This is a genomic window from Methylococcus sp. ANG, assembly GCF_040730495.1.
Taxonomy (GTDB): Bacteria; Pseudomonadota; Gammaproteobacteria; order Methylococcales; family Methylococcaceae; genus Methylococcus.
Genome location: NZ_CP160399.1, coordinates 229,732 through 287,402, shown reverse-complemented (window position 1 = coordinate 287,402; position 57,671 = coordinate 229,732). Strand labels below are relative to the sequence as shown.

Genomic DNA, 57,671 nt, shown 5'->3' with positions numbered 1-57,671 from the left:
CTAACCGTGACTGATAGGTTTTCAGCATCTTGCTGACCGCTTTCCGGCTCTCCGCAACCGTGCCGAAAGCCATGGGAAGAACGGTATCAGTGGCCATCAAGCGCCGAAGGACATCTTGATGAGCGGCGATGTTGCGTCGCTCGGGACGGATTTTTTGCTGGTCAACGTCACTCAGGATCGCGGCCAGATCCCCTTCCACCAAGGCATAAACGGAGCCTCCGGCGATCCCCGCAAGCGGCTCGTCGATGCGAACCGACGCCTTCGAAACGGCGTAGAGATAAACGCCTTGCGCTGCCTTCGAATGGGATCTAGCCATCGCTCAGGCTCCCTCGACGACCCGAACTTCGGTCTGAGGACTCTGAACCTGCTGGCATGCGCCAGGTAAGCGCAAGCGGCGAATGCTGCCCTCGACAGTGGTGACCTCCAGCAAGGTGCCACAGACCCAGCAACGAACCAAGCCTTCATAATCGTGATACGCCTCGTCCACTTCGAAGTTGTGACCACAGGCAATGCAGTTGATCTTCATCTCACACTCTCCTGGAGCTTTGTACCGATCGGATGTGGTCGTCCCAGCAGGCGGACAGCCAGCGGCGCCTGATTTCCCTGGCGAAAAGGCGCAGCTCCGCCCACTCGCGACGACGGCGGTCCAGTTGATCGAGCCCGATTCCGGTGGACGTTGGATGGGAGCGGAAGCTCTTCAGATGGAGACTGCGTCTGATGTGGGACGCCGTTCTGATGTTCAACATACCGACCTCTTCTTCAATATTTCAGCCTCAAACCGGCGTCAGGTGGCCGCTCGGCTCTTCGGTGGGAAGTCTCCTTCCTTTCCACCGGCTGTCTCGGCAACCCCTGCATATCCAGGGCGGATTCCAGCTTGGATTTCTCAGACTCGATATCGCTCAGGCGCGCATCTATCTCCGCGATCCGGGCTGCGGCGTTTCTTCGCTCCTCCAGCCGCCGGCTCTTTTCCATCTCCAGACAACTGATCTGCATATAAGCGCGGTATGGCGTGAATGTCTGGTGCACACGGCCCGATATCGTTCGAATATTGCTTAACCCCCTACGTAGTTTTGTCATAAACCATCTCCCGCAGGTAAATACGTCGGATTCAGCCTGCCCTCTTCGCACTCTTCGCCGATTTCCTGCTCCCACCGGAAGCCCGATCAACCTCCATTTCCGACGCTGTTTCAGGAATGTCCTGTCCTTCCTCCATGGCCGCGGGACTCCGTAGCGGAAACGAGCGCTTTTCGAACGCCGGACTTGTTGATCCAATGCCAGACTGGCCAACATCCACGCCCAACACGTCCCTGCACACCCACCGGTATACCGGATCGTCGTTTCGGGCTCGAGCATTGTGATACATCAGCACCCGTGCGATCGCTATGCAGGCACGGATCGTCGGCCGGTGGCCGCTATCCCCTCTGATCTGGCGAACCAAATCGACGATCGCGGCAGCGTCTTCAAGCGCAATGCCCGACTTGGCGCGCGTGATCTGAATCTCCGTTTCTTGATCATGGTGACCCACGTCAATGGTGATCATCCGGTCCATGAGTGCGTCTTGCGTCCTATGGACACCCACGTACTCTTCCGGATTCGAAGTGAAGATGGCGCGGAATTGCGGATGGACCTGAATATAACTTCCGCCGGAGTGTTGACGCCGATTCGGCAAATTCAGGATGCCTTCGGCCAGAACGCTGAGGAGAGTGTTGTTCGCTTCGGCCTTGGACCGGTTGAATTCATCGTAAATCAGGGTGTATCCCTCTTCACAGGCGGTGGTCAGCCGGTTGTCCATCCAGAACGTGGTCATCTGCTCTTCGGTCTTGAGCACGGAATGAATGTAGTTGTCCACGACGCGGGATTTACGATATCCGGAACCTCGTCCCACCAGATCCGAGCCGGTAAATTCGTCGTCGCCATGAAGCAGCATCACCGGACGTGCAAGTTGTGCGGCGACATGCAAAGCCAGCGTGGTCTTTCCAGTACCAGCCGGGCCGGCGAAGTGCACGGCATAGCCGACGGACAAATATGTCAATGCGCGTTCGGTCAACGCCTGCACATAGGGTGTATTGACAAACTCCTCGCTCGCTTCGATCAGGACATTTTCGTTATCCGCGGACAGCTCGAGTACTTCCTCGGCAACGGCAGGGATCGGCAGTTCTTCAACCAGCATATTCATGACGGACTTTTCCTCGCGGTGATTTCATGGCCATCTTGATTTCTTTCGGCTTCTTTAGGCCGGCGGTAGCCAAAAACGGCTGTACTCCAGCGGAGATAAAACCGCTGCCGCGGCAATTCAGGCACGCCAGTCCGGCATTTGACACATCATCTCCGGTACCGTGACAGGTTCCGCATACGGTGGCCGTACCCGGCCAGGCTGGAACGGCGCCCTTCCCCCCGCAGGCTGTACAGGTAAAGGTTTTTATCGAACCGCTCCCCACACAATGAGCGCATACGATATGGGGCACCGTAACCCACACCTTCCCTCTCCCCCCACACACACAACAGGCCGAATACTCCGACGGCACCCCGTAGGGGTCTACTCCTCGGCCTTTGCAAAATGCACATGTAAGCTCTTCAACGTTGTCGCCGGCCATCACGATGACCTCGCTGTCTAGGCAAGAGTTGGTGGGCAGACGCCGGACTGGACGCCCCATTCGGCCCAGCCGGCGATCCTAAAAGAACTCCAAAAAGGCACCCAACGCCCCAATCGGCGTTTCAAGATCTGCCATCCTTGGCGATTTTCTGGAGCAGCTTCGGTCAACCGCGCCAAGCTTGGCGCGCGCCTTTCATATCGTCGGACACCAAGCGTAATAAGTCCTTGACTTGGTGAGAAATATCCCTGACGTACGTCTCCCTCGTCTTGCGCGAGGCTTTCGCCATGTCTGCATGGGCCCGGTGAAAAGCGGCCTGTGTCTTGGCGACATCCTGCTTCAAAGTCGCCACGGCGTCTCTCAAGTCCCGCTGCAGGGCATGGCGTCCTTCGCGCATCGCAGTGATTTCACCGCGAAGCCGAGCCATATCACTCGTCAAACGTCCCATAATCATTCCCCTCTCAACGTTGAAGAAGGACGACTTGCCCGAGCCGGTGAAGACGCAGGCAAGCCTCCCCGTCTCATCTCAGCGCGCTGAGAACATCAGGCCGGCGCAGCAGCACTGGCGGTAAGGCCAATGGCCTCGGCATACTTCAGGTAGGTTTCGACAGAGGCAACGACCACGCGTGCCTCTACGGACAGCAGTTCGATGCCGACCAGCGAGACCTTGGCCCAGACGTCGACGACGATCCCTTTATCCAGGATGCGGTCAACAACTTCGGCCAGGCTCGAAGAGTCAGTAGATTTCTGGATCTTAGCCATGGAGATTCCTCCTAAATGGGGTTACTGAACGTTGCGGTTGATGACCGGTGTCGCGACAGGGTCATTGTAGAGAGAGCAACCATCGTGCCAATAGCGGATTTCAATCCAAGTCTTTGTTTAAGCGTCCGCTGTAACCGAGCTGAAACGGAAGCCCTGTGGTTGTTGGAATCGGAATCCATAGGAGTGGAGGAACGCAATTCCATATAACCCGAATTCGGCTGGGCACCACTGACAGCCAATGCTTTGAAGACACCACCAGGAACCCGAAACGCAACCATGAACACCTCACGTTCAAATCCTCCGATTCACGCTTCGCGTGCAAACCATCAGACGCTCTTCGTACTTGCCGCGATCGTTCTCGGCGTCATCGCCGGGGAGGTCCTGAATCTCGCCATCGGCAAAGGCGAGGCGCTGACCGGCATTACGAACGTGTTCGGCGCGATGACGGACGTTTTCATGCGGCTGATCAAGATGATCATCGCGCCGTTGGTGTTCGCCACCCTCGTGGCCGGCATGGCGAAGATGGGGGAAGGCCGCGCCGTGGGGCGGGTGGGCGGCAAGGCGATCCTGTGGTTCTTCTCGGCCTCGCTGGTGAGCCTCGTGATCGGCATGGCCCTGGTGAATCTGCTCGCGCCGGGCGAGGCGCTGCACCTGGAGCTGCCGGCGGCCGGCGCCGACACGGGCTTGCAGAAGCACGAGCCCACGCTGGCCTCGTTCGTCGCCCACGTCGTCCCCAGGAGCCTTTTCGAAGCGATGGCGCAGAACGAGATACTGCAGATCGTGGTGTTCTCGATTTTCTTCGGCATCGCCTGCGCCCACCTCGGCGAGCTGGCCCAGCCCACGGTGCGGCTGCTGGATTCCCTCGGCCATGTGATGTTGAAGGTCACCGGCTACGTGATGCACTTCGCGCCGGTCGCGGTGTTCGCCGCCATGGCCTCGATGGTCGCCAAGAACGGTTTCGGCGTACTGGGCTCCTACGGCATCTTCATCGGCGAGTTTTACCTCGGCCTGGCCGTGCTGTGGACGGTGCTCGGCGGCGTCGGCTTTGTGCTGCTGGGCCGGCGGATCGCCAGCCTGCTGCGGCATGTCCGTGAACCGGCGTTGATCGCCTTCGCCACGGCCACCAGCGAAGCGGCCTATCCCAAGCTGCTGCAGCAACTGGAACGTTTCGGCTGCCCCGAGCGCATCTGCGGCTTCGTGCTGCCGCTGGGCTATTCCTTCAACCTGGACGGCAGCATGATGTACATGACGTTCGCCGTGCTGTTCATCGCCCAGGCCTACGGCGTTGCGATGGCGCCGGCGGATCAATTGCTGATGCTGCTGGTGCTGCTGTTTACCAGCAAGGGGATTGCCGGGGTGCCGAGGGCGTCCCTGATCGTCATCGCCGCCACCCTGGACATGTTCGACCTGCCGGCGGAAGGTCTGCTCCTGTTGCTGGGGATCGATCAGGTACTGGACATGGGACGCAGCGCGACCAACGTGTTCGGCAACAGCGTGGCCGCGGCGGTGGTGAGCCGGTGGGAAAAGGCGCTGAAGTGAGGCTTCCCGCCTCTTCCCTTCCCGGTTTGGGCTAGTTCAGATCGTCGTCCTTGTAGTACTTGGCGCCGGCGACACTGATGCCGACGATGGCGCCGGCTTCGCTGATCTGGTACATCGTCACGCCCGGCGACACCGACACACCCAACCGTCCGCCCGCCCCCTGGGTGGTGGTCTGCAAGGCGGCTTCGGTGTTCCCGCCGAACTCCCAGCCGGAATTCACGAACGTGTCGAAGGCTTCCCGCGTGTCGAACAGGAACACGACGCGGAACTTCTGTGCCCCGAAGCCCAGGCCTGGCGACAGCTCGAACATCTTCATGAAGGTTGCCTTCTGGGTCGCATTGTTGATGGCGACGCCTTCGCCGTGTGAACCGCCGCCGAAGAGAATTTTCATCCCGAAATCGCTGAATACCGCGTAACCGGCCGACTTGCGGACGCGCGCCCTGGCCTCGGGATAGCTCTGGTAGAGCTGCGCCAGGGTCTGGTTTGCCATCGAGCGGATTTCCGCCCGTTGGGCTTCTTTTTCGGCGCGAGTCAGGGGCTGCGACGCGCAAGCGGACAAGAAGAGAACGAAAACGGCGAACAGCGCAAATGCTTTCGGGGTTCTAGTCATCTGGAGTCTTTCCTTCGCTGGAGTTGTTAAAAATGTAGTCAGACAAAACCTGCGGCATCAGTTTAATCCGAGCGTGCCCCGGTCAATACCTGCTAAATCTACCAAATTGCCTTGGCATAGAACGCCCGCACAATTTCGTCCTTACTGAGCAAAGGCAAATCGAACAGCTTCGCCGTGGCGACGATCGTCCGGTCGGCCGGATCGCGATGCTCCCACTGCAGTTCGAGATTCGCCATCCAATGGTCCGCGTCAACCGGAACGATCTTCAAGCCCTTCACGAGCTGGAGCCGGCGGACATAATCGGCGAAGTCTATGCCGAGATCGAGCTGGCCACGTTTGACCTTGATGCCGACCTCCCACAGGGAGATGGAACTGATAGCCGCACCGGCTGAGGCGATGGCGTCGCAATGCCGCTTGGCGATTGCGGAAAGCTTGGCCGGATCCAGCGTCCACCATACCAGCACGTGGGTATCGAGAACGACCATCAGGTGATTCCCCATTCTTCAGTCGTGGGCGCCAGTAAATCACCGTGATAGGCGATCTTACCCCGCACGTCGGCAAAAGCTTCGTCCACCGTCATTTCCCGATGATAGGGAACGACTTTCAGCACCGGCTGGCCGTTGCTGGTAACGACCAGTTCCTCGCCGCTGGCTTCGATATCCCGAAAAAATTCGAGCATGTGCGCCTTCAAGACACTCTTGGATACGACCTTCATCATCGAGCCCCGGATACGACTATAGTCATTACTATGATCATAACAAGGATATGCGTCAAGGCACCTAAACTTCCCGCAAACTCTCCGCCGGCTCGATACGGAGCACGTCCGCCACGCCGATCAGCGAGGCGATGACGGCGAGCGCTTCCGTCAACAGCGCCGCTATCGCCCCATCGCGCAGCAGCAGGCGGCACACGAATTCTTCCCTGGCAAGGTCTGCCTGGAAGGTCCGGTTGATCGCCTCCGCCGCGGCGAAATAGGCGGAGAACGACAGCGCGATCCCAACGGCGGCGACGCCTGCGGCCTGGAAGGCGGGGAAGCCGGCGAGCAAGGCATTGCGGATGCCGACCAAGCGCAGAAGGGCCAGTTCGCGCCGCTTGCGCTCGACGTTGGCCCAGAGGCTGGCGCCCAGTGACAGCACGCAGCCGGCGATGCCGACGCCGGCGATCAGACGGAACAGGAAGCTCAGAGCATGGTCGACGTTCCTGACCAGTTCGATGTCCTTGCTGCGGGTGGAGACGTCGTAGCCTTGCCCGCGCAGCGACTCGGCCAGCACCGGCACGGCTTCCAGACTACGCGCATAGAGCCGGAGCCGGGCATAGCGGGACGAGCCGGAGGTGTAAGACGTGCCGTCGGCAACGCCCAGCTCGGGCACGGCGTAACCGTCACGGTAACGTTCCAGGGCTTCCAGCAGGGGGAGCGCCACGAACGCACCCCAGCCGGAATAATGGGATTCGGCCAGCACGGCGCTCACGCGCAGCGGCAGCCTCAGCACCTGCCGCTGCTGGTGGAGATTGCGGTAGACGACGCCTTCCACCCTCATCCCGGCCGAGACGCCGAGTCTGCCGGCCGCCTCATGGGTCAGGGCCAGTTCGCCCATCCCTTCCGGAACCGCATCCGCGGCGCCGAACAGCGGATCGCCCTTGTCCGTGGGAATCAGGTCGACGTCCTGCAGGCCTTTCCCATCGGCTGCGGCGAGGTCCAGGGTAGCGGCCAGGGTTCGGGTGCTGGGCACCGCGAAGCCGACTTGCGGATCCGAACGGAGCCGTGCCAGCCAATCGCGGTCCAACGAACCGTTCAGCCGCCAGACGATCTCGAGGTTGCGCGGATCGGATTTCAGCCGCGCCGTCAGCGTGTCGACGATGCCGGACTTCAGGCCGAACAGCACCAGCAGGGGCGCCAGCACGGCGGCGATCGCCAGCGCCAGGCAGAGCGTTACCCGCCATTCGTGGAGCAGGTCTCGGCCGGCGAGCCCGGCGACGCTACGCAGTTGGCACACGGCATCACGCATCGGCTACCCGCTCCAGGCGGCTGCGGCAACCGTCGGGGCCGGGTTCCGGCAACACCCGGATTTCGGCCAGTCCCAGCCGGCGCACCAGCGCCCAGTCGTGGGAAACGATCACGAGGGCGATGCCGAATTCCGCCGCCAATTCCAGCATCAGCCGGCAGACTTCCAGCGCCTGGGGCGGATCGAGCGCGGCGGTGGGTTCGTCGGCCAGCACCAGGGCGGGCCGGTGGGCGAAGGCGCGGGCGATGGCGGCCCGCTGGCGTTCCCCCACCGAAAGGGCGCGGGGCTTCTTGGCTTTGAGACGAGTCAGTCCCAGGCGGGCCAGCAGCTCGCCGGTCAGCGCGTCCGGTTTCAGCCCCAACAGGCGGCGAGACAGCTCCACGTTTTCCCGCAAGTCAAGGAAAGGCAGCAGGCCGCCGGTCTGCAACACATAACCGAGGTGCCTGGAACGCAGGGCGGCGAGTCCGCCGTCTCCGCCGGAACGCCACAGCGCGGCCACGTCTTGGTCGAGAAACCGGAACGCATCCGCCCGATCCGGGCGCAGCACCAGCCCGAGCAGGTCGAGCAGGGTGCTCTTGCCGGAGCCGCTGGGGCCGGTGACGGCCAGGCATTCACCTTCGCGTAGGGACAAACCCTCGACCGCCAGCGTGAAAGCTCCCTCGCCTTCGCCCCGGCGCCGCTCGACGCCCGCGAGCTCCAGCAACGGCATCACGGCAAGGCGCCGATCGGCACCGGGTAGACCGCTTCGCTGGGGTCGTTCGAGCCGTCCAGCATCACCCAGCGGTCGGCATCGTCGTGGTATATCTGGTAGTGCCGCAGCTTGCGGCGCAGCCCGTCGAGGAAGTCCTCCTGCTGGCGCTGGCTCCACTGCTCCCATTGGTCGGAAGTCAGGTTCATCACCGCGCTCTTGTAGGGCAAGCCTTCCAGGTATTCGCCGAGCAGGCCGAGTTCGGCCAGTTTGCGGGCCTTGGGGTCGGCCAGCTTGGCGGGATCGCGCACCAGATGCGCCGCCGAGGACCGCAGCAGGTCGAAGAAGGCGGCGGTGCCGGTGGTCTCCTGCGACTTCTCGCCCTGGTCGAGGATGAGCTTGACGGTCTGGCTGAGATTGCTCAGTTCGTTCTTGGTCAGCAGCACCCGCACTTCGGTGGCGGCCAGCTCGGGGTGGGCGTAGTCGCGGTCGCACAGCCAAGCCTGGAACAGATTGGGCGCCTGCGTACCCTTCTCCCGGCCGAGATAGGCGAGCTGCATGGCATGCCCCAGCAGCAGGGCGTCGCTGGTGATCCGTTCGCTCTCGTCCTTCGGTTTGGCGCTCGCCGCGGTGCGCGCGCTACCGGCCACCATCTGGCCTTGCGAAGCCCCTTCCACCAGCTTGGCCATGGTGTCGGCCAGCGAATCGACGATCTTCCCGAACCTGCCCACGTCGCCGGATTCGACATCGTAATACAGCGGCCGGCCGGCGACTTGGTTCTGGGTCAGGGCCTTGTACTGGCCGGCAGCCTTGGCATGGTCGGCCTTGCCGGCGGGCGTCTTCAGGTGCAGTCCGAACAGAGCCACACCGAGCTGCTCGGCTTCGATGCGGACCTGCTCCGCACCCAACTTGGTCTGGGACAGCGGGTCGTTGCCGTCGATGGCCCCGGCATCGGTGATGAGGACCACGTAGCGTCCGCCGAATTCGCTCCATTTGATCTTTTGCAAAGCGGTCATCACGCCGGCGTAGGCGTCCTCGTCGAAGGCCGAGCTCGACACCTTGGCCGGGCTGAGGCTCGCGATCTTGGCGAGAAAATCCTTGCCGGTCTTCACTTCGCTGGGATCGGCGAACACCTTGGAGACGTATTCCAGCCCCGGCACCGCCTGGGTGCTGGACCGGAAGGCGACCAGCCCGAAGCGGACCTGGTCGGCCAGCCCGGCTTTCTCGATCCTGGCGTAGACCCGGCGCACGGCGTCGCGGGTACGGTCGATGTACGGCCCCATGGAGATGGTCGAATCGATCACGAACACCACCGCGGCGCTGAAGCTGCGCAGCACCGAAGGCGCGTCCTGGGCCTTGCGCTGGGCTTCCGCCGGTGAAGTCTCGCCGGACTTGGCGGTGACCGAGGCGACCTCCAGTACCCGCACGTTGCGGGGCGAGGTCAGCTCCTCCGCCTGCAGGATGGGCAACAGGTAGAATTTCCTGGCCGGATCGACGTATTCCTGGGGCTCCACCGAAATCAGCCGAGGATCGGGTTTGCCGGATTCCACCGTCTTCAGGATGGACGCGGCCGCGGCGCCGGGATCGGCCGCCTTGAGCACCTCCAGCACGCCATCCTTCTTCTCGAACAATAGCGCCCTGGAACGGTTCGCCGGGTTGGTGAACGCCAGCGTCAGTTGCTGGTTCCACGGCACGCTCTGGGCGGCATCCAGCCAACCGTCGATCTTGCCACGGGCATTGCCGCCGACTTGCAGCCATTCCTTGCCGTCCAGGGTTTCCCGCTCGTAGACGTAGTAGCGCGACAGCGCCGCCGCGGGCTTGCCGTCGGTCTTCCCCGGATTGGGCACGATGCGGGCGCCGGGGCGGGTCAGGACGCGCTGGTAGAGGGTCTTCTTGCCGGGCATCAGCAGGGGCTCGGCGGCGAAAACCGGCGCCATGAACAGAACGGCGACCAAGCCGAATACCCTCAAGCGCAGTTTCATTTCGCCTTCTCCTCGCATTCCTTCAACAGTGCCTCGGCGGCCGCATCGCCCGGCGCTTCCAAAACGAACTTCCTCAGCAGTTCCAGGGCGTGGGACAGGAAGGCCGGGTCCCGGGTGTTGCGGCAGTACAGTCGCCCCGCCGCGAGCCTGCCATCCTTGTCTCCGGTGCGGGCCGCCTCGTCGTACCAGTAGGCCGCGGTTTCCCAGTCGGCGTTCGCCGCGGGGCTGGTTTCGGCGGACCAGGTGTCCGGATCGTACATCCGCGCCAGTTGGATATAGGCCTTGGGCGCGCCCAGCTCGGCTGCCTCCTGGAACAACTGGCGGGCGGCATCCGGCTGGCGCGCAGCCAGGCTCTTTTCCGCGGCGGCGAGGCAATCCTCGGCGCTTAAGCCCGTGCAATGCCGGGGCGGTGAAATAGGCTGAACTTCGGCCTTCTGCTCCGGTTTCGGCCCCGCGGCTTGGCACCGCGGACCCGGCAGCGCGGGGATCCGGCAATCCCACCAGGCCCAAGCGCCCGCGCCGGCTAGCACCAGCAGCAGGGCGAATCCGTACCAGAGGCGGCGCGACGAACGAGGAACAGGCAGCGGAACCGGCTCGGGCGGCGGCTCCGGCTCAGGCATGGGCTCGGGTTCGGGAACCAGCTCAGGCTCCGGAACCGGTTCGGGTTCCGCTTGGGGCAAGGGAGCCGGTTTGGCCTCGAAATAAGCGCCGGAGCCGAGCAAAGGCCGCTGAATCCGCAGAACGCAAGGGTAGCGGGCGCCGTCCACCGACAGTGTCAGGCGGAACACCACGCTGTGGGGCTGGCTGACGATAAGGTCGACGATTTCGGGGCCGACCGGGATTTCGTGGGGGATTGGGGGGGCTTGGGCGGGTGCGGCTTCGATATCCCTCCCTTCGCCGATACCGGCCGGCCCCGCGTCCACCTCATGCCAACATTCCTGCGCCTGCCAGCCTCCATCCCGCCCCAGAAAAGGCGCCGAGCCCTGGTTGCGCTCCAGACAGAATTCGAGCCTGCCACCCGTCTGCTCCAGCCCGCCGATCCGGATCAGCCCGTGGCCGGGACCCATGACCGGGTCGTTGACCAATTCGCACTTGATCGCCATCGCCGCCTCCCTCAGTGTCCGGCCACGATACCCAGCGTCGCCAGGATTTCGCCCAGCCGCAGATTCTGCTCCGGCGTGATCTCGCGGCCGGCGCTGTGGCCGGCGTTGTCCATCGCCAGTCTGCGGAAGGCTTCCAGCCAGTCGACGATGAAGGCCGCGGGGTAATTCAGCTCCTCCGCCCCGAGCTGCGGAAGCGCCGCGGCGGTAATGGGCGCCGGCGGCTCGAACAGCCTGCGCCCGCCCAGCGGCGATTCGGGCCGGGCAACAACGGGCGTATCGGCCCATCCCAGCAAGTCGACGAAATCACCGATGACCCGCCGCACTGCCATCACCTGCTGGTCGACGATGCCGATGCGGGTGGTGCCGCGCATCTCTTCCAGCGGACGCAAGGCCTCCACCAGCTTCCTTTCCAGCTTGTGGCGGTCGGTGCCGGTGACCAGCTCGTCGCTGACGATACGCGCCGCCCCCTCGCCCAGCCCCAAATAGCGCAGCAAATCTGCCTGCTCCGGCAAGGCCCGGAGCTGGCGGATCCAGGCCGAGACCGCGGCCTTGGCGAAATTCTCGGCGCGGCCGCTGCGTTCCGGCACCGGCGCCGCTTCGGCGGCTTTCGCTACCGGCAGGTTGATGAGGCCGCGGCGTGCCGGCGCCGGCTTGGCGGCATCGGCTTCGCCTTCTTGGCCGGTAGCGTCCGCGGCGAGATACAGCCGCCGCAACTGCTCGGCGGCGGGATGCAGGCGGTAGAGCAGCTCGCCGAAGCCGTCCGGGGACTCGACCACGGCCTGGTAGAGCTGCTCGGCGCAGCGCTTCTTCTTTTCGACCTCGCCCGCGCCTTCGGCCTGGAAATACGGCAGCAGCCGGTGTTCGCCGATTTCCTGCTGGATCTTCACGACCTGCTCCCCGATCCGGCTCCACTTTGCATCGAGCAGGCAGACGGTGCGCAGGTACTCGGCCAGCCGGGTCATGCCGCCGTCGTTGACGCTCAGCACCGCGTCCCAGGCCGCGCCGGCATCGCGGACATGGCGCTGCACCGCTTCGTTGTTCAGGAAATAGTCACGCTGTCCCGCCAGCCTCTGTCGTTCGTCCTCGGACAGAAAATCGGTTTCCATGCCTTCCGCATCGACCTTGAATGCACTGCGCAGCATGCCGGGCTTGCGCACCAGGAACACGTTGTCGAACGGCTTGCCATCGGTCCAATCGTTCAGCCAGTCGCACTGGGCGAAGCGCTCCAGCAGAGTGATGTGGACCATGTTGGCCCACTCCTGCCGCTGCTGTACGGCGGTCTGGCCCGGCTTGGCCTCCAGCCGGCGGTCGAGCTGGGTGACCACCCAGACCAGCCCCGGCGGACGCGCGCCGCGGTCGGCCGGCGTCTCGCCCTGGGTGCCGTGGACCCAGGCCGACAGGGCCGGCGCCAGCGAGGTGACCTCGATCTGGCTGTCGCAGCGGGTGCACATCAGGAGCACGTTCATCTCCTGATCCTCGGTATAGCGCTCGAACAGATAGGCGACCTTGGCCCGCAGCATGAGCTGCGCCACCGGGTCGGCGTCCTCGCGCTTGAGCTGCTTGCGCACCTCCTCCAGGTCGGCGATATCCAGCCGGCCGCGGTAGCCGGGGAAGTCCAGCAGGTCGACCTCCTCCAGCAGGCCGATGGCCGGGGCGTCGGCCAGCACGAAGCGCAGCTCCGCCGTCAACGCCGCCAGCACCGGGCGCGATACCGCCGCCTCGGCCAGAGTTTGGTCCTCGCGCTGGGGCAAGACCTTCAAGCTTTCGCCGCCATCCTTGCCCAGCTTGTCCAGCACGTCCACGTTGAGGATGCTGTCCGCCCGCCAGGCCAGTTCGCTCCCGGTCTCGGACACCAACGCGGCCAGCGGCACGAACACCGTGCCGGCGTGCGACATCCGCGCCAGGGCCTCGGCCAGCAGGCGGTAGGCGCGGGTCAGGTCGGGAATTTCGCCCCACAGCACCGAAAGCAATTCCGCCCGGTGTTCGGTCCGCAGCCGCGGCGCGAGTTCGATCACCTTGGGCCAGTAGTCGGCGCGCAGGGGCGCGAAGGATTTCTCGAAGCGGCGCTCGAAATAGTCGATGAGGTCGATGACCTCGTCGCTGCTCAGGCCCCCGGTCGGTTCGGGCTGGGCCAAGGGTTCCAGCCGTCCCAGCAGGGCGCGGAGCTTTTCCGGATCGGTGTCGAAGCTCACCCGCTCCCGGTCGAAGTCGTTGAAGAAGCTGTTGCCCAGGATCTTGGCGATGTCGCCTTCCGAGAACAGGGTCAGCTCGACCGGGAATCCTTGCGGTGCACCCCCCGGCTTGCGGGTGAAGCGCGTCACCAGCCCCGTCGCCTCCTTGCCGCCGCCGGGCGGATTCAGATGGCCGATGAAATCGACGCGCTTGCCGTCCAGCAGTGTCTGCAGATCGCCCTCGGCGGAACGCGCCAGCGTGGAAATCAGATACGACTTGCCGGCCTGCGACATGCCGAAAACCCCGGCGGAAAACGGACGCTTGGCCGCGGCCCCCAGGCGCCGGCACAGATTGCGCGAACGCCGGAGCTTCTCGATCAGGCCGTCCCCCTCGCGGTCCAGCCGCTGGGCGTTGTTGCGCACCTCCGCCACCCAATCCAGCGCCTCCCCGGCGCCACGGAAGATCGCGTCGCAACGCTCGGTCAGTGACTTGTCGTCCCAGTTCGTCATTCGAATGCCCTCAACGGATGATGCTGCCCGTATCCAGCCAATAGCTGCTCTCGCCGATGCCGACCGTCGTCAGGGTGTTGAGTTTGAGCACGATGTCGCGCGCCGGGTTGAGGGCGGTGCCCTGGCTGGTGACGGCGGAGGCCACGCTGAAGCTCTCGGGCCCTGCGCCTTTCTTGCGGTCCAGCTTGAGGGCGATCTGGATCACGGCGGGCGCGGTGCGGTCGGCGCTGGCGAGGAGCTGCTTGGCACGGTCGCTCAGGTCCAGCACATAAAGCGGCGTCGCCGGCCAGCGCTCGGAGGCGAGTTGGCGGAAGCCTAAAATCATCCGGGCGCGCATCTCGAACGGGCGGTCCGGCAGCTCGTAGTTTTCGTCATCCAGGTTGATGTCGCGGTAGTACACGTCTGCGTCGCGCAGCACGAGGTTCTGGTCGATCAGCCCCAGGTGGCGGACGGTCGAGTACACCTTGTAGGCATGGGCCAGGAAGTTGAAATTGGGGATGCGGCGGGCGCCGCCGACTTTGCAGATCATCGCCCCGACCACCGCGGTGGTCTTGGGGTCGCCGATCCGGCCGTCGCGGTGGAAGGGATACCAGACCCCGGCGCGGAACCCCGCCAGCGGCACGACCCGCTCGGGCGGCAGCGGCAGCAGCCGGCGGAACAGGGCCAGGATGCCTGGCATGCAGGAAGGCCGCCCGCTCAGCAGCAGCACGTCGCAGTGGTACAGGTGGACGATCTCGCACAGCGCCCGGATGGTCTTGCAGATCTCGAACTGGTCTTCCAGGAACAGCCGGTGCAGGCGGTGCAGGTCGAAGGGAATCGCCACTTCGAGCAAATCGAAATCCTCAGTTCTGGCGCCGGCCGACCGCCTCACCCCCAGCGCGAAATGCCGCACCACGTGCTCGGAGGGGCGATCCTCCCCGGCCAGCAGTTCGCCGATCCTGAAGCTGCGGGATTCCGCCGGCAGGGTCGGATCGAAGCGCTCGTAGGCATGCAACAGCTTCAGCCCCAGCGGATAGAACACCTCCAGGGCCAGCCGCTGACGCGAGGTGCGGTCCTGTACCGACAGGGTCTCGGCGCCGACGAGCTGGGACAACAAGGGCGCGGGATCGGCCACACCGTAGTCGAGCAGCGCCGCTTCGATCGCCGGCACGATCATCTTCTGCACCGTCTCCAGCAGCAGATCGTCGCCCGCCACCTTGAAACCGTCGCGGAAGCGCTGCTCCGGCAGGATGTAGACGTTGGCGCCCTGGCCATGGTCGAGCCGGTAGTCGGCCACCACCAGGTCCGTGGTGCCGCCACCAATGTCGATCGAGGCCAACGTGATCGCTAAGGTCCCGCGGTCCGAACCGGCCCGCCGGAGAGAACGGAAGAAATCCTCGGGCCGTCCGCCGAAATGCTCGTGGATGCCGCTGAAGAGGAACACCGCCTGGGCGCAGGTGGCCTCGTCCCATTCGGTGTGGACCGTCGGGAAGCGCGGCCAGGCGGTGGGGTTGCCGGCCGCGTCCACCGCGTCGATGCCGTCGTCCTCCGGCTGCCAGCCCAGTGCCTTCCATACCAAGACCATGGCCTGGCGCAAGCGCGAAGCGAAGATCTGCCGCTCCGGCTTGGGCATGGAGGGCGGCACGGTGATGATGATGGAGCGCAGATGCCGGGGCTTCTCCGGATCGCCCTGCTTGATCCGCTGGGCCGGGCTGTTGATCTGGCCGAGCGCATGGATGAGGATTTCGGCCAGGAAGAAGCACATCAAGGAGCTGCGGGAATACTTGGGCACGAACACCGGCATGCGCTCGGCCTCCGGCAGCTCGTGCAGGGCCTCGCCGCGCTCGTTGATCAGGTTGCTGAACGGCGCGCCGGTGGCGTGGGGTTCGATCTCCTCGCGGCTGTAGGCGACGTTGAAGCGCCAGCCGGGCTCGTAGCGGTCTTCGTCCCAGAGGTAGCGCTTGGGGCTGGAGAGCCCGGTCGAGCCTTCGGTGCCGCGGCGATGGTTGGCCAGCCGCGCCGCCTCGCGCCCGACCCGGGCGATGGTCGGCCAGACGAAAGCGTCGTTGCGTCCGCTCTTGCAGGCCAAGTGCTCCTTCCCCAGCAGGGCCTGGGCGAATTCCACCCGGCTCTCGAAGGGTTCGTGGTAGACCTTGTGCGGCTCGGACAGATCGCGGATGGTGAGTTCGTAGCGGTTCTTGAGGCCGTCGTGCTGCTGCGGGTGCTCCTCGACCAGGATGCCGCAGGTCCGGGAATTGCCGACATCGAGCACCAGATCGACCGGGATAGGCGCGTAGATGTCGTCCGGCGCGTTGCTGCGCACCCGGACTTCCGGAATGCCGGCCCGGGTACCGATCAGGTGCAGGAAATTGAGGTAATGGGCGTGATGGCTGAGCTGGTCGATCTCGCTGTCGACATCCTCAGCCGGCAGTTTCAGCCTAGCCGCCGCCTCGTCGCGGAACACCTCCGCCAGCCATTCGTCGACCCAGGACAGCTCCGGATACCAGCCCATTTCGTGCGCACGGTGGGCGAGTTGGAAACTGGCGCCGGTCTGCACGTCGGCGCGGGTCGGCGCCAGATAGGCCGTGGCCTCGCGCGCCTCCAGCACCTGGGTGTCGAAGGCCAGCGTCAGGCGGTGGGTGTGGCCGCGCAGGTCCTCGCCTTCGCCGAGCTTGACGATCCGGCCACGGGCCCAGGTCGTCGGTCCCTGATCGAAGCGGCGCTGGGGACCGGCGCGCAGCATGGGCAGCGGCAGCCAGCAGCCGTCCAGCAGCTTGATGGACTCGTCGACGCCGACGCTGAATTTGGGTTTGACCACCAGCACCGGATCGCCCGGATGGACGTGGCGCTCACGCCGCTCGTCCCACTCCAGCCGCGCCAGCGAGCGCTGGCCGCTCTGCAGGGCAAATTCGCCGGGCGGCTCCCGGCGCAGATCCAGCGTCAGCCCGAAATCCATGAACTGGACCCCGCTGCGCATGATCAGCGTGGCGTTTTCGGCGAACTCCACCAATTCGCTCAGCATTCGGCTTCCCCGCTCGATCCGCTATTTCTTGGTGATCCGGACATTGTAATCGGAGCCGTCCGGATTCTTGCCCTTGCACACCGCATGGCCTTGCGGGTCGGTGGCGCACTCCACCTTCGAGCGCTGGATGCTGCTGCCGTCGGGACAGCGGATGTCGCCGGCCTGGTCGATCACCAGCTTGGAGCCGCTGAAGCTCGAAGTCACCGGCGCAGTGCATTCCATCTCCTTGCCGCCGACCGAACGCTTCAGCCGGGCCATGCCTTCCGTGCCCTTGAAGTCGTATTCGAGCTGGACCGGATTGCCGGAGCTGTCCTGCAGGCCGGTGACGGAATGCCACTGGCCGTTCAGGAAATCCGTCGAACCCTGCCTGGCGGCCTCTTTGGGAATCGTCAGCGGAGCGCCGGAAGCCGTTACGCCGCTTCCGGTCCCCGAAGCGCCTTGCCCGGACGGACTCTCCGCTGGCTGGTCGGTGCTTGCGGCAGATTTTTCGTCGGCGGGTGTTCCGCTCCCTTCGGACGGACTGGCATCGGCGGTTTGTCCGTCGGCGCCGGAATCGGATTTCGCCGCGTTGCCGTCAGACGATTCGGTCCCCGCCATGTCGGCATCGGCCGATTCGGCCTCCGGGGCGGATGTGCTTTCTTCGTCGGTGGCCGCGCTTGCGGGCGGCATCGCGGCCGAGGTGTCCCGGTTTTCGATGTCGGCCGCCCCCTCCGGGCTCCGTGCCGCACGAGTGGTATCCCCGACGGTACGGGAACCGTCGACCGTACGGCTTACGCTCATATCCTCGCGATCATGGCGCTCGCTCTGATCGCTCCGCTCACCGAAGGCGGCATCGCCACGGCGTATTTGCTCCCGGACCGCCTCCCCGGGCCGGGCGGAGGGAGATGCTTCGGGAACAGCGTCACGGTTCTGGGCGAGCGGCACCGGAGACGGCGTGGGCTCCTGCCGCATGAGCCCAGCGAGGCCGTCCGGCCCGCAGCTCCTCAAGCCGAACAGGAGAAATCCCAGCAGCAGCAGCGGCAGCAAGAGCCACAGCCAGCGCCACCAGCGCCGGCGCTCCGGCGCCGGGGGAGCCATGCCCGGCCCCGCCTCGAACCGCGCCGGCGACACCGAGATGCCGCCGACATCGAGGCTGGCCAGCACGTCGCGCTCCGGCGGCTCGTCACGCCCTCCGAAGCCCCAGAATGTCATGACCGGCCGGCCCCCGACGAGATACACGTGATCCTCTCCCGGAATACGCGTCGCCAGCGCCAGCAGCTTGCCGAAAACCTGCTGCTCGCTGTCCTCCGACGCCTGCAGCGCCCGGCTCTTTTCGAGCAGGCGCTCTCGCGCGGCCAAGAGGCTGGCTCTCGCCGGACCGCGCTCCTCCGGCGTCGCCGAAGTCCAGGGCACCACGTCTCCATCGAAGGCCGAATACCAGTCTATGGTGTCCCCTTTCTCGTCCTGAACCGGTACGGCGAAGTGATCCGCCGCCTCCTGGCCGAGTTGCCGCCGAATCGCGGCCCGCAATTGCGAAGCCGCCCGGTAGACCGGATTGCCGGTCGCACCCAGGGGCAAAAAGTGCTTCAGGCTGCCGGATCGAAGCAGGACGCCAGCCATAGGGAACTCCTTGGAATCGTCGAAACTGGGGGAAGGTCGGACGGATCGCAAACACGGCCGGCAGCCGGATTCCGCCCCTGCCCGTACGGCCCGATTGTAGCAAAGATGCTGATCGAGAACGGGGAGCCGTCCGAATGCATGACGCGGGAGGTGTTCATTGCCGCCTCCATGGCGTGAGCCGGACGGGGCCCGCGCCGGAGGACGACTCAGGCGGAAAACGCCCGCGCTACGGCTCCGGCCAGCCGGTCCGCGAGTTCGTGGACTTTGCCCTCGTCCGCTCCTTCGACCATCACCCGGATCAACGGCTCCGTCCCGGACGGGCGCAGCAATACGCGGCCGGAGTCGCCAAGCTCCGACTCCACTTCGGCCTTCACCTTCTGAACCAGCGGTGCCGAATCCAGGCTGACCCGTTCCTCCAGCCGCACATTGACCAGCCGCTGCGGATATTTCCTCATGCCCTGCTTCAGTTCGTGCAGGGTTTTCCCGCTACGGACGATCTCCGCCAGGATCTGCAGGGCGGAGACGATGCCGTCTCCAGTGGTCGTGCGATCGCGGCATATGATGTGGCCCGAACTTTCGCCGCCCAGAATGCTGCCGTGCTCGAGCATCATTTCCATGACGTAGCGGTCGCCGACCGCGGCCCGCCTGAACTCCAGCCCCAGGCGCCGTATGGCCTGCTCCAGGCCCAGATTGCTCATCAGGGTTCCCACCACCGAACCGGCCAGTTCGCCGCTGGCGCTCCGGGCATTGGCGATGACGAAAAGCAGTTCGTCGCCGTCGACGACCTGTCCCTCGTGGTCGACCATCATCAGCCGGTCGCCGTCGCCGTCCAGCGCGATGCCCAGATCGGCTTTTTCCTTGAGCACCGTCCGGCGAAGGTTTTCAGGATCGGTGGCGCCGACGCGGTCGTTGATGTTGAGCCCGTCCGGCGCGGCCCCGATGGTGCTCACCGTGGCCCTCAGTTCCGAAAACACGTCGGGGGCGACGTGGTAGGTCGACCCGTGCGCGCAGTCCACCACGATCCTCATTCCCGAAAAATTGATGCCCAGGGGGATCGTGCTCTTGCAGAACTCGATGTAGCGCCCCGCCGCGTCCCTGATGCGCGTCGCCTTGCCGATGCGTGAACACTCCACGGTGGTCATCGGCCTGCGCAGATGGTCTTCGATCTCCAGCTCGACTTCGTCTGGCAGCTTCATGCCGTCCGGCCCGAAAAACTTGATGCCGTTGTCGTAGTAGGGATTGTGCGAAGCGCTGATGACGACGCCCGCCTGGGCACGGAACGTCCGGGTGAGATAAGCGACCGCCGGGGTCGGCATCGGACCCAGCAGTTGCGTGTCCACGCCGGCGGCGGAAAACCCGGCCTCGAGTGCCGACTCGAACATGTATCCGGAAATCCTCGTGTCCTTGCCGATCAAGACACGCTGGCCCGGCTTCTCGCGCGCGAAGACGCAACCCGCCGCCCAGCCGAGCTTGAGCATGAAGTCCGGCGTGATCGGGTATTCGCCTACCTTGCCGCGAATGCCGTCGGTCCCGAAATATTCTTTCTTCACTGCTTACTCCTCATATCTGCCGTCTAAAAAAATAGCGAACTCGCAGACAACAGAAAACCCCTGGCGGGCTGGAGTCCGCCAGGGGTTCGAAGGCCTGTGCCGCCCGAAAGCTTCTTAAGTCTGCTCCGCCGGCTTGCCGAAGGAACCCGATACCGGCTGATCGCCTCCTTTCGATGCCGACTCGCCGCTGCCGGGAGGCGTGGTGTCCTCCCAGCTCTGGGGAGCCCGCGGCGGCTTCCCTTCCATGATGTCGGCAATCTGCAGACGATCTATGGTTTCATACTTGATCAGCGCTTCGGCCATGAGGTGCATCTTATCCATGTTTTCCCGGAGGATACGCTCGGAGCGCTCGTAGTTGCGGTCGATGATCGAGCGGATTTCCTCGTCGATCAGATGCGCCGTTTCTTCCGAAACGCTCTTGTGCTTGGTCACGGACCGGCCGAGGAAGACTTCGCCCTCCTCCTCGCTGTAGGCCAGAGGCCCCAGCCGCTCCGACAGTCCCCACCGCGTCACCATGTTCCGCGCCAGGCTGGTCGCGCGCTCGATATCGTTCTGGGCGCCGGTGGTCACGCGCTCGCGGCCGAACACGATCTCCTCGGCCAGCCGCCCGCCGAACAGGCTGGAAATCTGGCTCTCCAGTTTCTGCTTGCTGGCGCTGTAGGTGTCGCGCTCCGGCAGGAACATCGTGATGCCGAGGGCGCGGCCGCGCGGCATGATGCTGACCTTGTAGACGGGGTCATGCTCCGGCACCGACAGGCCGACGATGGCATGGCCGGCTTCGTGATAAGCCGTGAGCTTCTTTTCCTCGTCGCTCATGACCATCGACTTGCGCTCGACGCCCATGAGGATCTTGTCCTTGGCCTTCTCGAAATCCTCCATTTCCACGACCCGCTTGTTCTTGCGGGCCGCGAACAGGGCGGCCTCGTTGACCAGGTTGGCCAGATCGGCGCCGGAGAAACCGGGCGTGCCGCGCGCCAGATACTTGGCTTCCACGTCGTCGGCCAGCGGCACCCGCTTCATGTGGACCTTGAGGATCTGCTCGCGCCCGCGGACGTCCGGCAGACCGACCACCACCTGACGGTCGAACCGGCCCGGCCGCAGCAGCGCGGGGTCGAGCACGTCAGGACGGTTGGTCGCGGCGATCACGATGATGCCTTCGGTGCCTTCGAAACCGTCCATCTCGACCAGCAACTGGTTCAGGGTCTGCTCGCGTTCGTCATGACCGCCGCCGAGGCCGGCGCCGCGGTGGCGGCCGACGGCATCGATTTCGTCGATGAAGATGATGCACGGGGCATGTTTCTTCGCCTGTTCGAACATGTCGCGCACGCGCGAGGCGCCCACGCCGACGAACATTTCCACGAAATCCGAGCCCGAGATCGAGAAGAACGGTACCCTGGCTTCGCCGGCAATGGCGCGGGCCAGCAGGGTCTTACCGGTGCCCGGCGGCCCGACCATGAGCGCGCCGCGGGGAATCTTGCCGCCCAGTTTCTGGAACTTACTCGGGTCCTTGAGAAAATCGACCATTTCGGAGACGTCTTCCTTGGCCTCGTCGGCACCGGCGACGTCGGCGAAGGTCACCTTGACCTGGTCTTCCTCGATCAGCCGCGCCTTGCTCTTGCCGAAGGACATCGCTCCCCGGCCGCCGGCGCCGCCCTGCATCTGGCGCATGAAGAATATCCATACGGCCACCAGCAGCAGCATCGGGAACCAGGAGATGAATATCTGCATCAGGAGCGACTGCGACTCCGGCGGCTGCGCCTTGATCTCCACGTGGTTCTTGAGCAGGTCGTCGACCAGGTGCGGGTCTTCCGGGTTGTAGGTCGAGAATTTCTCGCCCGTTCCCAGCATGCCGCGCACGTTCTGTCCGTCGATGATCACCGATTTGACCTGCCCTTCATTCACGGCCGCAATGAACTGCGAATAGGACATGCTGGAATCGACCGATTTACGGGACCCGAAGTTGTTGAAGACGGACATCAGCACGACGGCGATGACCACCCAAAGAAGAATGTTCTTTAACATATCGTTCACGACTCGAATCTCCGTAGTCGGATTGGGATGGAGAGCGGCTTTTATTATTTATGTCAGACCGATGACGGCAATATTATCCATACATGCTCGCGACCGCCACGAAATTCCCCGCGGCACGGCAAAATCGTCGACGCAACATGACATAAATATGACACATGGACGGCCAAAATCGTTCCCGGACATGCCCCATCATCGGTCTCCGCCACGGTACCCCTTGCCGACGAGATAGATTTCCGCGCTCCGGGCACGGGAGGCCTTCGGCTTCCTCATGACGACGGACGCGAACGCCTTTCTGGCCAGCGCGACGTATTCCTGGAATCCTTCACCCTGAAACAGCTTCACGGCGAAGCGTCCATTCGGGGCCAGGACCCTTTCCGCGAGATCGAAGGCCAGCTCCGCCAGGTACATGCTGCGCGGCTGGTCGACGTTGCGGTTCCCGCTCATATTGGGTGCTATGTCCGACAATACCACATTCGCCGAGCGCCCGCCGATGGCTTCCAGCACCCCCTGGAACACCGCGTCGTCGAGGAAATCCCCCTGCACCACGGTGACGCCGGGCAAAGGCTCCATCGGCAGGATATCCAGGGCGAGGACCTTGCCCTTGGGGCCCACCCGCTGCGCCGCATATTGCGACCAGCCCCCCGGAGCCGCACCGAGGTCGATCACCGTGGCGCCGGGCTCGAACAAACGGTCGCGCTCGTCCAGCTCGATCAGCTTGAAGACGGCTCGTGAGCGGTAGCCTTTTTCCTGCGCCAGACGCACGTACTCGTCGGAGAAGTGCTCCGCCAGCCAGCGGCCGCTGCTTCGGCTACGCTTTGCCATGAGAAATTTCTTCAATCACGCTAGAATGTACGGCTTTCTCTTCGATAGTGTAAACGTATGACCCCCGAACTCAGACGCCAGTTGCGCGCCAAGGCCCACAAACTGAAGCCGGTCGTGATCACCGGCCAGGCCGGCATCACGCCGGGCGTGCTCGGCGAAATCGACCTGGCACTGGAACATCACGAATTGATCAAGGTTCGGGTCAATGCCGGGGACCGTGAAACCAGGGCGGAGATGACGGCGCTGATCTGCGGGGAATCGGGTGCCGAGCTGGTCCAATCCCTCGGCCACGTGATCACGCTCTTCCGGAAGTCGCCTGAGCGGGGCAAGAAAGCCTAGATGTATTTGACCGATACGATTTCGTATTCGCGGGTACCGCCTGGCGCCTGCACCGTCGCCACGTCGCCTTCCTGTTTGCCGATGAGGGCGCGGGCGATCGGCGAAGTCACCGAGATCCGGCCTTCCTTGATCTCGGCCTCGTCCTCCCCGACGATCTGATACGTCACCACTTCACCGGAAACCAGGTCTTCGATCTCGGCGGTCGCCCCGAAAACGATCTTGCCGCCGGGATTGAGGCGCGTAACGTCGATGATCTGGGCATTGGCGAGCTTGCTCTCGATCTCCTTGATCCGTCCCTCGATGAATCCCTGCTGTTCCCGCGCCGCCTGATACTCGGCGTTCTCCTTCAGGTCGCCATGGGCGCGCGCCTCGGCGATCGCCTCGATCACTCGGGGCCGCGCCACCGACTTCAGATGATTGAGTTCTTCGCGCAGCTTTTCGGCACCGCGCGTGGTCATGGGAGTCTTGTTCATCGCTGTTCCTTCCTATTCTCCGATTCAGGATAGAGCGCCGTGCAAATCCTGCAGCCGGTTGACGTCCACCGAGCCGAGTTCGTCGAGCGCACAGCAGATGGCATGGGCGCCGGAAATCGTCGTGGTGTAGGTCACCTGATGCTGCAAAGCCTGCCGTCGAATGGTGAACGAATCGGCGATGGCTTTCTTGCCCTCGGTCGTGTTGATGATAAGCTGAATCTGGCCGTTCTTGATCATGTCGACGATGTGCGGCCGCCCTTCGTACACCTTGTTCACCTTTTCGCAGGGGACGCCGGCTTCCTGCAGCACCTTCGCCGTGCCCCGCGTGGCCACCAGGCGAAATCCCTTGGCGACCAGCGCCTGCGCGATCGGAACGATCTTGGGCTTGTCCGCGTCGCGGATGCTGATCAGCGTCGCCCCTTCGTAAGCCAGCCGGACGCTGGCAGCCCGCTGCGCCTTGGCGTAGGCCTCGCCGAAGCTGTTGCCGACGCCCATCACCTCGCCGGTCGACTTCATCTCCGGCCCGAGCAGCGGATCGACGCCGGGGAACTTGATGAAGGGGAATACCGCTTCCTTGACCGAGAAATACGGCGGGATGCGCTCCTCGATCACGCCCTGCTGGTCGAGGCTGCGGCCAACCATGCAGCGCGCCGCGACCTTGGCCAGCGGATAGCCGGTCGCCTTCGATACGAAAGGAACGGTGCGGGACGCGCGCGGATTCACTTCCAGCACGAAGATCTCGTCGCCCTGGATGGCGAACTGGGTGTTCATCAAGCCGACCACGCCCAACGCCTCCGCCAGCAGACGGACCTGCTCCCTGACCCTGTCCTGGATCTCCGCCCGCAGGTCGTACGGCGGAATCGAACAGGCGGAATCGCCCGAATGCACTCCCGCCTGCTCGATGTGCTGCATCAAGCCGCCGATCATCACGCGCCGGCCGTCGGCGACGGCGTCCACGTCCATCTCGATGGCGTCGGACAGGAAGCGGTCGAGCAGCACGGGGGACTCGTTGGAAACGCTGACTGCTTCGAGCATGTAGCGCTTGAGGTCGTCGTCGTTGAACACGATTTCCATCGCCCGGCCGCCCAGCACGTAGGACGGGCGCACGACCAGCGGATAGCCGATTTCCTGGGCGCCGCGCAGGGCCTCTTCCAGGGAGCGCGCCGTGCGGTTGGGCGGCTGTTTCAGGTTGAGCCGGTCGATCAGCTTCTGGAAGCGCTCGCGATCCTCGGCCAGGTCGATGGAGTCGGGCGAGGTGCCGATGATCGGCACGCCTGCCGCCTCCAGCGCACGGGCCAGCTTCAGCGGCGTCTGGCCGCCGTATTGCACGATCACGCCCTTCGGCTTCTCCAACTGCACCACCTCGAGCACGTCCTCCAGCGTGAGGGGCTCGAAATACAGGCGGTCGGAAGTATCGAAGTCGGTGGATACCGTCTCCGGGTTGCAGTTGATTATGATGGTCTCGAAACCATCCTCGCGCAGCGCCATGGCCGCGTGCACGCAGCAATAGTCGAACTCGATGCCCTGGCCGATCCGGTTGGGGCCGCCGCCGAGCACGACGATCTTCTCGCGTTCCGTCGGCGCGGCCTCGCACTCTTCCTCGTAGGTCGAGTAGAGATAGGCGGTGACGGTGGCGAATTCGGCCGCACAGGAGTCGATCCGCTTGTACACGGGTCGGATGCCGAAACGGTGCCGCACCGCCCGCACTTCCGCCTCGCTGCGGTCCAGCAGACGAGCCAGCCGCGAATCGGAGAATCCCTTGCGTTTCAAGGCCAGCAGTTCATCGGCGGTCAGCGAAGCGAGCGTACGCCGGGCCAGCGCGGACTCTTCGAGAATGATGTCCTCGATCTGGGCCAGAAACCAGGGGTCGATGGCACTCAGCTCGTGGATCTCGTCCAGGCTCCAGCCCAGCCGGAAGGCGTCGGCGACATAGAACAGGCGGTCGCAGCCCGGATGACCGAGCTCGCGCTGCAGGCGCTCGACCCGGTCCTCGCTGTCCACGGCGAGTCTGCCGACCAGCCCGTCCACCCCGATCTCCAGGCTGCGCAGAGCTTTCTGCAGCGACTCCTGGAAGGTCCGGCCGATCGCCATGGCTTCGCCCACCGATTTCATCTGGGTGGTGAGGCGGTCGTCCGCCTGCGGGAACTTCTCGAAGGTGAAACGGGGAACCTTGGTCACCACGTAATCGATGGTCGGCTCGAACGATGCCGGCATGGCGCCCCCGGTGATCTCGTTGCGCAGCTCGTCCAGGGTATAGCCGACCGCCAGTTTGGCGGCGACCTTGGCGATGGGGAAGCCTGTGGCCTTGGAAGCCAGCGCCGACGAGCGCGACACCCTGGGATTCATCTCGATCACGATCAGGCGGCCGTCCCTCGGGTTGACCGCGAACTGCACGTTGGATCCGCCGGTATCCACCCCGATCTCGCGCAGCACCGCGATGGAGGCGTCGCGCATGATCTGGTATTCCTTGTCGGTCAGCGTCTGCGCCGGCGCGACCGTGATCGAGTCGCCGGTGTGGACGCCCATGGGATCGAAGTTCTCGATCGAGCAGACGATGATGCAGTTGTCCGCTCGGTCGCGCACCACCTCCATTTCATATTCTTTCCAGCCGAGCACCGACTCCTCGATCAGCAGCTCGTGGGTGGGCGAGAGTTCCAGGCCGCGCTCGCAGATTTCGACGAACTCCTCGCGGTTGTAGGCGATGCCGCCGCCGGACCCGCCCAGGGTGAACGAGGGCCGGATGATGGCGGGATAGCCTACCGTGTCCAGCACGGCCAGCGCCTCCTCCAGGCTGTGGGCGACATCGGACTTGGGCACCGACAGGCCGATCTTGACCATGGCCTTGCGGAACTGGTCGCGGTCCTCGGCCTTAGAGATGGCTTCGCGTGTGGCGCCGATCATCTCAACGCCGAAGCGCTCCAGCACGCCTTCGCGGTCGAGGTCCAGCGCGCAGTTGAGTGCAGTCTGGCCGCCCATGGTCGGCAGCAGCGCGTCCGGCCGTTCCTTTTCGATGATACGGGCGACGGTCTGCCAGTCGATCGGTTCGATATAGGTCGCATCGGCCATCTCCGGGTCCGTCATGATCGTGGCCGGATTCGAATTGACCAGGATGACCCGATAGCCCTCCTCCCGCAGCGCCTTGCAGGCCTGCGCGCCGGAGTAGTCGAACTCGCAGGCCTGGCCGATGACGATGGGCCCTGCGCCCAACAGCAGAATCGATTTGATATCGGTACGTTTTGGCATGAACGAAGGACGCGATTAATGGCGGTTGCGGGCGACTTTCATGTCGGCGATGAAGCGGTCGAACAAATCGCACAGATCGTGCGGACCGGGGCTGGCTTCCGGATGCCCCTGGAAACTGAACGCGGAACGGTCGGTGAACTCGATGCCTTGAAGACTGCCGTCGAACAATGAGCGGTGGGTCGGTCGTACGTTTGCCGGCAGGCTGGCTTCCTCGACGGCGAAACCGTGGTTCTGGCTGGTGATGATCACGCGCCCGGTGCCCAGGTCCTGCACCGGATGGTTGGCACCGTGATGGCCGAATTTCATCTTCGAGGTGCGCGCGCCGGCCGCGAGGGCCAGCAACTGATGCCCCAGGCAGATGCCGAAAACGGGGATGCCGGTGCCCAGGAATTCCTGGATCGACGCGATGGCGTAGTCGCAGGGCTCCGGATCGCCGGGCCCGTTGGACAGAAACAACCCGTCCGGCTTCAGCGCCAACGCCTCGGACGCCGGCGCTTTGGCAGGTATCACGGTGACGCGGCAGCCGCGATCCGCGAGGAGGCGCAAAATGTTTCGCTTGACGCCGAAATCGTAGGCGACGACATGGAAATCGCCTTGGCCTGCCCGCACCGGGTCGGCGCCGAGCCGCCAGGAGCCTTCGGCCCACTCATAGGACTGCTGCGTAGTCACGACCTGGGCCAAATCCATGCCCTGTAATCCGGGGAAACCGCGGGCCATGTCCACCGCGGCATCGGCATCCAGGGCGTCGCCGGCGGCGATGCAGCCTCGCTGAGCGCCCTTGTCCCGCAGGATGCGGGTCAGCCTGCGGGTATCCAGACCGGCGATACCGACCACGCCGCGCTGGCGCAGGTAGTCGTCCAGCGGAAGCTGGCATCGCCAGTTGCTGGCCCGCAGCGGCAGGTCGCGGATCACCAGGCCGCTGGCGAAAATGCCGGTGGACTCGACATCCTCTTCGTTGACGCCGGTGTTGCCGACGTGCGGATAGGTCAACGTGACGATCTGCCGGGCGTAGGACGGATCGGTGAGAATTTCCTGGTAGCCGGTGATCGAGGTATTGAACACCACCTCGCCCACCGACGAGCCTTCGGCTCCAATCGCGTAGCCGCGAAACACGGTACCGTCTTCAAGAGCAAGCAGCGCGGGAGTTTTCAATAAGGCCACCTTAAGATGTGCAAAACGGGGCAGACCCGAAGATATGCCCCGCTTGTTGGAATTCGATGCGTTTTAGCCGCTCGATTATAGAAGATCGCCCTAATGGAGTCTATCCAAGGCATCTTTCGCTAAGAGTTATGCACGGCATGAGGTTTCCCGCTTTAGTCCCCCCGTTAGGCCGCGCCGAGCATCGCAGCTTTCGGCGAGAATAGCCCGAAGGGGAGCCGCAGGGATGCGGCTCGTCCATCGAGGGGCAGGAGCCCCTTCGATGGACCCTCGTTGAAAGCGAGAAGCACAGGAAGCTGTCGCGGCCTCCGGGCGGCTTTTCTTTGCGTACTTTCTTTTGGCCGTCCAAAAGAAAGTACGTCGGCCGTGGGTCCGAAAACCCACATTCACACCAGCGTCGCGCAGCGTTTCCTCAGCAGGCGTTATGGCGTTATTCATGCAACCCCAACACATCCTGCATATCGAACAGGCCTTTGCCTTGGGACATCAGCCAAACGGCCGCCCTTACCGCGCCCTTGGCGAAGGTCATGCGGCTGCTGGCCTTGTGGGTGATCTCGATGCGCTCGCCTTCGTCGGCGAACATGACGGTGTGCTCGCCGACGATGTCGCCGGCGCGAATGGTGGAGAAGCCGATGGTCTTGGCGTCGCGCGCGCCGGTGATGCCTTCGCGGCCGTAGATCGCGCAATCCTGTAAGTTCCGCCCCAAGGCTTTCGCTACGACCTCGCCCATCCGCAGGGCGGTACCCGAGGGTGCATCGATCTTGTGGCGATGGTGCGCCTCGACGATCTCGATGTCGGAATGTTCGCCCACCACCCGGGCGGCGATGTCCAGCAGCTTGAGCGCCAGATTCACGCCCACGCTCATGTTGGGCGCAAACACGATACCGACGCCTTCCGCGGCGGCGGCGATGGTCTGGCGCTGCTCCGCGCTGAAGCCGGTCGTCCCGATCACCAGCCGGATTCCGGCCGAGCGGCAGAATTCGAGGTGGGCCAGCGTGACTTCCGGCAGCGTGAAATCGATCAGCACGTCGACTTTGTCCAGCACCTCGCTCAGGTTGCCGACCACCGGCAAGCCGATCGCCGACAAACCCGCCAGCTCGCCTGCGTCGCGGCCCACCGACGGGCTCCCGGGACGTGCGATCGCCGCCGTCAGTTCCACCGCCGGCTCGGCCAGACAGGCGCGCACGAGATTGCCGCCCATCCGCCCCGCAACACCCGCTATTCCAACTCTGATGACCATGGTTCCAGTCCGCCCCTCAAAGTCCCAGACGATCGAAGAACTGCTTGACGCCATCCAGCCAGCCGTGCGCCTGCGGACTGTGATGGCTGCCGCCGCCGCGCAGGGACTCGTCGAGCTGCTTGATCAGCTCGGTCTGCTCCTTGTTCAGATGCACCGGCGTCTCCACCCGCACCCGGCACAGCAAGTCGCCGGCCACGCCGCCCCGGACCGGCTTGACGCCCTTGCCCCGGACCCGGAACAGCCGCCCGGTCTGGGTCTCGGCCGGAATCTTGAGCACCACCTTGCCGTCCAGCGTCGGCACTTCCAGTTCGCCGCCCAGGCAGGCGGTGGGGAAACCGATCGGCACTTCACAGTACAGATCGGCCCCGTCCCGGGTGAAGATCGGGTGCTCCTTGACCCCGATGTGCACGTAGAGATCGCCCGGCGGCCCGCCGCCCTCCCCCGCTTCGCCTTCGCCGGAAAGCCGGATGCGGTCGCCGGTGTCCACGCCGGGCGGAATCTTGACCGACAATGTCCTGGTTTCCTGCACGCGGCCCTGGCCGTAGCAGACCCGGCACGGATCGGAGACGTGCTGGCCGCTGCCGCGGCAGGTCGGGCAAGTCTGCTGGACGGAGAAAAAGCCCTGCTGCATGCGCACCGCGCCCTGGCCGTGGCAGGTGGGGCAGATGACGGGCGAGCTGCCTTTCTTGGCGCCCGATCCGCCGCACTCGGCGCAGGTCACCCAGGTCGGCACCTTGATCTTGGTCTCGGTCCCGGCAACGGCCTCCTCCAGCGTCAGCTCGAGGTTATAGCGCAGGTCGGCCCCGCGCTGCCCCCTGCCTCGCCGGCGTCCGCCTCCGCCGAAGATGTCGCCGAAGACGTCGCTGAAAATATCGCTGAAATTGTCGCCGGTGAACCCGAAGCCGCCGCCTCCGCCCATCGAGGGATCGATGCCGGCATGGCCGAACTGATCGTAGGCGGACCGCTTCTTGGGGTCGGACAGCACCTCGTAGGCTTCCTTCACGCTCTTGAAACGCTCCTCGGCCTCGGGATTGTCCTTGTTCCGGTCGGGGTGGTATTTCATCGCCAGGCGACGGAACGCCTTTTTGATGTCGCTGTCGCTGGCGTTGCGGGGAACCCCGAGCGTTTCGTAATAGTCTTCTTTTGCCATAAACGCACAACCGCCGGCTTGACGCCGGCGGCCCGATCAAGAGGGAAAGGAGGGACCGCATCCTACCCCGGGAGATGCGATGCGGTCCGCCGCGGGTTAACGCTTGTCGTCGCGGACTTCCTCGAATTCGGCGTCGACGACGTCGTCGCCGCCACCCGCCCCGCCGGCCTTTTCATGACCGTGCGTTTCCGCGCCTCCCGCTTCGCCATGCTGGGCGTAGAGCCGTTCGGCGAGCTTGCCGGAAAGCTCGGTCAGCGTCCTGGTCCGCTGCTCGATCAGGTCCTTGTTATCCCCGCCCATGGCATCCTTCAGATCGTTCAAGGCCGCCTCGATCTTCGCCCGTTCCTCGCCGGAAACCTTGTCGCCCAGTTCGGACAAGGTCTTGTTGGTGGCGTGTACCATGGCGTCGGCATGATTGCGCGCGCTGACCAGTTCGTGCATGCGGCGGTCTTCCTCCGCGTGCACCTCGGCATCCTTCACCATACGCTTGATCTCGTCCTCGGACAGGCCGCTGGAGGCGCGGATGACGATGGACTGCTGCTTGCCGGTCGCCTTGTCCTTGGCCGAGACGTTCAGGATGCCGTTGGCGTCGATGTCGAAGGTCACCTCGATCTGCGGCACACCGCGGGGCGCCATCGGGATGTCGCTCAGGTCGAAGCGCCCCAGCGACTTGTTGTCGCGGGCCATTTCGCGCTCCCCCTGAAGCACGTGGATGGTCACGGCGGTCTGGTTGTCCTCGGCGGTGGAGAATACCTGCGTCGCCTTGGTCGGAATCGTGGTGTTCTTCTCGATCAGCTTGGTCAGGACGCCGCCGAGGGTCTCGATGCCCAGCGACAGCGGGGTCACGTCCAGCAGCAGCACGTCCTTCACCTGGCCGCCGAGCACGCCGGCCTGGATGGCGGCGCCGACCGCCACGGCTTCGTCCGGGTTGACGTCCTTGCGGGGCTCCTTGCCGAAGATCTCCTTCACGAAATCCTGCACTTTCGGCATGCGGGTCTGGCCGCCCACCAGGATGACTTCGTCGATGTCGCCCGGCTTCACGCCGGCATCCTTCAGCGCGGTTTCGCAAGGGCCGCGGGTGCGCAGGATCAGGTCCTCCACCAGCGCCTCCAGCTTGGCCCGGGTCAGCTTGATGTTGAGGTGCTTGGGTCCGGTCGCGTCGGCCGTGATGTAGGGCAGGTTGATCTCGGTCTGCTGGCTGGAGGACAGCTCGATCTTGGCCTTCTCGGCGGACTCCTTGAGGCGCTGCAGCGCCAGCGGGTCGTTGTGCAGATCGATGCCCTGCTCCTTGCGGAATTCGTCCACGATGTATTCGATGATGCGCAGGTCGAAGTCTTCACCGCCGAGGAAGGTATCGCCGTTGGTCGACAGCACTTCGAACTGGTGCTCGCCATCGACTTCCGCGATCTCGATGATGGAGATGTCGAAGGTGCCGCCGCCCAGGTCGTAGACCGCGATCTTCTGGTCGCCGCGGCTCTTGTCCATGCCGTAGGCCAGCGCCGCCGCGGTCGGCTCGTTGATGATGCGTTTGACGTCCAGGCCGGCGATGCGGCCGGCATCCTTGGTGGCCTGGCGCTGGGAATCGTTGAAATACGCCGGCACGGTGATGACCGCTTCCTTGATTTCCTCACCCAGATAGGCCTCGGCGTCCTTCTTGAGCTTCATCAGCACGCGCGCCGAGATCTCCGGCGGCGCCATCTTCTTGCCGGCGGCTTCCACCCAGGCGTCGCCGTTCTCCGCCTCGACGATGGTGTAAGGCACCATCTTGATGTCCTTCTGGACGACGTCGTCCTTGTAGCGCCGGCCGATGAGGCGCTTGATCGCAAACAAGGTGTTCTTCGGATTGGTGATGGCCTGCCGCTTGGCAGACTGCCCCACCAGCACTTCGTTGTCGGGGGTGAATGCGATGATCGACGGCGTGGTGCGCGCGCCTTCGGCGTTCTCGATCACGCGGGGTTTGCCGCCTTCGAGGATGGCCACGCACGAATTGGTGGTACCCAGGTCGATCCCGATAATCTTTGCCATGGATTTCTCCGGTTTATAGGTGATTGTTCTGAAAGCTTAGAGGCTATGTGAGGCCGATCCTAAGGGATTTCAAGCCTGGGCCACGACGACGAGTGCCGGCCTGAGCAGCCGGTCGTTCAGCAGGTAGCCTTTCTGGAAGACCTTGACTACGGTATTCGGCTCGGCCGCCCCGGCGGATTCCATGGCCATGGCCTGATGCTGGTCCGGATTGAACTTCTCACCGACCGGATCGAGGGCCACGATGCCGAATTTTTCGAACACGTTCTGGAACTGTTTCAAGGTCAGCTCCGCGCCTTCCCGGAGTTTGGCGACGTCGGGCGTATCGGCGGATGACGCCGCGATGCCCAATTCCAGGCTGTCCATGACCGGCAGAAGCTCCTTGGCGAATTTTTCCAGGGCATACTTGTGGGCGTTCTGGAGGTCTTTTTCCACCCGGCGGCGCAGGTTTTCCATTTCCGCCTGGGCCCGAACGAAACGGTCCCAATTTTCACTTGCCTGCTGCCGAGCCTCGAGCAGGGCCTTTTCCGGCTCCCCGGCGGGCGCTTCTTCGGCGGGCTTGGCCTCCACCTCCAGGAGTTCCGGTTGAGTCTCTGCGCTGGGGCCGTTGGTCAATTCTTCTTCGCTCATAGTCCGATTATAGGGTTCAAAATTTTCTCGATCGGGAAAAACGAAACCGCCCGGCTCCTTCAGGAGAGCGGGCGGCGGACGTCCCGGTGCCGTCACAACTCCGGAGACGTTAAGTTGGGGCCAGCGTCCGCTGATTCAAGGCCGCCCCCACCAGTTTCGCGGTGACGTCCACCAGCGGGATCACCCGCTCGTATTTCATCCGGGTCGGCCCGATCACGCCGAGCACGCCCACCACCCGGTCGTCGACGGAATAGGAGGCGGTCACCAGACTGCAGGGCTCCAGCGGCCTGAAGCCGCTCTCTTCTCCAATGAGTATCTTCACTCCGGGCGAGTCGAGGCAGCGATCGAGCAGGCCGACGATGCTTTCCTTCTGCCGGAACGCCTCGAACAGGCCACGCAGCCGATCGACGTCGGCCAGCTCCACGAAGTCCATGAGGTTGGTCTCTCCACGCACCAGGAACGGCTTCTTGGAGCGCCCGCCCTCGAGCAGGGCCTGCTCGGCGATCTCGCCCGCCTGCAACAACTGTTCGCTCAGACGGTTGCGTTCGTTCTCCAATTCGGCGCGCAGATGCTCCCGCGCCGAGGCCATGTCCTTGCCGCCGCAGACAGCGTTGAAGAAGTTGGCGGCGGCCTGTAATTCCGCGGCGCTGAAACTGTGGGGCGTGTGAATGATCTTGTTGTGGATTTCCTGGTCGCTCGTCACCAGGATGGCCAGCACCCGGTGGTCCGACAGGGGCAGAAATTCGATGTGCTGGAACGCCAGGGCTTCCCGCCTCGGCATGGAGATGATGCAGGCCATGTGGGTCAGCTCGGACAGCAGCTTGGAAGCCGCCTCCAGCAAGTCGCGCGGGTTGTCCCGGCTTTCGAGATCCAGCCACAACTGGTCGACGATGCCTTGCTGCAAAGGCTTCACCGTCAGCAGAGAGTCGACGAACAGGCGATAGCCGCTCACGGTGGGCAGGCGCCCCGCCGAGGTATGCGGCGAGGTGATCAGGCCGAGCTCCTCGAGATCGGCCATGACATTGCGTATCGTTGCCGGACTCAAGCCGGCATCCCTGGCGAGAACACGCGAACCGACCGGCTGGCCTTCGCCGATATAACGCTCCACCAGCGCCTTCAAAAGGTGCTGCGCGCGCTCGCTCAGTTCGGGGAAACTCGCCACGGAAACTCCGGAAAGATTCTGGATTAGCACTCGACCGTATGGAGTGCCAAAAACTAACAACCCCTAGATTAAGTGTCAAGAAGGTCCTACCATTTGGCGAAAATACCGTATCCGGAGCATTTAACCGGCGGCGGCGATTAAGCCTTGCCAATTCTGTCAAGACCTTAAGGCATCGAACTTTCAACCCTTCCCTTTCTCACCCGAGTTCAGGCGGATGCTTTCGCAATTTCGCACCATCGCGCTCATCGGCAAACCGGACGCTCCCCGGATAGCGGATACTCTCGCCGCCATCCATGCCTATTTGCTGACTTCCGGACTCGAAATCCTGGTGGAACGCGGCTGCGCGACGCTTTTTCCACATGCCGCCCGGATATGCACGATGCCCGAACTGGCGCAGCGGGCGGACATCGCCGTGGTCGTCGGCGGGGACGGCACTTTGCTGGGAGCCGCGCGGAGCCTTTATGCGCACGGCGTTCCCCTCATCGGGATCAACCTGGGCCGGCTGGGCTTTCTGGTGGACATTTCCCCGAACGAGGCCGTCGGCAAGCTCCATGCAATCCTGACCGGCTCCTATCGCGCCGAGGAACGTTACCCCCTGGTGGCACGGCTGATCCGGGACGGTGAGACCGTCGCACAGGGCAGCGCCGTCAACGAAGTCGTCGTCCACAGCGGCAGCGCGACCAGCATGATAGAACTCGAAACCGCCATCGACGGCGTATTCCTGAATTCGCAGCGCTCCGACGGCCTGATCGTCTCCACGCCCACCGGTTCGACCGCCTATGCGCTGTCGGCCGGCGGCCCGATCCTCTACCCCGCGCTCAACGCGATGGTGCTGGCGCCGATCAACCCCCACACGCTGTCCAACCGTCCCATCGTCATCTCCGGGGACAGCCTGGTCACGATCGCGTTCCGGCCGAACAAGGAATTCCGCGCCCAGGTGAGCTGCGACAACGTCCCCTTCCCGGACGTCGCGTTCGAGGACCGCATCGAGATTCGCAAGGCGGAGCAGCCGTTCCGCATCCTCCACCCGACGGATTACGATTTTTTCCAGATCCTGCGGCTCAAGCTCAACTGGAGCAACCGCTAGGCCATGCTGACCAGCCTTAGCATTCGGGACCTGGCGGTGGTATCCGCCCTCGACCTGGACCTCCGGCCCGGCTTCACCGTGCTCACCGGCGAAACCGGGGCGGGCAAATCGATCCTCCTCACCGCCCTGGGGCTCGCGCTCGGCGACCGGGCCGACTCCGGCCTGGTGCGGCCGGGCGCGGAGCGCGGCGAAGTCAGCCTGTGCTTCGATCTGGAGGACGCTTCGCCCGCACGCGACTGGCTCATCGACAACGAACTGGCCGAAGCCGATGAAGAAACCTGCCTGATCCGCCGAACCATCAACACGGACGGGCGCTCGCGCGCTTTCATCAACGGCCGTCCCGCGACCCTGCCGAACCTCCAGGCCTTGGGGAGGCATCTGGTGGAAATCCACGGCCAGCACGCCCATCTGAACCTGTTGCAGGCCGGCGAACAGCGGGCCTTGCTGGACCGGCACGCGGGCAGCCGCGAACTGGCCTCGGAACTGAAGCGGATTTTCGATCGCTGGAAAGAGATTTCCGACCGGATCGACCGGCTGCAACAGGACGCCAGCAGCCGCAACGCCCGCCAGGAACTGCTCCAGTACCAGGTGAACGAACTGGAACAGCTCGAGATCGAGACCCTGGATTACCGCGCCCTGTCGGAAGAGCACGAGCTGCTGGCCAATCTCGGCCGGGTCTCCGAAATCGGCTATGCGCAGCTCAAGCTGCTCTACGAGGACGAGCAGTATTCGGTGAACGGCCTGCTGGCCCAGTCCACTCACGCGGTCGGCGAACTCGCGCAGATTTCCCGGGACTTCGCCGAGTCCTTGGATCTGCTGGAAAGCGCCCGTATCCAGGTCAAGGAGGCGGCGATGGCATTGCGCCATCACCTCGACGCGCTCGATCCCGACCCGGCCAAATTCGCGGCGCTGGAACAGCGGCTGGCGGAGGTTCACCAGCTCGGACGCAAGCACCAGGTCCGTCCGGAAGAGCTGCCCGGCCACCTCGAAACGCTCCGGACCGAACTGAGGAGCCTCGAATCCGGTGAGGAACGGCTCGAGCACCTGCTTGCCGAACAAAGCGATCTGCTGTCCGCCTATGACGCCACCGCCCGCAGCCTTTCGGCAAAGCGGCGGGAAGCGGCGGAGGCGCTGGAGACGGACATCTCGCGGCTGATCCACGAACTCGGCATGCCGCACGGGCGTTTCGCCGTCGCGTTCGAGACGGACACGGAAACTCCGCCCGCTCCCCACGGGCGCGACAGGATCGAGTTCCTGGTCAGCGCCAATCCGGGCCTGCCGCCGCGGCCGCTGTCGCGGGTCGCTTCCGGCGGCGAACTCTCGCGCATCAGCCTGGCGATCGAGGTCGCATCGATCGCGCAAAAGACTACGCCGACCCTGATCTACGACGAAGTGGACACCGGCATAGGCGGCGGCGTCGCCGAGATGGTGGGGATCAAGCTGCGCTCGCTCGGCATCAACCGCCAGGTGCTGTGCGTGACCCACCTGCCCCAGATCGCGGCCCTGGGCCATCAGCATCTGCTGGTGGAGAAACATGCGAAAGACGGCATCACCCAGTCCACGGTACGCCCGCTGAACATGGACGAACGCACCGGCGAGATCGCCCGCATGCTCGGTGGCCTGCGCATCACCGAGCAGACTCTGGCCCACGCCCGGGAAATGCTGGCCCTGGCGCATTGAAATCGATTTCTCCGCCGGATTTTGCTTTAAAATTGGCTCGAGCATCGCCATATCGGTCATCGCTGACCCGATTATCCCCTTAACCACCAGGAATCCCCATGACTGACTCGACCCAAGAAACGAAGCCGACACGGTCTCTCACGGAAAATCTCCAGGAAACCCTGGAAATCCTGAAAAGCGGCGAGTCCGTTACCCTGCCCAGGAAAGTGGTGATCGCGGCCGTGGTGATCGCGCTGGGTCTCATCATTTTCTGAATTCGACAGCGTCCGCACCGTGCGCCGCCGGCTCACGGTCTTTTCGTTCCGATACCCGTTTCCTGAACCCGGCGGCGCAAAAGCCGTACAGCCCAATCTTGCCGAACCAAGTGAGCTCGATACGATTCATTCCCGAATGGGAAAAACAATCCGCAGTACTGATCGCCTGGCCGCCGGGCCGCGGCGATTTCGCCCCCTGGCTGGACGAAGTCGAGCAGACCTATGCGGCCATCGCCGCGGCGGTGAGCCGGCGCGAGACCCTCTTGATCGCCTGCCTGGACCAGGCCCATGAACGGCGTATCGGCGACATCCTGAAAACTACCGGGGTGGACGATAGCCGAGTCGTTTTCATCCGGATTCCGTACGACGACATCTGGGTGCGCGACACCGCGCCGTTGAGCCGCCTGAATGATGGCCGGCTGGAATTGCTGGATTTCCGCTTCAACGGCTGGGGCGGAAAATACGAATGCGCCGACGATGCGGCACTGGCCGCCCGCCTCGTTGCGACGGGCATCTTCGGCCAGACGCCGCGAGTGGCGGTCGACTTCGTGCTGGAAGGCGGCAGCGTCGAAACCGACGGGCACGGTACCGTGCTGACGACCAGCCACTGCCTGCTCAATCCGAACCGCAATCCCGGCTACGGCCGCGCGGAGATCGAGGCCTGCCTTTCGGAGACACTGGGGGCCGATCGCATCCTCTGGCTGGATCACGGCAAAGCCGAAGGCGACGACACCGACGCCCATGTCGACACCCTGGCGAGATTCTGCTCGGAACACACCATCGCCTACACCGCCTGCGACGACGAATCCGATCCGCACCATGCACCGCTCAAAGCGATGGAGCGGCAACTGCAAGAGATGAAACAGCGCGACGGCCAGCCCTACGCCCTGGTGCCGCTGCCGATCCCGAAACCCATCCGCGACGAGGAAGGCCTGCGCCTGCCCGCCACCTATGCCAATTTCCTGATCGTCAACGGCGCCGTTCTGGTCCCCGTCTACGGCGATCCGGCGGACTCGGTCGCCCTCGAGCGCCTGGCGCCGTGTTTCCCGGACCGCGAAATCATACCCATCCACTGCACGCCGCTGATCCGCCAGTACGGCAGCCTGCACTGCATGAGCATGCAGTTTCCCGAAGCCGCTGGAGTCTCCCGCTCATGAAATCCACCCTCAGGCTGGCCCTGGTACAGCAGGCCTGCAATGGCGGCCGGGAACAAAACCTGGCCTCATCCGTCGAAGGCATCCGCAACGCCAAGGCCCGAGGCGCCGATCTGGTGATGCTGCCGGAACTGCACCTCGGCCCCTATTTCTGCCAAACCGAGGACTGCGGCTGTTTCGACGGCGCGGAAACCATCCCCGGCCCCACCACCGCCGAACTGGCGTCCGTGGCGCGGGAGCTGGGCATCGTGGTGGTCGCCTCGCTGTTCGAACGGCGGGCCCCCGGCCTCTATCACAACACGGCGGTGGTGCTGGACAGTGACGGCAGCCTAGCCGGAAAGTACCGGAAGATGCACATCCCGGACGATCCCGGCTATTACGAAAAGTTCTATTTCACCCCGGGCGATCTCGGCTTCCGCCCCATCGACACGTCGGTCGGACGCCTGGGGCTGTTGGTCTGCTGGGATCAATGGTATCCGGAGGCGGCGCGCCTGATGGCGCTGGCGGGTGCCGACCTCCTGCTGTACCCCACGGCCATCGGCTGGAACCCGGCCGACGACGAGGCCGAACGGTCGCGCCAGCTCGAGGCCTGGGTCACGGTGCAGCGCGGCCATGCGGTCGCCAACGGACTGACGGTGGCCGCCTGCAACCGCATCGGCAGCGAGCCCGACCCCAGCGGCCAGACGCCGGGTATTCTGTTCTGGGGAAACAGTTTCGCTGCGGGCCCCCAGGGAGAATTCCTCTGCCGTGCCGGATCGGCGGACGCGGAATTGCTGATGGTTGAGGTCGACCGCAAGCGTTCCGAAGACGTCCGGCGCATCTGGCCTTTCCTGCGGGACCGCCGTATCGACGGTTACGACGGATTATTACGGCGCTATCTCGATTGACTCTTTCCCCGGGGGCAGCCCCCGAAAAAAAAGCCGGGGACGAGCACGAAGCTCGCCCCCGGCTTTTTGCCGCCGGAATCAGGCCTTGATCTCGAATTCCTTGATATCGCGGCCCTGCGCGACCAAAGCCTGCAACCAACGCGGTTTCACGCCCCGGCCGCTCCATTTTTCCGCGGGATTATGCGGATTCTGGTATTTCGCGGGCACTTTGGCACCCCGGCGAGTACTCGGTGCAGCCGCTCCTTTCGAAAGATCTTCGACGATCTGGAACTTGACGCCTGCCTTGGAAGCCAGTTCATTCATCTGGCGAAGATATTCGCGCCGCTCCGATTCCTGTTTTTCCTTGAGCGTCTTGGTCGCCGCATCGATCAGCGACTGTAATTCCTGTGCCGTATAACCCGAAAAATCATGTGACATTGACAACACCTCTCTGAGCAAGTCTTAAGCTATATTGTTGCGACGCTTAATATAATACATAAATCCGAGAACACAATACAATATGTCTCAGCCGATCTGCTCCGAAAAGCGTGAATTGCCGGCGGGGAGCCGGTCGTTTTCTGTCCGATGCCGTTTAGCGCGTATCGGACGGAGAGGAACCGGGTCATCGGCTTCGCCAAGCCCAAGGCAATTCATCAAGGCCGTGCAGCCCGATTTAACACCGCCGCGCACTCGCTTCCATTCCCGGAAATTTCCCGTCCCCAGCCTCGCGCTTTAGGGCGCCGCTCCACTAAAATACGCCCCTTTCCGCGGACATATCATCGGACGTCCGGTATCCCGATAGCATGAAACCACAAGCCTCCTCTTCCTCCCTGTCCTCGCCGTTGAAACCCGCCTTGCCCGCCTCGCGCCGCCAGGCGGTCTGTTGGAGCGGGCTGCACGGCTGCAGCGATTCCCTTGCGATCGCCTCGGCTTTCGGTGCGTCGCCCGGCTTGTTTCTCGTCGTTACCGCCGACGCCCAAAGCGCTTTGCGCATTGAACAGGAAGTGAGGACATTTCTCGGCAGGGAGGCGGCGATTCTCCCCTTCCCCGACTGGGAAATCCTTCCCTACGACGTGTTTTCCCCGCTGCCCGAAATCACCTCGCAGCGGCTGCGGACCTTTTACGAGTTATCCCGCATCCAGCATGGCCTGCTCATCACGCCGGTATCCACCCTGATGCATCGGGTGGCCCCGCGGACCCACACCCTGGCCAATACGTTTTCCATTCGCGCCGGAAGCGCCGTGAATATCGACCAGACCCGGCAGACACTCGAAAGCGTAGGCTACCAATGCGTGTCGCAGGTATACCAGCACGGCGAATTCGCGATCCGGGGTTCGATACTCGATCTTTACCCCATGGGCAGTGAGACGCCTTATCGGATCGAGCTGTTCGACGACGAGGTCGAAACGATCCGCACCTTCGACCCGGAAAGCCAGCGCTCGATCGAAAAAGTGGCCGGAATAGAGCTTTTCCCCGCCCGGGAATTTCCGTTCGACGATGCCGCCATTAAAAGGTTCCGGCAGAATTTCCGGGCCGAATTCCCGGATGCGGTGAGTCGCAGCGTCCTGTACCAGGATGTCAGCAAGGGAATCGCGGTCGGCGGGATCGAATACTACATACCTCTGTTCGTGGAGCGGATGGATACGCTGTTCGATTACCTGCCGGGCGACGCGACCCTGATATTGCACGGCGACGTCGAGCAGGCCGCCGCGGCCTACTACGCCGAGGCCGCCAGCCGTCACGACCAGCGCATCCACAACCTGGACCGGCCGCCACTGCCCCCGGCCCGGCTGTTTCTGGAACCCGAGGCGCTGACATCCGCCCTCGCATCCTTCAGCCGCATCGCCATCCCGGCAGCGGATGCCGCTCCCACCGCCGCCGCGGTGAAATTCGACTGCGCTCCGCCGCCGGCACTGCATCCCGAAGCGAAGACCCAGCCACCCTACGAGCCGCTGCAACGCTTCATCGGGGAGTTCACCGGGAAAATCCTGCTGGTCGCGGAATCCGCCGGCCACCGCGAGACCCTGGCGGCGAACCTCGCCAAGTGCCGGATCCGTCCCAGGATCGTGGACGGCTGGGCCGACTTCCTCGCCACCCCCGATCCGCTGTGCCTGATGGTCGCCGCTCTCGATCAAGGGCTCGTCATTTCCGAACCGCCCCTGGCGATCGTGACCGAAGCTCAGCTCTCCGGCGACAAGGCCCAGCAGCGGAGGCGCCGGCAGCGCGCGCAATCCAAGGATTTCGGCCAATTCCTGCGCAGCCTGGAAGAACTGGAAATCGGCGCGCCGGTGGTGCACCGCGAGCACGGCGTCGGCCGCTATCTCGGCCTGCAGCGGATCGAGACCGGCGGAGTGGAATCGGAATTCCTGACCCTGCGCTATGCCAACGACGACAAGCTCTACGTGCCGGTTTCGGCCCTCGGCATGGTCAGCCGTTATGCGGGCTCGGACCCGGAACACGCGCCGCTGCACCGCCTGGGCAGCGAGCAATGGGCCAAGGCCCGCCGCAAGGCGCTGGAACAGGTCCGCGACGTCGCCGCCGAACTGCTCGACATCCACGCCAAACGCGCCGCGGCGAGCGGCAAGAGCTTCGCCACCCTGACCGAGGAATACTTGAGCTTCGCCGCCCAGTTCCCGTTCGAGGAAACCCCCGACCAGGAAACCGCGATCCAGGACGTCATCCGGGACCTCGCCGCTCCGCGTCCGATGGACCGGGTGGTCTGCGGCGACGTCGGCTTCGGCAAGACGGAAGTCGCGATGCGGGCCGCCTTCATCGCCGCCCAGAACGGCCGCCAGGTGGCCGTGTTGGTACCGACGACCCTTCTGGCCCAGCAGCATTACAAGAACTTCTGCGACCGCTTCGCCGACTGGCCGATGCGGATCGAGGTGCTGTCGCGCTTCGTCTCCAAGAAGGACCAGGCCCAGGCCATCGCGGACATTGGCGAGGGCAAGATCGACATCGTGATCGGCACCCACCGCCTGCTGCAGAAAGACATCCGCTTCAAGGACTTAGGTCTCGTCATCATCGACGAGGAGCACCGCTTCGGGGTCGCCCACAAGGAGCATTTCAAGAAACTGCGCAGCGAGGTGGATTTCCTGGCGCTGACGGCCACGCCCATCCCCCGCACCCTGGACATGGCGCTGACCGGCCTGCGCGAGATCTCGATCATCGCCACCCCGCCGCCGCACCGCCACGTCATCCGCACCTTCGTCACCGAATGGGACGACGCCCTGGTGCAGGAGGCCCTCAACCGCGAGATCAAGCGCGGCGGCCAGGTCTATTTCGTGCACAACAAGATCGAGACCATGCCTAAGCTGGCGGAACGGCTGGAGAAGCTGGTGCCCGACATCCGCACCCGCATCGCCCACGGCCAGATGCCGGAGCGCGAGTTGGAAAACATCATGCTGGACTTCTACCACCAACGCTTCAACGTGCTGCTTTGCACCACCATCGTGGAAAGCGGCATCGACGTGCCCAGCGCCAACACGATACTGATCGACCGCGCCGACACCTTCGGCCTCGCCCAGCTCCACCAGTTGCGCGGACGGGTCGGGCGCTCGCACCACCGTGCCTATGCCTATCTGCTGGTGCCGCCGAAGAAAGCCATGACCGCCGACGCCGTGAAGCGCCTGGAAGCGATCGAGGCGGCGGGCGAACTCGGCGCCGGCTTCCTGCTGTCCTCGCAAGACCTGGAGATTCGCGGCGCCGGCGAGCTGCTCGGCGAGGACCAGAGCGGCCAGATCCAGGAAATCGGCTTCACCTTATATACCGAGTTGCTGGAGAAGGCCGTCAACGCGCTGAAATCCGGCAAACAGCCAGAGCTGGAAACCGACCACCTCGGCGGCACCGAGGTCGACCTGCAATGCGCCGCGCTGATCCCGGAGGAATATCTGCCCGATGTGCACACCCGTCTGGTGCTGTACAAGCGCATCGCCAACGCCCGCAGCGACGAGGAACTGCGCGAGCTGCAGATCGAGATGATCGACCGCTTCGGCCTGCTGCCGGAAGCAACCAAGAATCTGTTCGCGGTCAGCGCGCTGAAGAACGAGGCCGCCAAGCTGGGCATCGCCAAGATCGAAGCGGGCGCTAGCGGCGGGCGGCTGATTTTCGAAGCCCAGCCCAACATCGACCCGGCCGCGATCATCCTGCTGATCCAGAAGGAGGCCGCCACCTACAAGCTGGATGGCCCGGACAAGCTGCGGTTCATCGCCAAGCTCCCCACCCCGGCGGAACGCGTCCGGTTCGTGGAAACGCTGCTGGGCCGGCTGGCGGCCAAATGAGTTGCCGAGACCAGAAGAGCCACACCTGGTGGAAACCGGCACGCTGGACCACTGGGCGGCTTAGAACTCTTACTTTGAACGGAGGAACCGTCCCCCCATGTTTACCGGAATCGTCCGAGGCCGCGGCCTGATCGTCGCCGCCGACCCGCAAGACACCGGCACCCGTTTTCGCATCCGCTTTCCCGATGACCTGCTCGGCGGCCTGGAAACCGGCGCCAGCGTGGCGGTCGACGGGGTCTGTCTCACCGTGGCGCGGATCGCCGGCAACGAAATCGACTTCGACGCCGTCGCCGGCACGCTGGCGCTGACCAATCTCGGTGACCGCCGGGGCGGCGACGAAGTCAACCTGGAGCGTTCCGCCCGCTTGGGCGACGAGGTCGGCGGCCATCACGTCTCGGGCCATGTCTCCACCACCGGCGTGATCACTTCGATCGAGCTGGAAGGCCCCGGCAGCCACCACATCGAATTCCAGGTGGACCCGGAGTGGAGCCGCTACATCTTCCTGCGCGGCTTCCTGGCGGTGGACGGTGCCAGCCTCACGGTGGCGGAAGCCGATCCCGGGCGCGGCCGGTTCCGGATCAACCTGATTCCCGAAACCCTCCGCAACACCTGCTTCCGCCGCTACCGCGCCGGCGACCGGGTGAACATCGAAGTGGAGCACCAGACCCAGGTGCTGGTGGACGTGGTGACGCGGACGATCGAAGCCGCGCTGGCGGGCCGGGAGATCGTCAGGCCGAGAAATGAATCGCCTTGACCGGCCTGGACTGGTTGTTCCCGAACCGGGAATCCCTTGACCGCGAGGGTCGCCCATGGCACCGGATGACCGCAAACGCTGGTCCCAGCGCGTCACCGAGACCAGCAACGCCCTGGACCTGGAGCCTGGGGTGTTCACTTGGGACGATCCGCGGCAAATCGCGCTGTCGCTCAAGCGCTCCGCCGAATCCAGCGGGCGCCGCAAAGCGGGGCCGTTCCAGTCGGCGATGTCGATGCTAAATTTCTACATCAACCGCGCCGGCAGCCAGCTTTCGGAATCGCGGCGGGCTTGCCTGGAAGCGGCGAAGGACGAGCTGCGGGAGCTTTACGGCAGGCCGCGCCGACGCCCGCCGCCATGATCAGTCCGTCGCCAGGCCGCCGCGGGAGGCGATCACGTATTCCGCTACTGGCGTACCGCCGATCAGATGCTCCTGGATGATCCGCTCCAGCACTTCCGGGGTGCAGTCGCGATACCACACGCCCTCCGGATAGACCACGGCGATCGGACCCTGAGCGCAGACGCGGAGGCAGTCCGCCTTGGTGCGGAACACGCCGCGCCTGGTCAGGCCGAGTTCCTCGAGCCGGCGCTTGAGGTAATCCCAGGACGCCAGGCTTTCCTCCCTGCCGCAGCACTTGGGCTTGGTGGCGCCGGCGCACAGAAAGATATGCCGCTCGATGTCGTTCAACCCGAGCTGGGCCACGACGGCTTGCAATTCTTCCATTGTTCCTCCTTCCTCGCTGTAGGAGCGGCTCCGCCGCGATTCAGTTTGACTCCCCCCAGGAAACCAGCAGGCAGCGCAAGACGCCATAGTCGTAGCGCCCTTCCAGCGCCTCGAACAGGGGCTTGATGGCGCCCGGCCGATCCTGGGGCAGATTCCGCCAGACGCTTTCGATCCGCGCCGCCTCGTCGGCCGACAGCCCGGTCACCTCCAGCGCATCCAGCGCCCCCCGGGCCACGGCCTGGGCCAGATGGGTATAGATGGTGGACGGCTTGAGTTCACGCCGGGCGGCGATCTGCTCGACGCCGAGGCCGAGCCGGAACAGCGCAAGACTCTCCTCCGCCGTGGGCTGCTCCGCAACGGCCCCTCCGCCGCGCTGACCGGAATGCTCGCGGATCAACTCGAGAAACTCGTCGCCATACAGCTCCAGTTTGCGCTCGCCGATGCCGGGAATCCGCGCCAACCGGACGTGGGTTTCCGGCCGGCTCTGGACCATTTCCATCAACACCGCGTCGTGCAGGATGACGTAAGGCGGGACATTCTGTTCTTCCGCCAGCCGGCGGCGCAAGCCGCGCAGGGCCTGGAACAGCTTTTCGTCGGCGGGGTCGGAGAAGCGGATGGCTCCCCGCCGGGCCTCGCGGCCGGAGGAAGCGGCCTTCTTCGGCGCGTCGTCCTTGCGCAGCAACAGCGTCTCTTCGCCCTTGAGCAGGGGGCGGCTGGCAGGGCTCAGCCGCAGGGCGCCATGCGCTTCCCAGTCGACTACGAGGAAACCGCGGGTCACCAGTTGGCGGAACACCGAGAGCCATTGCTGGTCGTCGAGTTCCCGGCCGATGCCGAAAGTGCTGAGCCGGTCGTGGCCGAAGCCGCGGACGCGTTCGCTGGTCTTGCCGAGCAGCAGGTCGATGACGTAATGGGCGCCGAAGCGCTGGCCGCTGCGGTAGACGCAGGACAAGGCCTTGCGCGCGGCTTCGGTCGCATCCCAGGTCTGCACGGGATTGAGGCAGTTGTCGCAGTTGCCGCAGGGCTGTTCCAGGACATCGCCGAAATATTGCAGCAAGGTCTGGCGGCGGCAGGAGGTCAGCTCGCAGAAGCCCAGCATGGCGTCGAGCTTGTGGCGCTCCACCCGCTTGTGCAGTTCGTCGGCGTCGGAGGATTCGACCATGCTGCGCAGGGTGATGACGTCCTGCAACCCGTACACCATCCAGGCATTGGCGGGCAGCCCGTCGCGGCCGGCGCGCCCGGTTTCCTGGTAATACGCCTCCAGGCTTTTCGGCAGGTCCAGGTGCGCCACGAAGCGCACGTTGGGCTTGTCGATGCCCATGCCGAAGGCGATGGTCGCCACCACGATCAGCCCTTCCTCGAGCAGGAAGCGGCGCTGGTTGTGCTGGCGGATTTCGGCGGACAGACCGGCATGGTAAGGCAAGGCCTTGAGGCCCTTGCTGCAGAGCCAAGCGGCGGTTTCCTCGACCTTCCTGCGCGACAGGCAGTAGACGATGCCGGCATCGCCTTCGTGCTCGCGCCGGATGAAATCCAGCAACTGCTGGCGGGCGTTGGATTTCTGGCCGATGGCGTAGCGGATGTTGGGCCGGTCGAAGCCGCTGCAGAACACCCGCGCCTCGTCCAGCCCCAGCCGTTCGATGATCTCCCCGCGGGTCCGCTCGTCGGCGGTCGCGGTGAGGGCGATGCGCGGCACCGTGGGGAAGCGCTGGTGCAGCAGCGACAACTGCCAGTAATCGGCCCGGAAATCATGCCCCCACTGCGACACGCAATGGGCTTCGTCGATGGCGAACAGCGCGATGCGAACCCGGTCGAGGACGCTTAAGAAACGCTCGGTCAGCAGCCGCTCCGGCGCCACGTAGAGCAGGTCCAGCTCGCCCGCCAGGAAGCGGCTCTCCACCTGGCGCTGGGTGTCGAAATCCAGGCTGGAATTGAGGAACGCGGCCTTCACGCCCAATTGCAGCAGGGCGCCGACCTGGTCCTCCATCAGCGCGATGAGGGGCGAGACCACCACACCGGTGCCCGGCCGCAGCAGCGCCGGAATCTGATAGCAAAGCGACTTGCCGCCGCCGGTGGGCATCAGCACCAGCGCATCGCCCCCGTTCAGCAGCTGCCCGATGATCTCGGCCTGAAGGCCGCGGAAACGCTCGTAGCCGAAGACGGTCTGCAACGTTTTCAAGGGACTGGAAGCATCGACGGGCATGGAGGCGGCGGCGGAAACCAAAAAAGCTCCACTATAAAGCATCGAAGGGCGATAATGGCGCCCGATCTCCCCGAGAGCGCCGGTATGCCGAAATCCGACAACCTGTACTCCGCCATACCCGCCAATCTGCCCGAGGAGCTGTTCGAGACCCTCGAACAGACCGGCGGCTTCCGGCTGGAGCGCATCGTTTCCCGCGGGCATGTCACCCCGGAAGGCGCATGGTACGACCAGCCGCAGGCGGAATGGGTGGTGCTGGTGCAGGGCGAAGCCTTGCTGCGCTTCGAGCAAGAAGCCGAACCCCGCCGCCTCGCCCCCGGCGACTGGCTGTGCATCCCACCGCATTGCCGGCACCGGGTGGAATGGACTTCGAGCCGGCCGGAAGCGGTCTGGCTCGCCCTGCATTATCCCGAACCGGTCCGCACCGAACCCCTGGAATCCGAATGAGCCCCGGCAAATCCGTCTACCGCCTGTTTCCCCCGCCGTTCGAGGAAGTCGCGCTGCACGGCCTGTATCTGAACCTGAACCTGCGCCGTTTGGGACACGCGGGCAAGCCCTTCGTCTACGCCAATTTCCTCACCAGCCTGGACGGGCGCATCGCCCTGGAGGACGCCAGCGGCCAGACTTTCCTGCCAAAGTCGCTGACCACGCCGGACGATTTCCGGCTGTTCCTCGAACTGGAAGCCCAGGCCGACTGCCTCATCACCCACGGCGGCTATCTGCGCTCGCTGCAGGAAAAACGGCTGGGCAACATCCTGCAGATCGGGCTGGAGGAACGCTCGCGCGACCTCGCGGCCTGGCGTCGGACCCAGGGGCTCAAGCCCCAGCCGGACATCGTCGTCGCCAGCGCCAGCCTCGACTTCCCCATGCCCGCCTCGATCCGGGAACACGGCCAGCGCTGCCTGATCGCCACCGGCCGCCATGCCGACCCGGACCGGGTCCGCCATTGGGAAAGCGAAGGCTATGAAATCCTGTTCGCCGGCGACGGCGCCATGGCGGAAGGCGATACCCTGGTCGACCAGCTCGACGCGCTCGGCTACCGCTCGATCTATCTGATCGCCGGCCCCCACATGCTCGACACCATGGTCCGCAACGGCCGGCTGTCGCGGCTGTTCCAGACCATCACCCACCAGCTGCTCGGCGGCGAAGGCTTCCGCACCCTGGTGCCGGGCCCGGAACTCGGCCCGCATGGCCACCTGAAGATGCAGTCCCTGTACTACGACCCGACCTCGCCGCTCGACACCGGGCAGTGGTTCGCCCAGTTCGAAAACCTCACCAGCGCGGCTTGAGCTACACTGCGCCGACTGGCACCATTGCATCGACCCCATGCTCGTCGAAACCTTCAACACGCTCCGCGACTTCGTCCGCCTGCACGAGATCGCCTCGGTCCTGGTCCGGTTCGGATTCGGCGAGGCCGTGCACCGTCTGGGAATCCACCATGTCCTGGAAAAGGCCGGCAAGTCCCTGTCCTGGAAATACGCCGAGGAGCAGGCGCAGCTCTCGCTGCCGGCCCGCATGCGCCGCGCGCTGGAGGAAATGGGGCCGAGCTTCATCAAGCTCGGGCAAATTCTCTCGACCCGCGTCGACCTGCTGCCGCCGGAATGGATCGAGGAACTGAGCCACCTTCAGCGGCGGGTGCCTCCCCTCCCCTTCGAGGCGCTGCGGCAGGAACTCGAAAGGGACCTGGGCGCCCCCGTGGACAAGGTGTTCGCGGCGTTCGACACCCGGCCGATCGCCGCGGCCTCGATCGCCCAGGTGCACCGCGCGAGGCTGCATACCGGCGAAGACGTGGTGGTCAAGATCCGCCGTCCCGGCATCACCAAGACCATCGACGCGGACCTGCGCCTGATGGCGAAGCTGGCGAAACTGATCGAATTCGAATTCCCCGAGCTCGATTACCTGCGCCCCGGCGAAATCGTGCGCCAGTTCGGGCTTTCGATCCACCGCGAGCTGGATTTCATCAATGAATGCCGCAACACCGACCGGCTGGCGGCGAACTTCCGGACCGATCCCAGGATCGTCATTCCGCGGGTGCACTGGCAGTACGTGCGGGAGCGGGTCTGCGTCCTGGATTACATCGAAGGCATCGACGCCATGGATCTGGACGCCGTCCGTGCGGCGGGGCTGGACCAGCGCACCCTGGCGCGGGTCGGCGCCGACGCCATGCTCAAGATGATCCTGCTGGACGGCTTCTTCCACGCCGACCCGCACCACGGCAACCTGCTGTACCTGCCAGACAACCGCATCGCCTTCCTGGATTTCGGCATGGTGGGCCGGTTGCCGGAGCTGCGCCGTCACCAATTGGTCGACCTCCTGTCCGCCATCGTCGGCCGGGACGCCCAGACGGCGGCGGACGTCCTGCTGGACTGGGCGGGCACGGTCAACGTCGATCCCGATCTGCTGATCGCGGACATGGACAACCTGATCGACGACTATCACGGCGCCACGCTGAAGCAGTTGAGTCTCACCCAGATGCTGACCGACCTGACCCAGCTCATGCGGCAGCACCGGCTGGCGCTGCCGCCGGACCTGACCCTGCTGTTCCGGGCGCTCATCGCCCTGGACGGCATCGGCAAGCAGAACGATCCGGACTTCGACATCTTTACCCAGGCCGCGCCCTTCATCGAGAAAAGCCTGAAGGAGCGCTACGACCCCGAGAAGATCGGCCGCAACGCCTGGCGCAACGCCCTGCACGCCATGGACATGGTCTCCGGCCTGCCGACCGAGCTGCGGCGGGTGTCGCGCGCGGTGCAGAAAGGCGCCCTCAAGCTCAACATCGACCTGGCCCGGCTCGACCACCTGGGCTGGCAGGTGGAGCGGGCTTTGGGCTGGCTCAGCTTAGGGCTGGTCGCCTCGGCGCTGATCATCGCCTCGGCCATCGTGATGACGGTGCAGGGCGGCCCGACCCTGTGGGGACTGCCGGCGTTCGGGCTGCTGGGCTACGTCGGCGCCAGCGCCATGGCGACCTGGCTGCTGGTCGCGATCTGGCGAGGCACGCGGGGCAAGCACTGATCGCGGCGTCCAGACACTGCTCCCGGTGTCTTCGACCGCCCGCTCCCAGCGGGTGACGGCCAGCGTGGCGACGGCGTTGCCGATCAGGTTGGTGATCGCCCGCGCCTCCGACATGAACCGGTCCACCCCGAGCAGCAGCGCCAGCCCCGCGACCGGCACCACATCCAGCGAGGACAGCGTGGCCGCCAGGGTGATGAAGCCGGCCCCGGTCACGGCCGCTGCGCCTTTGGAGGTCAGCAACAGCACCGCCAGCAGGGTGAGCTGGTGCCCGAGGGTCAGCGGCGTGTCCGTCGCCTGGGCCACGAACACCGCCGCCATCGTCAGGTAGATCGCCGTCCCGTCCAGGTTGAAGGAATAGCCGGTCGGAACCACCAGGCCGACGATCGAACGCGGGCACCCCGCCGCCTCCAGTTTTTCCATGAGCCGCGGCAAGGCGGCTTCCGATGAAGAAGTGCCCAGCACCAGCCACAGTTCCTCCTTGATGAGCTTCAGCAGCCGCCACAGGCTGAAGCCGGCACACCGCGCCACCGCGCCCAGCACCAGAACCACGAACGAAACGCAGGTCAGGTAGACCCCGCCCATCAGCTTGCCCAGAGACAGCAGGGTGTCCGGTCCGTATTTGCCGATGGTGAACGCCATCGCCCCGAATGCGCCTACCGGCGCCGCCCGCATGATGAGGCCGATGGTAGCGAACAAGGCTTCCGACACCCGTTCCAGAAAATCCAGCACCAGCTTGCCGCGCTCGCCCTGCCTGCTCATGGCGACGCCGAACAGTACCGAGACCAGCAGCACTTGCAGGATGTCGCCCTTGGCGAAGGCGTCGACCGCGCTGGCGGGGATGATGTTCAACACGAAATCGACGCCGTTCAGAGCCTTGGTGCCGCCGGTGTATGGGTTCAGCGCCGCGGCGTCCAGGGTCTTGGGATCGGCGTGGATGCCCACCCCCGGCTGCAGGAGGTTGACCACGACCAGGCCGATCACCAGCGCCACGGTCGTCAGCACCTCGAAGTAGATCAACGCCTTCAACCCGACGCTGCCGATCTTGCGCAGATCGCCGACCTTGCCGATGCCCAGCGTCACCGTCAAAAACACGATCGGCGCGATCATCATCTTGATGAGCTTGACGAAGCCGTCGCCCAAAGGCTTGAGCTTCACCCCCAGCTCCGGCCAAGCCGCACCCAGCGCCACGCCGACCATGACCGCCAAGATCACCTGGACGTAGAGTTCCTTGAATATGCGCCGCCCGGCCATCCGCCATCCCCTGCCCAAAGGGGTAAGCATACCCGAGCGGCCGGAGCCGTTCAGCCGCCGGCATGACAGTCGGCCGCAACGGGGAGGGTAACGGCCCTCCTTTACGACCGTTTGGATACCGAGTTTTTTCCAACCCCAAGATAGACCGTTACGCCCGGCGGGACGACAATAGGATCGGTCTCCGGTTTCTCCGCCCCGGCGATCAGCCGCCACGTCGGCGATGGCGCGGTCCTTCCGTGATTGGGACAAATGAGCGGATGATTGGATTCCGAATAACAACACCTGGGAGAGATCGCCCGTGAAACGCATCCTGAACCTGTGCCGTGCCAGCCTTCGCCCCACGGTCTACGGCCTGCTGCTGCTCATTCCGGTGGCCCAGACACCGGCGCACTCGCGGCAAACGCAATGTCAGGTGAAACTCTACCGGCATCTCGGTGATTACTTTCACTGCCGCCTGAACGCCGAGGCCGCCTTGGCCAAGGGACAGGATCCGGCCAGGAACGAGCGCCTCCGAAAGGCCTGTGAAGATGCCTACAAGAAGGGTTATCACGCGGCCCTGAAGCTATCGGCCGAAGGCTGCCCCGCGATCGGCGACACAGAATCCGGCACCCCGTCGCCGTTGGAGCAAGAGGTCCGGCAAACGGTGGCCGAAGTGCGCGGCATGGTGGCGGGAACCCCGCCCGAGCCGGTACCGGGGCAACTCACGCTCTACAACAACTGCAACACGCCGATAAAGATCATGTCGCCCACCAGCAGCACGATCAACGGCACGACGCTGCAGCCGTATGACAGCACCTTTTATCCGACCGCCGCCGGCGGGGCTTTGGGCCAGAACACGCCCAACACCTTCCTGTTCGCGCCGATCACCACCGATGCCCAGTGCGCCCAGGTGCAATGCGGCAACTGGGCGGATATACGGGCCGCGGGGCAGCGGATGGGCTACATGTGGATGAACAACACTTCCAACAACCCTCCCGGCAACGACAACCTGGTTTACGCGGCCTTTTGCCAGCCGACGAACGCGGCGGCGGGACAGTGCACCACCACGTCCACGACCCCGTGCTGCGGCTCGCAGATGAATTACGACAAGACCTTCGGCACGACTTTCGAGATCACCCCGAACGGAGGCACCTCGAAAACCCAGGATTTCGTCGATCTCAGCACGAATTACGGCTCGGGCCCGAACTCGCCGCCCACCTTGTGCAGCGCTCCCGGTGCCGATCCCAACGACTGCGTGACCGCGACCGCGAACATATTTTTCAACGTTCCGATCGGCGTGACCATGAGCAGCGATGCCGGCTGCACCTTCCCGCAAGGCGGCTCGAGCCTGAGCTGTACGGACGTATCCTGCCCCGACGCCTATCAATATCCCGAAGACGACAAGCAGGTCGCCTGCCCGGCCGGCACCGGCTACGTCGTCACGCTTTGTCCGGGTACCAATCAACTGCCGGCACTGAGCCAGGCCGAGGCCACCCAGAACAAGATCACGGTCCGGAACAACCTGAGCCAGAGCTCTCCCTGCTCCAACGGAAACACCGTGAGCATCTTCACCTCCGGCGGACAGCAGGTCGTCCAGCCCGGAGGCGGCTCGGTTACCCTCCAGGGCGATTATTCCGCCTACCCCGGCCTCGGCTTGCAGGTGAACAACTGGTATTGGACTTCGGAAAACCTGCCGGTCCAGAAGGGTCCGCCGCAGAATCCGGACAACTCCGGCGCCCAGTTCATGATTTCCGACCAGTGCGTCTTGTCGCAGGCGCCGCCGGTCTACGGCGAAGGCATCGAGACCTATGAGATTTCGACGGTGACCGCCCAGACAACCGGGACCAACGAGTGCCTGATAACGATCGACGAAAATCAGCCCTACACCGACGCCGTCACGCCGGGCTGCTGCGCCCCGCCGCTGCAGAACATGGGCAACGTCTGCACCGGTCCATGGGGCGTGACCAACAACCAGCAGCCCTGGCCACCGCAATGATCGTCGGCGGAATCGGTTCAAGGATTTGGCGGATCGCCTTCGGCATTCCCTCTACGATGTGTCCGCGGAACCGGCTCGTCCGGGTTCCGCCGTCCGGGAACGGTATTCGCGCCGGCGGGTTTACAATTCGCCTGGCTTGCGGGGCGGTTTGGGATTCGCCGGGGGGTCGGCCGATCGCCGGGGATTTGGCGGATCGCCTTACGGCATCCGCCCTACAGTGTTACGGGAGGCGGTATGCCGGACTACCGGCGGTTTCGGGTTCCTGGGGGAACCTACTTCTTTACGGTAAATCTGCTGGACCGGCGAGCGGATACGCTGGTCCGGCACATCGACGCCTTGCGAGAGGCTGTGCGGCTGACGCGCCGGGAGCGTCCGTTCCATGCCGACGCCTGGGTGGTTTTGCCCGACCACATGCACTGCGTCTGGACTTTGCCGCCCGGCGACGACGATTTTTCCAACCGCTGGAAAGCCATCAAGATTCGTGTCGTCCGGGCGGTTCCGCAAACCGAACATCGGTCGAAGGTACGGATCGCCAAGGGCGAGCGGGGCGTGTGGCAACGGCGTTTCTGGGAACACGCCATTCGCGATGACGAGGATTACGCCCGCCACGTGGATTACGAGCACTGGAATCCCATGAAACATGGGTTGGTCGGGCGGCTGGCGGATTGGCCTTATTCGTCCTTCCACCGCTACGTCCGCTTCGGCCTCCTGCCGCCCGACTGGGCCGGAGGGGCGCCCGAAAACTTCGGCCCCAAGGGGGAACCCACGTAGGGTGGAACCGGCTTTTTCGGGTTCCGCCATGTCGAAACAGCCCGTGTGCCGGCCGATTTCCAAAGCTCGTGGGTTGTTCGGGGCTTGGTCGGCGGATCGCCTTACGGCATCCGCCCTACATCCGCTGCCGTAGGGCGGAACCGGCTCTTCCGGGTTCCGCCAACCCGAAACGGCATCTGCCCTACGGTCCTGCATCGACATAAACCAGCGCTCCCGCGGAAACCCGGTCGAACAGGTCGATGACGTCGGCGGAGGTGAGGCGGATGCAGCCATGGGACCGGGGCGTGCCGTCGACGCCGGTGTCCGGGCTGCCGTGGATGTAGATGTAGCGCCAGGCGGTATCGACTTCGCCGTAGCGGTTGAAGCCGGGCTGAAGGCCACCCAGCCAGAGGATGCGGCTCAGAATCCAGTCGCGGCCGGGATGGCGGGCGGCGAGTTCGGGCGTATAGATCTCCCCGGTGGGCCGGCGCCCGACCAGGACGGCCCCCGGCGGAAGGCCCGCACCAATCTTGGCGCGGACCCGGTGCCAGCCGCGCGGTGTACATTCCGAGCCGCGCTTTTCGCCCACGCCGTTCTTCGCCGTCGACACGCGGTAGCGGGCCACCACCTTCCCCGCTTCGATCAACTCCAGACATTGCCGCGGCACGCTGATGCGCAGGAAGTCGGTGGCGTTCTCGGGCGCGGTCATGTTCTTGTCCCAGGACTTTGTTGGGCAGGCCAGGATCGATTGCCCTCACCCCGGCCCAATCATGCCGGGCTCTCCTGCCCGGCACCCTTCGGGTCAATGCACAAATCGGCAGGAAAGCCGATTTGCACGCGTAGCGCCCGAAGGGGGCGGCATAGGGATGTGCCGCGTGAAATCTGCTCCCGGCAGATTTGTCCCAGAGGGAGAGGGAGCGCCGCGTCATTGGTTTCGGTGTATCCGGTACAAGCAGCGGCGATAACTTGTACACTTCGCGGTTTCTCTTCCACGGCTTCCGACGATGCTTCGAATCTGCAATTCATTGGCGAACCTGTTTCCGGTCTGGGTGCTGCTGTGCTCGGGGCTGGCGCTGTATTTCCCCGCCTGGTTCACCTGGTTCACCGGGCCGATGATCGTCTGGGGATTGTCGGTCATCATGCTCGGCATGGGCATCACGCTCACTTTCGACGACTTCCGCCGGGTGGCGAAGATGCCGCGGATCATCATCGCCGGCACGGTCGCGCATTTCGGCATCATGCCGTTCCTCGGCTGGTCGATCGCGCATGGATTGGCGCTCGAACCGGAACTGGCGGTAGGGCTCATCCTGGTGTCGTGCTGCCCCTGCGGCACGGCTTCCAACGTGGTGAGCTACATCGCCCGCGCCGACGTGGCGCTGTCCGTGCTGCTGACCATGGTGTCGACCTTCACCGCGGTGGTGATGACGCCCCTCCTTGTCAAGTTCCTGGCGGGCGCCTACACGCCGGTGGACGGCTGGGGCATCTTCCTGAACACCCTGCAGGTGATCGTCATGCCCGTCACCGCCGGCCTCCTGCTGAACCGCTATGCGCCGCGGCTGGTGCGTGCGGTCGGCCCAATGACGCCGCTGGTGTCGGTGATCTTCATCGCCTTCATCTGCGCGAGCATCATCGGCGCGAACGCCGAAACCATCAAGGCCACCGCGCTCAAACTGTTCGGCGCCGTGGCGCTGCTGCACGTCGGCGGATTCGGGCTGGGCTACGTCTTCGCGCGCGTTCTGGGCTACCGCGATGCGGTGGTCCGCACCATCGCCATCGAGGTCGGCATGCAGAACTCGGGACTCGCCACCGTGCTGGCCAAGGCCAATTTCGCCAGCATGGCGCTGGCGCCCATCCCTTCGGCGATCTCCGCGAGCTTCCATTCCATCATCGGCAGCCTGCTGGCGGGCTGGTGGCGGCTGCGCACGCACCAACACTTACCGGCCATGGGGCACGGATTCGACGCCGCTATGCCAGTCCCAGCGGATTGTCCGGATCGATGTGAGCCATGAAGGGTTTGCGGCGGTCCTGGTCGGTGATCTGATAGATCTTGCCGAGCCAGTTGTTGAACACCGCCTTGGCGGTATCGCGCCAGGTATTGTCCAGGTGCCGCAGCACGAATTCCTCCGGGAATTCCGGCGGCGCCTTGCCCGACCGGCGGGCGCTGCGCAGGGCCTGCCCGTAGTCATTGAGCGCTGCACCCACCTCCAGCGAGAAATAGTGTTCCGGGAACGGCGGGTAATCCTCGCGCTCGCCGGAATAGTGCCGCAGGATCTCGCGCTTGTATTCCTTGAGGAGACTCACGGTGTCGTATTCCGGATGGGCCTGGAAGTAGACGACGCGGAACAGGTCCGGGCTCACCGCGAGATGCACCCCGGCCTCCTCGCTCTCGACCAGGACCCGCAACCCCGCGGCCTCCATGTCCTCGCGGAAGATTTCGTTGTAGCGCGAATGGGGCACGTCGAAGCGGGTGTTGATGTCCGCCACCAGCGGATGCAGCGGCTCGACCACCCGGTGCGAGTACACGCCCCAGCGCTTGAAGCCGAGATGGGTGCGCTCCACGCCGTGGCCGTACTGGAACAGGGCGTGGGTGGCGAGGCACGAGCACAGGATCGAAGTGACGTTGGCGCGCGCCCAGTCGAACACCTCGGTCAGCGGCTGCCAGAAGGCTTCCTGCTGCAGATGCGGCTGGGTGACGTTGGCCCCGCTCACGATCAGGCCGTCGAGGCCCTCCTCGCGGATGCGGTCGAAGCTCTCGTAATAGCGGGCGATGTGCTCCGCCGCCTGTTCGCCCCGCGGCAAGCCCTCGATGGTGAACGGGTGCATGTGGAACTGCACGATCGGATTGGCACCGCCGACCAGGCGGAAGAACTGCCGCTCGGTGGCTTCCAGGGCGGCATCCGGCATCATGTTCAGGAGGCCGATGTGCATCTCCCGGATGTCCTGATGGGCGGCCCGCTCGACGCTCAGGACGTCCTGGCCTTCCTCCCGCAGGCGCTGGAAGGTGGGCAGATCGGTATGTGCGACCAGAGGCATGGCAATCCCTCCTTCAGCCGCCCAGGACCGAAGCCACGAGCCTCAGGAAATCGCTCTCGTCCCGTACCCGGGCGACGTCCGCGACGTCCACCGTATAGCCGTACCGGTCCGCGATGGCCTGGTAGCGCGGCAACCGCGATTTGAACAGGCAAGGAAACACCCAGCTCACGAATTCGTCCGGCGGCATCGCGTCGACCGAAGGGTAGCCCTTTTCCTTCAGGAAAGCCGGCAGGTGTTCGTCCAGGAAAGCCTCCCGGTAGTACAGCGGCTTGGGATCGCGC

49 protein-coding genes and 1 pseudogene (2 of these 50 only partly in view) are annotated in these 57,671 nt (G+C 64.5%); 16 read left to right on the top strand and 34 right to left on the bottom strand.

All coding sequences use genetic code 11. The annotated features are described in order from the left end of the window. The 6 genes from ABZN20_RS01305 to gvpA form a co-directional block, all read right to left on the bottom strand. A protein-coding gene (locus ABZN20_RS01305; protein ID WP_367026538.1) for a GvpL/GvpF family gas vesicle protein crosses the window boundary here: on the bottom strand, positions 1–316 show its 5' portion. 170 nt of this gene lie to the left of the window's left edge; 316 of the gene's 486 nt are visible here — the first part of the coding sequence; it begins with the start codon at positions 314–316; the stop codon falls past the left edge of the window. A gap of 3 nt (positions 317–319) precedes the next feature. Then, a complete protein-coding gene (locus ABZN20_RS01300; RefSeq protein WP_367026537.1) occupies positions 320–526 on the bottom strand; it encodes a hypothetical protein in 207 nt (68 codons plus the stop codon). Between the two features lie 233 nt (positions 527–759). Next, positions 760–1,077 (bottom strand): hypothetical protein, encoded by a 318-nt coding sequence (locus ABZN20_RS01295; RefSeq protein WP_218806350.1) that lies wholly within the window; start codon positions 1,075–1,077, stop codon positions 760–762. Positions 1,078–1,108: 31 nt separating this feature from the next. Then, a complete protein-coding gene (gene gvpN / locus ABZN20_RS01290; protein WP_367026536.1) occupies positions 1,109–2,176 on the bottom strand; it encodes a gas vesicle protein GvpN in 1,068 nt (355 codons plus the stop codon). A gap of 581 nt (positions 2,177–2,757) precedes the next feature. Further along, positions 2,758–3,039: a hypothetical protein gene (locus ABZN20_RS01285; RefSeq protein ID WP_367026535.1), complete on the bottom strand. Its 282-nt coding sequence runs from the start codon at positions 3,037–3,039 to the stop codon at positions 2,758–2,760. Positions 3,040–3,134: 95 nt separating this feature from the next. Beyond that, entirely contained in the window at positions 3,135–3,353 is a 219-nt protein-coding gene (gene gvpA, locus ABZN20_RS01280) for a gas vesicle structural protein GvpA (RefSeq protein WP_218806347.1), read from the bottom strand. Between the two features lie 276 nt (positions 3,354–3,629). Between gvpA and ABZN20_RS01275 the strand changes: the two genes are divergently transcribed. Beyond that, positions 3,630–4,892 (top strand): dicarboxylate/amino acid:cation symporter, encoded by a 1,263-nt coding sequence (locus tag ABZN20_RS01275; protein WP_367026534.1) that lies wholly within the window; start codon positions 3,630–3,632, stop codon positions 4,890–4,892. Positions 4,893–4,923: 31 nt separating this feature from the next. Here ABZN20_RS01275 and ABZN20_RS01270 read toward each other — a convergent pair whose 3' ends face one another. From ABZN20_RS01270 to rlmE, 13 genes are all read right to left on the bottom strand, one after another. Further along, the gene (locus ABZN20_RS01270; RefSeq protein WP_367026533.1) at positions 4,924–5,382 is read right to left on the bottom strand and encodes a YSC84-related protein; all 459 of its coding nucleotides are present in this window, start codon (positions 5,380–5,382) and stop codon (positions 4,924–4,926) included. A 218-nt stretch (positions 5,383–5,600) separates the two neighbouring features. Next, on the bottom strand, positions 5,601–6,002 hold the full coding sequence (locus ABZN20_RS01265; RefSeq protein WP_367026532.1) for a type II toxin-antitoxin system VapC family toxin: 402 nt from the start codon (positions 6,000–6,002) through the stop codon (positions 5,601–5,603). Next, positions 5,987–6,220: a type II toxin-antitoxin system Phd/YefM family antitoxin gene (locus ABZN20_RS01260; protein WP_367026531.1), complete on the bottom strand. Its 234-nt coding sequence runs from the start codon at positions 6,218–6,220 to the stop codon at positions 5,987–5,989. The genes ABZN20_RS01265 and ABZN20_RS01260 overlap by 16 nt, the downstream gene beginning before the upstream one ends. 61 nt (positions 6,221–6,281) lie before the next feature. After that, entirely contained in the window at positions 6,282–7,508 is a 1,227-nt protein-coding gene (locus ABZN20_RS01255; protein ID WP_367026530.1) for an ABC transporter permease, read from the bottom strand. Then, the gene (locus ABZN20_RS01250; protein WP_367027597.1) at positions 7,501–8,214 is read right to left on the bottom strand and encodes an ABC transporter ATP-binding protein; all 714 of its coding nucleotides are present in this window, start codon (positions 8,212–8,214) and stop codon (positions 7,501–7,503) included. The genes ABZN20_RS01255 and ABZN20_RS01250 overlap by 8 nt, the downstream gene beginning before the upstream one ends. Continuing rightward, positions 8,214–10,175 (bottom strand): vWA domain-containing protein, encoded by a 1,962-nt coding sequence (locus tag ABZN20_RS01245; protein WP_367026529.1) that lies wholly within the window; start codon positions 10,173–10,175, stop codon positions 8,214–8,216. Before ABZN20_RS01245 ends, ABZN20_RS01250 begins: the two co-directional genes overlap by 1 nt. Continuing rightward, positions 10,172–11,278 carry a hypothetical protein gene (locus tag ABZN20_RS01240; protein ID WP_367026528.1) on the bottom strand — a complete coding sequence of 369 codons (1,107 nt, stop codon included), beginning with the start codon at positions 11,276–11,278 and terminating at the stop codon, positions 10,172–10,174. Before ABZN20_RS01240 ends, ABZN20_RS01245 begins: the two co-directional genes overlap by 4 nt. A gap of 11 nt (positions 11,279–11,289) precedes the next feature. Next, positions 11,290–13,959: a putative virulence factor gene (locus ABZN20_RS01235; protein ID WP_367026527.1), complete on the bottom strand. Its 2,670-nt coding sequence runs from the start codon at positions 13,957–13,959 to the stop codon at positions 11,290–11,292. A gap of 10 nt (positions 13,960–13,969) precedes the next feature. Then, positions 13,970–16,960 carry a virulence factor SrfB gene (locus tag ABZN20_RS01230; protein WP_367026526.1) on the bottom strand — a complete coding sequence of 997 codons (2,991 nt, stop codon included), beginning with the start codon at positions 16,958–16,960 and terminating at the stop codon, positions 13,970–13,972. 21 nt (positions 16,961–16,981) lie between these two features. Continuing rightward, a complete protein-coding gene (locus ABZN20_RS01225; protein WP_367026525.1) occupies positions 16,982–18,559 on the bottom strand; it encodes an SrfA family protein in 1,578 nt (525 codons plus the stop codon). Positions 18,560–18,765: 206 nt separating this feature from the next. After that, positions 18,766–20,109, bottom strand: coding sequence for a phosphoglucosamine mutase (glmM, locus tag ABZN20_RS01220; protein ID WP_367026524.1), 1,344 nt, complete (start codon positions 20,107–20,109; stop codon positions 18,766–18,768). 114 nt (positions 20,110–20,223) lie between these two features. Further along, on the bottom strand, positions 20,224–22,131 hold the full coding sequence (gene ftsH / locus ABZN20_RS01215; RefSeq protein WP_367027596.1) for an ATP-dependent zinc metalloprotease FtsH: 1,908 nt from the start codon (positions 22,129–22,131) through the stop codon (positions 20,224–20,226). Between the two features lie 198 nt (positions 22,132–22,329). Further along, the gene (gene rlmE, locus ABZN20_RS01210) at positions 22,330–22,962 is read right to left on the bottom strand and encodes a 23S rRNA (uridine(2552)-2'-O)-methyltransferase RlmE (protein ID WP_367026523.1); all 633 of its coding nucleotides are present in this window, start codon (positions 22,960–22,962) and stop codon (positions 22,330–22,332) included. 57 nt (positions 22,963–23,019) lie between these two features. Between rlmE and yhbY the strand changes: the two genes are divergently transcribed. Continuing rightward, positions 23,020–23,301 carry a ribosome assembly RNA-binding protein YhbY gene (gene yhbY, locus ABZN20_RS01205; RefSeq protein ID WP_367026522.1) on the top strand — a complete coding sequence of 94 codons (282 nt, stop codon included), beginning with the start codon at positions 23,020–23,022 and terminating at the stop codon, positions 23,299–23,301. Here the strand turns inward: yhbY and greA are convergent. The 8 genes from greA to hrcA all read right to left on the bottom strand — a co-directional run bounded on the left by greA (position 23,298) and on the right by hrcA (position 34,379). Continuing rightward, positions 23,298–23,774, bottom strand: coding sequence for a transcription elongation factor GreA (gene greA, locus ABZN20_RS01200; RefSeq protein WP_218806333.1), 477 nt, complete (start codon positions 23,772–23,774; stop codon positions 23,298–23,300). The two genes, yhbY and greA, sit on opposite strands and share 4 nt — an antisense overlap. 24 nt (positions 23,775–23,798) lie before the next feature. Beyond that, positions 23,799–27,017 carry a carbamoyl-phosphate synthase large subunit gene (gene carB, locus ABZN20_RS01195; RefSeq protein WP_367026521.1) on the bottom strand — a complete coding sequence of 1,073 codons (3,219 nt, stop codon included), beginning with the start codon at positions 27,015–27,017 and terminating at the stop codon, positions 23,799–23,801. A 15-nt stretch (positions 27,018–27,032) separates the two neighbouring features. Beyond that, positions 27,033–28,169: a glutamine-hydrolyzing carbamoyl-phosphate synthase small subunit gene (gene carA, locus ABZN20_RS01190; protein ID WP_218806331.1), complete on the bottom strand. Its 1,137-nt coding sequence runs from the start codon at positions 28,167–28,169 to the stop codon at positions 27,033–27,035. A 436-nt stretch (positions 28,170–28,605) separates the two neighbouring features. Further along, positions 28,606–29,415: a 4-hydroxy-tetrahydrodipicolinate reductase gene (gene dapB / locus ABZN20_RS01185; protein WP_367026520.1), complete on the bottom strand. Its 810-nt coding sequence runs from the start codon at positions 29,413–29,415 to the stop codon at positions 28,606–28,608. 16 nt (positions 29,416–29,431) lie between these two features. Further along, positions 29,432–30,565 carry a molecular chaperone DnaJ gene (gene dnaJ, locus ABZN20_RS01180; RefSeq protein ID WP_218806328.1) on the bottom strand — a complete coding sequence of 378 codons (1,134 nt, stop codon included), beginning with the start codon at positions 30,563–30,565 and terminating at the stop codon, positions 29,432–29,434. A 96-nt stretch (positions 30,566–30,661) separates the two neighbouring features. Next, on the bottom strand, positions 30,662–32,590 hold the full coding sequence (dnaK, locus tag ABZN20_RS01175) for a molecular chaperone DnaK (protein WP_367026519.1): 1,929 nt from the start codon (positions 32,588–32,590) through the stop codon (positions 30,662–30,664). Between the two features lie 69 nt (positions 32,591–32,659). After that, entirely contained in the window at positions 32,660–33,217 is a 558-nt protein-coding gene (grpE, locus tag ABZN20_RS01170; RefSeq protein ID WP_367026518.1) for a nucleotide exchange factor GrpE, read from the bottom strand. A 109-nt stretch (positions 33,218–33,326) separates the two neighbouring features. Then, entirely contained in the window at positions 33,327–34,379 is a 1,053-nt protein-coding gene (hrcA, locus tag ABZN20_RS01165) for a heat-inducible transcriptional repressor HrcA (protein ID WP_367026517.1), read from the bottom strand. A gap of 214 nt (positions 34,380–34,593) precedes the next feature. Between hrcA and ABZN20_RS01160 the strand changes: the two genes are divergently transcribed. The 5 genes from ABZN20_RS01160 to ABZN20_RS01140 all read left to right on the top strand — a co-directional run bounded on the left by ABZN20_RS01160 (position 34,594) and on the right by ABZN20_RS01140 (position 39,441). Next, on the top strand, positions 34,594–35,466 hold the full coding sequence (locus ABZN20_RS01160) for an NAD(+) kinase (RefSeq protein WP_367026516.1): 873 nt from the start codon (positions 34,594–34,596) through the stop codon (positions 35,464–35,466). A gap of 3 nt (positions 35,467–35,469) precedes the next feature. Next, entirely contained in the window at positions 35,470–37,146 is a 1,677-nt protein-coding gene (recN, locus tag ABZN20_RS01155) for a DNA repair protein RecN (RefSeq protein ID WP_367026515.1), read from the top strand. Between the two features lie 98 nt (positions 37,147–37,244). Further along, positions 37,245–37,400: a hypothetical protein gene (locus ABZN20_RS01150; protein WP_218806322.1), complete on the top strand. Its 156-nt coding sequence runs from the start codon at positions 37,245–37,247 to the stop codon at positions 37,398–37,400. A 110-nt stretch (positions 37,401–37,510) separates the two neighbouring features. Then, positions 37,511–38,557, top strand: coding sequence for an agmatine deiminase family protein (locus ABZN20_RS01145; RefSeq protein ID WP_367026514.1), 1,047 nt, complete (start codon positions 37,511–37,513; stop codon positions 38,555–38,557). Continuing rightward, on the top strand, positions 38,554–39,441 hold the full coding sequence (locus tag ABZN20_RS01140) for a carbon-nitrogen hydrolase (RefSeq protein WP_367026513.1): 888 nt from the start codon (positions 38,554–38,556) through the stop codon (positions 39,439–39,441). Before ABZN20_RS01145 ends, ABZN20_RS01140 begins: the two co-directional genes overlap by 4 nt. 78 nt (positions 39,442–39,519) lie before the next feature. On the opposite strand, the gene ABZN20_RS01135 is transcribed toward ABZN20_RS01140, so the two are convergent. Continuing rightward, on the bottom strand, positions 39,520–39,879 hold the full coding sequence (locus tag ABZN20_RS01135; RefSeq protein ID WP_367026512.1) for an H-NS histone family protein: 360 nt from the start codon (positions 39,877–39,879) through the stop codon (positions 39,520–39,522). A gap of 344 nt (positions 39,880–40,223) precedes the next feature. Between ABZN20_RS01135 and mfd the strand changes: the two genes are divergently transcribed. The 3 genes from mfd to ABZN20_RS01120 all read left to right on the top strand — a co-directional run bounded on the left by mfd (position 40,224) and on the right by ABZN20_RS01120 (position 44,812). Beyond that, complete coding sequence (gene mfd, locus ABZN20_RS01130; RefSeq protein WP_367026511.1) at positions 40,224–43,700, top strand: transcription-repair coupling factor; 3,477 nt, start codon at positions 40,224–40,226, stop codon at positions 43,698–43,700. A 97-nt stretch (positions 43,701–43,797) separates the two neighbouring features. After that, positions 43,798–44,454: a riboflavin synthase subunit alpha gene (locus ABZN20_RS01125; protein WP_367026510.1), complete on the top strand. Its 657-nt coding sequence runs from the start codon at positions 43,798–43,800 to the stop codon at positions 44,452–44,454. A 55-nt stretch (positions 44,455–44,509) separates the two neighbouring features. Beyond that, on the top strand, positions 44,510–44,812 hold the full coding sequence (locus ABZN20_RS01120; protein WP_218806318.1) for a DUF3175 domain-containing protein: 303 nt from the start codon (positions 44,510–44,512) through the stop codon (positions 44,810–44,812). Here the strand turns inward: ABZN20_RS01120 and ABZN20_RS01115 are convergent, their stop codons facing one another. Together ABZN20_RS01115 and recQ are read right to left on the bottom strand one after the other, a co-directional pair. Continuing rightward, a complete protein-coding gene (locus ABZN20_RS01115) occupies positions 44,813–45,175 on the bottom strand; it encodes a (2Fe-2S) ferredoxin domain-containing protein (RefSeq protein WP_367026509.1) in 363 nt (120 codons plus the stop codon). 40 nt (positions 45,176–45,215) lie between these two features. Continuing rightward, a complete protein-coding gene (gene recQ / locus ABZN20_RS01110) occupies positions 45,216–47,372 on the bottom strand; it encodes a DNA helicase RecQ (RefSeq protein WP_367027595.1) in 2,157 nt (718 codons plus the stop codon). 84 nt (positions 47,373–47,456) lie between these two features. On the opposite strand from recQ, the gene ABZN20_RS01105 reads away from it, so the two are divergent. The 3 genes and pseudogenes from ABZN20_RS01105 to ABZN20_RS01095 all read left to right on the top strand — a co-directional run. Beyond that, the gene (locus ABZN20_RS01105; protein WP_218806315.1) at positions 47,457–47,816 is read left to right on the top strand and encodes a cupin domain-containing protein; all 360 of its coding nucleotides are present in this window, start codon (positions 47,457–47,459) and stop codon (positions 47,814–47,816) included. Next, a complete protein-coding gene (locus ABZN20_RS01100) occupies positions 47,813–48,658 on the top strand; it encodes a RibD family protein (protein WP_218806314.1) in 846 nt (281 codons plus the stop codon). The genes ABZN20_RS01105 and ABZN20_RS01100 overlap by 4 nt, the downstream gene beginning before the upstream one ends. A gap of 37 nt (positions 48,659–48,695) precedes the next feature. Continuing rightward, positions 48,696–49,712, top strand: a pseudogene (locus ABZN20_RS01095) (ABC1 kinase family protein); the annotation flags it as partial. 495 nt (positions 49,713–50,207) lie between these two features. Here ABZN20_RS01095 and ABZN20_RS01090 read toward each other — a convergent pair. Further along, the gene (locus ABZN20_RS01090) at positions 50,208–51,632 is read right to left on the bottom strand and encodes a dicarboxylate/amino acid:cation symporter (protein ID WP_367026508.1); all 1,425 of its coding nucleotides are present in this window, start codon (positions 51,630–51,632) and stop codon (positions 50,208–50,210) included. A 298-nt stretch (positions 51,633–51,930) separates the two neighbouring features. On the opposite strand from ABZN20_RS01090, the gene ABZN20_RS01085 reads away from it, so the two are divergent. Both ABZN20_RS01085 and ABZN20_RS01080 read left to right on the top strand, forming a co-directional pair. Beyond that, a complete protein-coding gene (locus ABZN20_RS01085) occupies positions 51,931–53,607 on the top strand; it encodes a hypothetical protein (RefSeq protein ID WP_367026507.1) in 1,677 nt (558 codons plus the stop codon). Between the two features lie 234 nt (positions 53,608–53,841). Next, positions 53,842–54,378, top strand: a complete 537-nt coding sequence (locus ABZN20_RS01080; RefSeq protein WP_367026506.1) for an REP-associated tyrosine transposase — start codon at positions 53,842–53,844, stop codon at positions 54,376–54,378. A gap of 181 nt (positions 54,379–54,559) precedes the next feature. Here the strand turns inward: ABZN20_RS01080 and ABZN20_RS01075 are convergent, their stop codons facing one another. Further along, the gene (locus ABZN20_RS01075; protein WP_218806310.1) at positions 54,560–55,066 is read right to left on the bottom strand and encodes a L,D-transpeptidase; all 507 of its coding nucleotides are present in this window, start codon (positions 55,064–55,066) and stop codon (positions 54,560–54,562) included. A 295-nt stretch (positions 55,067–55,361) separates the two neighbouring features. Here ABZN20_RS01075 and ABZN20_RS01070 point away from each other — a divergent pair, with 295 nt between their 5' ends. After that, on the top strand, positions 55,362–56,366 hold the full coding sequence (locus tag ABZN20_RS01070) for a bile acid:sodium symporter family protein (RefSeq protein WP_367026505.1): 1,005 nt from the start codon (positions 55,362–55,364) through the stop codon (positions 56,364–56,366). Here the strand turns inward: ABZN20_RS01070 and metA are convergent. Beyond that, positions 56,323–57,390 (bottom strand): homoserine O-succinyltransferase MetA, encoded by a 1,068-nt coding sequence (gene metA, locus ABZN20_RS01065; RefSeq protein ID WP_367026504.1) that lies wholly within the window; start codon positions 57,388–57,390, stop codon positions 56,323–56,325. The two genes, ABZN20_RS01070 and metA, sit on opposite strands and share 44 nt — an antisense overlap. A 13-nt stretch (positions 57,391–57,403) precedes the next feature. Continuing rightward, positions 57,404–57,671 carry the 3' portion of an ATPase gene (locus ABZN20_RS01060; protein ID WP_218806307.1) on the bottom strand. Its footprint extends 572 nt past the window's final position, so only the last 268 of its 840 coding nucleotides appear in the window; the start codon falls outside the window, past its right edge — the gene reads right to left on this strand; it ends in the stop codon at positions 57,404–57,406.

Bases quoted from the DNA above. Each gene is read 5' to 3' on its own strand.
- ABZN20_RS01265 (WP_367026532.1), bottom strand. From the start codon at position 6,002: ATGGGGAATCACCTGATGGTCGTTCTCGATACCCACGTGCTGGTATGG.
- ABZN20_RS01100 (WP_218806314.1), top strand. From the start codon at position 47,813: ATGAGCCCCGGCAAATCCGTCTACCGCCTGTTTCCCCCGCCGTTCGAG.
- grpE (WP_367026518.1), bottom strand. From the start codon at position 33,217: ATGAGCGAAGAAGAATTGACCAACGGCCCCAGCGCAGAGACTCAACCG.
- ABZN20_RS01235 (WP_367026527.1), bottom strand. From the start codon at position 13,959: ATGACGAACTGGGACGACAAGTCACTGACCGAGCGTTGCGACGCGATC.
- recN (WP_367026515.1), top strand. From the start codon at position 35,470: ATGCTGACCAGCCTTAGCATTCGGGACCTGGCGGTGGTATCCGCCCTC.
- ABZN20_RS01240 (WP_367026528.1), bottom strand. From the start codon at position 11,278: ATGGCGATCAAGTGCGAATTGGTCAACGACCCGGTCATGGGTCCCGGC.
- ABZN20_RS01140 (WP_367026513.1), top strand. From the start codon at position 38,554: ATGAAATCCACCCTCAGGCTGGCCCTGGTACAGCAGGCCTGCAATGGC.
- gvpN (WP_367026536.1), bottom strand. From the start codon at position 2,176: ATGAATATGCTGGTTGAAGAACTGCCGATCCCTGCCGTTGCCGAGGAA.
- ABZN20_RS01260 (WP_367026531.1), bottom strand. From the start codon at position 6,220: ATGATGAAGGTCGTATCCAAGAGTGTCTTGAAGGCGCACATGCTCGAA.
- ABZN20_RS01275 (WP_367026534.1), top strand. From the start codon at position 3,630: ATGAACACCTCACGTTCAAATCCTCCGATTCACGCTTCGCGTGCAAAC.
- ABZN20_RS01070 (WP_367026505.1), top strand. From the start codon at position 55,362: ATGCTTCGAATCTGCAATTCATTGGCGAACCTGTTTCCGGTCTGGGTG.
- gvpA (WP_218806347.1), bottom strand. From the start codon at position 3,353: ATGGCTAAGATCCAGAAATCTACTGACTCTTCGAGCCTGGCCGAAGTT.
- dapB (WP_367026520.1), bottom strand. From the start codon at position 29,415: ATGGTCATCAGAGTTGGAATAGCGGGTGTTGCGGGGCGGATGGGCGGC.
- ABZN20_RS01090 (WP_367026508.1), bottom strand. From the start codon at position 51,632: ATGGCCGGGCGGCGCATATTCAAGGAACTCTACGTCCAGGTGATCTTG.
- ABZN20_RS01150 (WP_218806322.1), top strand. From the start codon at position 37,245: ATGACTGACTCGACCCAAGAAACGAAGCCGACACGGTCTCTCACGGAA.
- mfd (WP_367026511.1), top strand. From the start codon at position 40,224: ATGAAACCACAAGCCTCCTCTTCCTCCCTGTCCTCGCCGTTGAAACCC.
- ABZN20_RS01225 (WP_367026525.1), bottom strand. From the start codon at position 18,559: ATGGCTGGCGTCCTGCTTCGATCCGGCAGCCTGAAGCACTTTTTGCCC.
- ABZN20_RS01245 (WP_367026529.1), bottom strand. From the start codon at position 10,175: ATGAAACTGCGCTTGAGGGTATTCGGCTTGGTCGCCGTTCTGTTCATG.
- ABZN20_RS01160 (WP_367026516.1), top strand. From the start codon at position 34,594: ATGCTTTCGCAATTTCGCACCATCGCGCTCATCGGCAAACCGGACGCT.
- carB (WP_367026521.1), bottom strand. From the start codon at position 27,017: ATGCCAAAACGTACCGATATCAAATCGATTCTGCTGTTGGGCGCAGGG.
- ABZN20_RS01075 (WP_218806310.1), bottom strand. From the start codon at position 55,066: ATGACCGCGCCCGAGAACGCCACCGACTTCCTGCGCATCAGCGTGCCG.
- ABZN20_RS01080 (WP_367026506.1), top strand. From the start codon at position 53,842: ATGCCGGACTACCGGCGGTTTCGGGTTCCTGGGGGAACCTACTTCTTT.
- rlmE (WP_367026523.1), bottom strand. From the start codon at position 22,962: ATGGCAAAGCGTAGCCGAAGCAGCGGCCGCTGGCTGGCGGAGCACTTC.
- dnaJ (WP_218806328.1), bottom strand. From the start codon at position 30,565: ATGGCAAAAGAAGACTATTACGAAACGCTCGGGGTTCCCCGCAACGCC.
- greA (WP_218806333.1), bottom strand. From the start codon at position 23,774: ATGAACAAGACTCCCATGACCACGCGCGGTGCCGAAAAGCTGCGCGAA.
- ABZN20_RS01105 (WP_218806315.1), top strand. From the start codon at position 47,457: ATGCCGAAATCCGACAACCTGTACTCCGCCATACCCGCCAATCTGCCC.
- metA (WP_367026504.1), bottom strand. From the start codon at position 57,390: ATGCCTCTGGTCGCACATACCGATCTGCCCACCTTCCAGCGCCTGCGG.
- ftsH (WP_367027596.1), bottom strand. From the start codon at position 22,131: ATGTTAAAGAACATTCTTCTTTGGGTGGTCATCGCCGTCGTGCTGATG.
- ABZN20_RS01250 (WP_367027597.1), bottom strand. From the start codon at position 8,214: ATGCCGTTGCTGGAGCTCGCGGGCGTCGAGCGGCGCCGGGGCGAAGGC.
- ABZN20_RS01255 (WP_367026530.1), bottom strand. From the start codon at position 7,508: ATGCGTGATGCCGTGTGCCAACTGCGTAGCGTCGCCGGGCTCGCCGGC.
- dnaK (WP_367026519.1), bottom strand. From the start codon at position 32,590: ATGGCAAAGATTATCGGGATCGACCTGGGTACCACCAATTCGTGCGTG.
- ABZN20_RS01300 (WP_367026537.1), bottom strand. From the start codon at position 526: ATGAAGATCAACTGCATTGCCTGTGGTCACAACTTCGAAGTGGACGAG.
- recQ (WP_367027595.1), bottom strand. From the start codon at position 47,372: ATGCCCGTCGATGCTTCCAGTCCCTTGAAAACGTTGCAGACCGTCTTC.
- ABZN20_RS01270 (WP_367026533.1), bottom strand. From the start codon at position 5,382: ATGGCAAACCAGACCCTGGCGCAGCTCTACCAGAGCTATCCCGAGGCC.
- yhbY (WP_367026522.1), top strand. From the start codon at position 23,020: ATGACCCCCGAACTCAGACGCCAGTTGCGCGCCAAGGCCCACAAACTG.
- ABZN20_RS01125 (WP_367026510.1), top strand. From the start codon at position 43,798: ATGTTTACCGGAATCGTCCGAGGCCGCGGCCTGATCGTCGCCGCCGAC.
- ABZN20_RS01115 (WP_367026509.1), bottom strand. From the start codon at position 45,175: ATGGAAGAATTGCAAGCCGTCGTGGCCCAGCTCGGGTTGAACGACATC.
- ABZN20_RS01120 (WP_218806318.1), top strand. From the start codon at position 44,510: ATGGCACCGGATGACCGCAAACGCTGGTCCCAGCGCGTCACCGAGACC.
- ABZN20_RS01295 (WP_218806350.1), bottom strand. From the start codon at position 1,077: ATGACAAAACTACGTAGGGGGTTAAGCAATATTCGAACGATATCGGGC.
- ABZN20_RS01230 (WP_367026526.1), bottom strand. From the start codon at position 16,960: ATGCTGAGCGAATTGGTGGAGTTCGCCGAAAACGCCACGCTGATCATG.
- ABZN20_RS01285 (WP_367026535.1), bottom strand. From the start codon at position 3,039: ATGGGACGTTTGACGAGTGATATGGCTCGGCTTCGCGGTGAAATCACT.